At 46.0% G+C, this 57,671-nt stretch carries 56 protein-coding genes and 4 pseudogenes (1 of these 60 only partly in view); 28 read left to right on the top strand and 32 right to left on the bottom strand.

Annotation, left to right across the window (positions count from 1 at the left end; translation table 11 throughout):
- From HRE53_RS32150 to HRE53_RS32105, 11 genes and pseudogenes are all read right to left on the bottom strand, one after another.
- On the bottom strand, positions 1 to 377 hold the 5' portion of the coding sequence (locus tag HRE53_RS32150) for a hypothetical protein (protein ID WP_235112527.1). It extends 61 nt beyond the left edge of the window; the window shows 377 of its 438 coding nt (coding positions 1-377); it begins with the start codon at positions 375 to 377; the stop codon falls past the left edge of the window.
- Positions 378 to 728: 351 nt separating this feature from the next.
- Entirely contained in the window at positions 729 to 1,667 is a 939-nt protein-coding gene (locus HRE53_RS32145; RefSeq protein ID WP_235112526.1) for a ParB/RepB/Spo0J family partition protein, read from the bottom strand.
- Positions 1,667 to 2,419: a ParA family protein gene (locus HRE53_RS32140; RefSeq protein WP_235112525.1), complete on the bottom strand. Its 753-nt coding sequence runs from the start codon at positions 2,417 to 2,419 to the stop codon at positions 1,667 to 1,669. Before HRE53_RS32140 ends, HRE53_RS32145 begins: the two co-directional genes overlap by 1 nt.
- Before the next feature lie 572 nt (positions 2,420 to 2,991).
- Positions 2,992 to 3,318 (bottom strand): CHAT domain-containing protein, encoded by a 327-nt coding sequence (locus tag HRE53_RS32135; RefSeq protein WP_304518444.1) that lies wholly within the window; start codon positions 3,316 to 3,318, stop codon positions 2,992 to 2,994.
- A 298-nt stretch (positions 3,319 to 3,616) separates the two neighbouring features.
- Positions 3,617 to 4,477 carry a hypothetical protein gene (locus HRE53_RS32130; protein ID WP_235112523.1) on the bottom strand — a complete coding sequence of 287 codons (861 nt, stop codon included), beginning with the start codon at positions 4,475 to 4,477 and terminating at the stop codon, positions 3,617 to 3,619.
- Positions 4,478 to 4,730: 253 nt separating this feature from the next.
- The gene (locus tag HRE53_RS34755) at positions 4,731 to 4,838 is read right to left on the bottom strand and encodes an ATP-binding protein (RefSeq protein ID WP_255801647.1); all 108 of its coding nucleotides are present in this window, start codon (positions 4,836 to 4,838) and stop codon (positions 4,731 to 4,733) included.
- Positions 4,831 to 5,451, bottom strand: coding sequence for an ATP-binding protein (locus HRE53_RS32125; protein ID WP_255801646.1), 621 nt, complete (start codon positions 5,449 to 5,451; stop codon positions 4,831 to 4,833). Before HRE53_RS32125 ends, HRE53_RS34755 begins: the two co-directional genes overlap by 8 nt.
- On the bottom strand, positions 5,448 to 6,035 hold the full coding sequence (locus HRE53_RS32120) for a Mu transposase domain-containing protein (protein ID WP_235112521.1): 588 nt from the start codon (positions 6,033 to 6,035) through the stop codon (positions 5,448 to 5,450). The genes HRE53_RS32125 and HRE53_RS32120 overlap by 4 nt, the downstream gene beginning before the upstream one ends.
- The gene (gene istA, locus HRE53_RS32115; protein ID WP_235112519.1) at positions 6,004 to 6,825 is read right to left on the bottom strand and encodes an IS21 family transposase; all 822 of its coding nucleotides are present in this window, start codon (positions 6,823 to 6,825) and stop codon (positions 6,004 to 6,006) included. Before istA ends, HRE53_RS32120 begins: the two co-directional genes overlap by 32 nt.
- 191 nt (positions 6,826 to 7,016) lie before the next feature.
- A complete protein-coding gene (locus HRE53_RS32110; RefSeq protein ID WP_255801659.1) occupies positions 7,017 to 7,826 on the bottom strand; it encodes an NACHT domain-containing NTPase in 810 nt (269 codons plus the stop codon).
- Positions 7,827 to 7,951: 125 nt separating this feature from the next.
- Positions 7,952 to 8,530: pseudogene (locus tag HRE53_RS32105) on the bottom strand (IS630 family transposase); the annotation flags it as partial.
- A 193-nt stretch (positions 8,531 to 8,723) separates the two neighbouring features.
- Here HRE53_RS32105 and HRE53_RS35450 point away from each other — a divergent pair.
- Positions 8,724 to 9,404 carry a hypothetical protein gene (locus HRE53_RS35450; RefSeq protein WP_396133476.1) on the top strand — a complete coding sequence of 227 codons (681 nt, stop codon included), beginning with the start codon at positions 8,724 to 8,726 and terminating at the stop codon, positions 9,402 to 9,404.
- 846 nt (positions 9,405 to 10,250) lie between these two features.
- Positions 10,251 to 11,000 carry an IS21-like element helper ATPase IstB gene (istB, locus tag HRE53_RS32095; protein ID WP_304518439.1) on the top strand — a complete coding sequence of 250 codons (750 nt, stop codon included), beginning with the start codon at positions 10,251 to 10,253 and terminating at the stop codon, positions 10,998 to 11,000.
- Positions 11,001 to 11,247: 247 nt separating this feature from the next.
- On the opposite strand, the pseudogene HRE53_RS32090 reads toward istB, so the two are convergent.
- From HRE53_RS32090 to HRE53_RS32080, 3 genes and pseudogenes are all read right to left on the bottom strand, one after another.
- Positions 11,248 to 11,777, bottom strand: a pseudogene (locus HRE53_RS32090) (helix-turn-helix domain-containing protein); the annotation flags it as partial.
- Positions 11,778 to 11,789: 12 nt separating this feature from the next.
- Positions 11,790 to 12,137: a hypothetical protein gene (locus tag HRE53_RS32085; protein WP_235112517.1), complete on the bottom strand. Its 348-nt coding sequence runs from the start codon at positions 12,135 to 12,137 to the stop codon at positions 11,790 to 11,792.
- 13 nt (positions 12,138 to 12,150) lie between these two features.
- Positions 12,151 to 12,585, bottom strand: a complete 435-nt coding sequence (locus tag HRE53_RS32080; RefSeq protein WP_235112516.1) for a hypothetical protein — start codon at positions 12,583 to 12,585, stop codon at positions 12,151 to 12,153.
- 312 nt (positions 12,586 to 12,897) lie between these two features.
- Between HRE53_RS32080 and HRE53_RS32075 the strand changes: the two genes are divergently transcribed.
- Positions 12,898 to 14,247 (top strand): ISKra4 family transposase, encoded by a 1,350-nt coding sequence (locus HRE53_RS32075; protein ID WP_235112515.1) that lies wholly within the window; start codon positions 12,898 to 12,900, stop codon positions 14,245 to 14,247.
- A 107-nt stretch (positions 14,248 to 14,354) separates the two neighbouring features.
- On the opposite strand, the gene HRE53_RS34750 is transcribed toward HRE53_RS32075, so the two are convergent.
- Together HRE53_RS34750 and HRE53_RS32070 are read right to left on the bottom strand one after the other, a co-directional pair.
- Positions 14,355 to 14,486, bottom strand: coding sequence for a hypothetical protein (locus HRE53_RS34750; protein WP_255801661.1), 132 nt, complete (start codon positions 14,484 to 14,486; stop codon positions 14,355 to 14,357).
- Between the two features lie 308 nt (positions 14,487 to 14,794).
- On the bottom strand, positions 14,795 to 15,355 hold the full coding sequence (locus HRE53_RS32070) for a tol-pal system YbgF family protein (protein WP_235112507.1): 561 nt from the start codon (positions 15,353 to 15,355) through the stop codon (positions 14,795 to 14,797).
- Between the two features lie 37 nt (positions 15,356 to 15,392).
- Between HRE53_RS32070 and HRE53_RS32065 the strand changes: the two genes are divergently transcribed.
- Complete coding sequence (locus tag HRE53_RS32065) at positions 15,393 to 16,565, top strand: transposase (protein ID WP_235107286.1); 1,173 nt, start codon at positions 15,393 to 15,395, stop codon at positions 16,563 to 16,565.
- A gap of 800 nt (positions 16,566 to 17,365) precedes the next feature.
- On the opposite strand, the gene HRE53_RS32060 is transcribed toward HRE53_RS32065, so the two are convergent.
- The 3 genes from HRE53_RS32060 to HRE53_RS32050 are packed head-to-tail and all read right to left on the bottom strand — an operon-like array spanning position 17,366 to position 18,631.
- The gene (locus HRE53_RS32060; RefSeq protein ID WP_235112506.1) at positions 17,366 to 17,890 is read right to left on the bottom strand and encodes a hypothetical protein; all 525 of its coding nucleotides are present in this window, start codon (positions 17,888 to 17,890) and stop codon (positions 17,366 to 17,368) included.
- Complete coding sequence (locus HRE53_RS32055; RefSeq protein WP_235112505.1) at positions 17,859 to 18,125, bottom strand: hypothetical protein; 267 nt, start codon at positions 18,123 to 18,125, stop codon at positions 17,859 to 17,861. Before HRE53_RS32055 ends, HRE53_RS32060 begins: the two co-directional genes overlap by 32 nt.
- A 26-nt stretch (positions 18,126 to 18,151) precedes the next feature.
- Positions 18,152 to 18,631, bottom strand: coding sequence for a DUF6431 domain-containing protein (locus tag HRE53_RS32050; RefSeq protein WP_235112503.1), 480 nt, complete (start codon positions 18,629 to 18,631; stop codon positions 18,152 to 18,154).
- Positions 18,632 to 18,936: 305 nt separating this feature from the next.
- On the opposite strand from HRE53_RS32050, the gene HRE53_RS32045 reads away from it, so the two are divergent.
- The 4 genes from HRE53_RS32045 (at position 18,937) to HRE53_RS32030 (ending at position 21,487) form a co-directional block, all read left to right on the top strand.
- Complete coding sequence (locus HRE53_RS32045; protein ID WP_235112501.1) at positions 18,937 to 19,371, top strand: hypothetical protein; 435 nt, start codon at positions 18,937 to 18,939, stop codon at positions 19,369 to 19,371.
- 13 nt (positions 19,372 to 19,384) lie between these two features.
- Entirely contained in the window at positions 19,385 to 20,035 is a 651-nt protein-coding gene (locus HRE53_RS32040; protein WP_235112499.1) for a hypothetical protein, read from the top strand.
- 27 nt (positions 20,036 to 20,062) lie between these two features.
- Positions 20,063 to 20,713: an NACHT domain-containing NTPase gene (locus HRE53_RS32035; protein ID WP_235112498.1), complete on the top strand. Its 651-nt coding sequence runs from the start codon at positions 20,063 to 20,065 to the stop codon at positions 20,711 to 20,713.
- 114 nt (positions 20,714 to 20,827) lie between these two features.
- On the top strand, positions 20,828 to 21,487 hold the full coding sequence (locus HRE53_RS32030) for a hypothetical protein (RefSeq protein WP_235112496.1): 660 nt from the start codon (positions 20,828 to 20,830) through the stop codon (positions 21,485 to 21,487).
- 219 nt (positions 21,488 to 21,706) lie between these two features.
- Here HRE53_RS32030 and HRE53_RS32025 read toward each other — a convergent pair whose 3' ends face one another.
- Positions 21,707 to 22,573, bottom strand: a complete 867-nt coding sequence (locus HRE53_RS32025) for a hypothetical protein (protein WP_235112494.1) — start codon at positions 22,571 to 22,573, stop codon at positions 21,707 to 21,709.
- Between the two features lie 229 nt (positions 22,574 to 22,802).
- Here HRE53_RS32025 and HRE53_RS32020 point away from each other — a divergent pair, with 229 nt between their 5' ends.
- From HRE53_RS32020 to HRE53_RS35445, 3 genes and pseudogenes are all read left to right on the top strand, one after another.
- Positions 22,803 to 23,258, top strand: coding sequence for a hypothetical protein (locus HRE53_RS32020; protein ID WP_212667253.1), 456 nt, complete (start codon positions 22,803 to 22,805; stop codon positions 23,256 to 23,258).
- Positions 23,259 to 23,284: 26 nt separating this feature from the next.
- Entirely contained in the window at positions 23,285 to 23,512 is a 228-nt protein-coding gene (locus HRE53_RS32015) for a helix-turn-helix transcriptional regulator (RefSeq protein WP_212667254.1), read from the top strand.
- A 234-nt stretch (positions 23,513 to 23,746) separates the two neighbouring features.
- Positions 23,747 to 24,295, top strand: a pseudogene (locus tag HRE53_RS35445) (DUF2306 domain-containing protein); the annotation flags it as partial.
- Positions 24,296 to 24,307: 12 nt separating this feature from the next.
- Here the strand turns inward: HRE53_RS35445 and HRE53_RS32010 are convergent.
- Together HRE53_RS32010 and HRE53_RS34745 are read right to left on the bottom strand one after the other, a co-directional pair.
- Positions 24,308 to 24,805, bottom strand: coding sequence for a hypothetical protein (locus tag HRE53_RS32010; protein WP_235112492.1), 498 nt, complete (start codon positions 24,803 to 24,805; stop codon positions 24,308 to 24,310).
- On the bottom strand, positions 24,789 to 24,914 hold the full coding sequence (locus tag HRE53_RS34745; RefSeq protein WP_255801645.1) for a hypothetical protein: 126 nt from the start codon (positions 24,912 to 24,914) through the stop codon (positions 24,789 to 24,791). Before HRE53_RS34745 ends, HRE53_RS32010 begins: the two co-directional genes overlap by 17 nt.
- 218 nt (positions 24,915 to 25,132) lie before the next feature.
- On the opposite strand from HRE53_RS34745, the gene HRE53_RS32005 reads away from it, so the two are divergent.
- Together HRE53_RS32005 and HRE53_RS32000 are read left to right on the top strand one after the other, a co-directional pair.
- Entirely contained in the window at positions 25,133 to 25,357 is a 225-nt protein-coding gene (locus tag HRE53_RS32005; protein ID WP_212666878.1) for a hypothetical protein, read from the top strand.
- Between the two features lie 415 nt (positions 25,358 to 25,772).
- The gene (locus tag HRE53_RS32000) at positions 25,773 to 28,955 is read left to right on the top strand and encodes an NACHT domain-containing NTPase (RefSeq protein ID WP_235112491.1); all 3,183 of its coding nucleotides are present in this window, start codon (positions 25,773 to 25,775) and stop codon (positions 28,953 to 28,955) included.
- Here the strand turns inward: HRE53_RS32000 and HRE53_RS31995 are convergent.
- The 3 genes from HRE53_RS31995 to HRE53_RS31985 all read right to left on the bottom strand — a co-directional run bounded on the left by HRE53_RS31995 (position 28,923) and on the right by HRE53_RS31985 (position 30,366).
- Positions 28,923 to 29,270, bottom strand: a complete 348-nt coding sequence (locus HRE53_RS31995) for a hypothetical protein (RefSeq protein ID WP_235112489.1) — start codon at positions 29,268 to 29,270, stop codon at positions 28,923 to 28,925. The genes HRE53_RS32000 and HRE53_RS31995 overlap by 33 nt on opposite strands.
- Positions 29,271 to 29,620: 350 nt before the next feature.
- Positions 29,621 to 29,851: a hypothetical protein gene (locus HRE53_RS31990; RefSeq protein WP_235112488.1), complete on the bottom strand. Its 231-nt coding sequence runs from the start codon at positions 29,849 to 29,851 to the stop codon at positions 29,621 to 29,623.
- Positions 29,830 to 30,366 (bottom strand): hypothetical protein, encoded by a 537-nt coding sequence (locus HRE53_RS31985; protein ID WP_235112487.1) that lies wholly within the window; start codon positions 30,364 to 30,366, stop codon positions 29,830 to 29,832. The genes HRE53_RS31990 and HRE53_RS31985 overlap by 22 nt, the downstream gene beginning before the upstream one ends.
- A gap of 325 nt (positions 30,367 to 30,691) precedes the next feature.
- On the opposite strand from HRE53_RS31985, the gene HRE53_RS31980 reads away from it, so the two are divergent.
- From HRE53_RS31980 to HRE53_RS31930, 11 genes are all read left to right on the top strand, one after another.
- Positions 30,692 to 33,088: a type I restriction-modification system subunit M gene (locus HRE53_RS31980; RefSeq protein ID WP_235112486.1), complete on the top strand. Its 2,397-nt coding sequence runs from the start codon at positions 30,692 to 30,694 to the stop codon at positions 33,086 to 33,088.
- A complete protein-coding gene (locus HRE53_RS31975) occupies positions 33,085 to 34,128 on the top strand; it encodes a YhcG family protein (RefSeq protein WP_235112485.1) in 1,044 nt (347 codons plus the stop codon). The genes HRE53_RS31980 and HRE53_RS31975 overlap by 4 nt, the downstream gene beginning before the upstream one ends.
- A 98-nt stretch (positions 34,129 to 34,226) precedes the next feature.
- Positions 34,227 to 35,396: a restriction endonuclease subunit S gene (locus HRE53_RS31970; RefSeq protein ID WP_235112483.1), complete on the top strand. Its 1,170-nt coding sequence runs from the start codon at positions 34,227 to 34,229 to the stop codon at positions 35,394 to 35,396.
- Positions 35,393 to 38,524, top strand: coding sequence for a type I restriction endonuclease subunit R (locus tag HRE53_RS31965; RefSeq protein ID WP_235112481.1), 3,132 nt, complete (start codon positions 35,393 to 35,395; stop codon positions 38,522 to 38,524). The genes HRE53_RS31970 and HRE53_RS31965 overlap by 4 nt, the downstream gene beginning before the upstream one ends.
- 15 nt (positions 38,525 to 38,539) lie before the next feature.
- A complete protein-coding gene (locus HRE53_RS31960; RefSeq protein ID WP_235112480.1) occupies positions 38,540 to 39,262 on the top strand; it encodes a M48 family metallopeptidase in 723 nt (240 codons plus the stop codon).
- 65 nt (positions 39,263 to 39,327) lie between these two features.
- A complete protein-coding gene (locus tag HRE53_RS31955) occupies positions 39,328 to 40,644 on the top strand; it encodes an McrC family protein (protein WP_235112478.1) in 1,317 nt (438 codons plus the stop codon).
- Positions 40,637 to 42,649: an AAA family ATPase gene (locus HRE53_RS31950; protein ID WP_235112662.1), complete on the top strand. Its 2,013-nt coding sequence runs from the start codon at positions 40,637 to 40,639 to the stop codon at positions 42,647 to 42,649. Before HRE53_RS31955 ends, HRE53_RS31950 begins: the two co-directional genes overlap by 8 nt.
- Positions 42,650 to 42,769: 120 nt before the next feature.
- Positions 42,770 to 46,177, top strand: a complete 3,408-nt coding sequence (locus HRE53_RS31945; protein ID WP_235112660.1) for a TM0106 family RecB-like putative nuclease — start codon at positions 42,770 to 42,772, stop codon at positions 46,175 to 46,177.
- Between the two features lie 202 nt (positions 46,178 to 46,379).
- Positions 46,380 to 46,703 (top strand): hypothetical protein, encoded by a 324-nt coding sequence (locus HRE53_RS31940; RefSeq protein WP_235112658.1) that lies wholly within the window; start codon positions 46,380 to 46,382, stop codon positions 46,701 to 46,703.
- Positions 46,693 to 47,136, top strand: coding sequence for a type II toxin-antitoxin system YhaV family toxin (locus HRE53_RS31935; RefSeq protein ID WP_235112657.1), 444 nt, complete (start codon positions 46,693 to 46,695; stop codon positions 47,134 to 47,136). The genes HRE53_RS31940 and HRE53_RS31935 overlap by 11 nt, the downstream gene beginning before the upstream one ends.
- A complete protein-coding gene (locus tag HRE53_RS31930) occupies positions 47,136 to 49,055 on the top strand; it encodes a tyrosine-type recombinase/integrase (protein WP_235112656.1) in 1,920 nt (639 codons plus the stop codon). Before HRE53_RS31935 ends, HRE53_RS31930 begins: the two co-directional genes overlap by 1 nt.
- A 180-nt stretch (positions 49,056 to 49,235) precedes the next feature.
- Here the strand turns inward: HRE53_RS31930 and tnpA are convergent, their stop codons facing one another.
- Positions 49,236 to 49,649 carry an IS200/IS605 family transposase gene (gene tnpA / locus HRE53_RS31925; RefSeq protein WP_235112636.1) on the bottom strand — a complete coding sequence of 138 codons (414 nt, stop codon included), beginning with the start codon at positions 49,647 to 49,649 and terminating at the stop codon, positions 49,236 to 49,238.
- Positions 49,650 to 49,678: 29 nt separating this feature from the next.
- Between tnpA and HRE53_RS31920 the strand changes: the two are divergent.
- From HRE53_RS31920 to HRE53_RS31905, 4 genes and pseudogenes are all read left to right on the top strand, one after another.
- Positions 49,679 to 50,984: pseudogene (locus HRE53_RS31920) on the top strand (RNA-guided endonuclease InsQ/TnpB family protein).
- A 74-nt stretch (positions 50,985 to 51,058) separates the two neighbouring features.
- Positions 51,059 to 51,904: a GIY-YIG nuclease family protein gene (locus tag HRE53_RS31915; RefSeq protein WP_235112655.1), complete on the top strand. Its 846-nt coding sequence runs from the start codon at positions 51,059 to 51,061 to the stop codon at positions 51,902 to 51,904.
- A 101-nt stretch (positions 51,905 to 52,005) separates the two neighbouring features.
- Positions 52,006 to 52,338 carry a hypothetical protein gene (locus HRE53_RS31910; RefSeq protein WP_235112654.1) on the top strand — a complete coding sequence of 111 codons (333 nt, stop codon included), beginning with the start codon at positions 52,006 to 52,008 and terminating at the stop codon, positions 52,336 to 52,338.
- Between the two features lie 520 nt (positions 52,339 to 52,858).
- Complete coding sequence (locus tag HRE53_RS31905) at positions 52,859 to 53,098, top strand: hypothetical protein (RefSeq protein WP_235112651.1); 240 nt, start codon at positions 52,859 to 52,861, stop codon at positions 53,096 to 53,098.
- Here the strand turns inward: HRE53_RS31905 and HRE53_RS31900 are convergent.
- The 6 genes from HRE53_RS31900 to HRE53_RS31875 form a co-directional block, all read right to left on the bottom strand.
- Positions 53,087 to 53,482 (bottom strand): hypothetical protein, encoded by a 396-nt coding sequence (locus tag HRE53_RS31900; protein ID WP_235112650.1) that lies wholly within the window; start codon positions 53,480 to 53,482, stop codon positions 53,087 to 53,089. The two genes, HRE53_RS31905 and HRE53_RS31900, sit on opposite strands and share 12 nt — an antisense overlap.
- Before the next feature lie 27 nt (positions 53,483 to 53,509).
- Complete coding sequence (locus HRE53_RS31895) at positions 53,510 to 54,205, bottom strand: IS630 family transposase (protein WP_235112648.1); 696 nt, start codon at positions 54,203 to 54,205, stop codon at positions 53,510 to 53,512.
- Positions 54,202 to 54,645, bottom strand: a complete 444-nt coding sequence (locus HRE53_RS31890) for a helix-turn-helix domain-containing protein (RefSeq protein WP_235112647.1) — start codon at positions 54,643 to 54,645, stop codon at positions 54,202 to 54,204. Before HRE53_RS31890 ends, HRE53_RS31895 begins: the two co-directional genes overlap by 4 nt.
- Positions 54,646 to 55,097: 452 nt before the next feature.
- Positions 55,098 to 55,583, bottom strand: coding sequence for a tetratricopeptide repeat protein (locus HRE53_RS31885; RefSeq protein WP_235112645.1), 486 nt, complete (start codon positions 55,581 to 55,583; stop codon positions 55,098 to 55,100).
- Between the two features lie 396 nt (positions 55,584 to 55,979).
- Entirely contained in the window at positions 55,980 to 56,417 is a 438-nt protein-coding gene (locus HRE53_RS31880) for a DUF4259 domain-containing protein (RefSeq protein ID WP_235112644.1), read from the bottom strand.
- A gap of 110 nt (positions 56,418 to 56,527) precedes the next feature.
- A complete protein-coding gene (locus HRE53_RS31875) occupies positions 56,528 to 57,187 on the bottom strand; it encodes a hypothetical protein (protein WP_235112643.1) in 660 nt (219 codons plus the stop codon).
- Between the last annotated feature and the right edge of the window lie 484 nt (positions 57,188 to 57,671).

Raw genomic sequence — 57,671 nt, 5'->3', positions numbered from 1 at the left:
TCCATCAATACAACCCAATTATTGAGTAAGCGATCACAGACGTTGATGAACAGAGCAACCATGATAGTGAGGAGTAAACGATTCAAGAGACCCGATTTCGCGGTGATATTGAAAGTCATGGCAATTTGGGTATGGTTGGGCGCTGGTATCAATGACCATTCCCCCGTCAATGTGCAAATGGGGTAGGGGTAGTCTGCCGCTTTAGTATCGACCTTAAAAGCGAAGGCGCGACCGTCATCCCAGCGCGTGCAGGTTTCATACCAGGATTGACCGTCATTATCAGTACACTTGTGAGTCATCCCATGTCCTTGCCCTTCAAGCACATCGACTTGGCTAATGTTATCGGCAAGGCTGGCATATTCCTCTTGATCGCTCATGACGCTGTAATCCCCAGCGTCCCTCGCCCGAATCGGCTATTGATCTCATTCATGATTGACATCAGGCATTTCTGCTGTTCCCAGTTTTCATCCTTCTCCCAAAGGTTCCTTTGGATAGTCGTTTCAGAACAGAGGCACACCAGCCTTCTGGAAGCTCCGACTCAGTTCCTAGAGTTGGTTCATCTCACTCAAGATAGACTAGACAAGTCTAAGCGTGTAGTTGGTCGCAATGGGAAACTTAACCATCACAGATCAGCAAAAACAATCTCACAGAAATAGAATTGTCCGGGAAAAACGCAAAACTATCTTTTGGAAGAAATCACAAAAAGAATAATGAAAGATTGAAATGATTCATTGAGTAGTTAATTTGTCCAACTCATCCAATAACTTTTCAGCCTTCTTCCTTCGTTCTACATCCTTCCATATCTCTACATCTTGCAATCTCTTGGTTACTTGAGAGAGTTTCTGAGTAAATTTCTCACCTTGTTTCGTTTGTCTTTTCGAACCTTGCTTGTTTAGCTTCTTTATCTGTTCCTTTATCTGCTTTAAGGATAAATTTCCTCCAATTGCAGCAGCCAATAGTTCAGTTCTACGTTTAATATCTTTAACTCTTGAGATTGCTCTAGCTTTCGTATATTCAATTTCCCCACGGCGAAGGGCATCTAGTATTTCTTCAGGTAGCTTGAGTAGTGGCAATCGATTCGATCGAAAAGATTCTTGATTAAATTTACCTACTTTACTAAGCACTTCCTCCAATACTTTGAGCTGAATGGTAACGTTACCATTCAGCTCAAGTCCTCTTTGCTTAGCGTTGTAAGCTTGATGCAGGATAGAAACAACTTCAGATTCCGATATATCTAAAGCAATAGCAAGGAGTTTAAGTATGCCTTCAGTTTCCTCAATAGGATTTAAATCTTCTCTCTGAAGATTCTCTATCAGTGAGACTTCTAGAGCTTGCTTTTCATCCATTTCTAGAATAACGACAGGCACCTCACGGAGGCCAATCTCTTTCGCAGCTCGAAGTCTACGTTCACCAGCTACTAGTTCAAAAACTTTGGATGATATTTTCCTTACAAGAATTGGCTCAAGAATTCCATGAGCACGAATTGAGTCAATAAGTTGGGCTAATCTATTCGGATCAAAGTAGCGTCGAGGTTGGTCTTTTGGAAGTGTAATTTGTTTGATACTAAGGTTAACTTTCGATTCAGTCTGACTATGAGGTGAAGAGTCTTGATCCAGAAGAGCTTCTACCCCACGCATCTTTGGAACTACAGTTGGTCGTTTAGCCATTAAAGAGTCTCCAATTTCAAAGAGATGCCATCAAGAATCTCAACACCAGGATGCTTTGCTTGATACAGAGCCAATGGTAAATGAGCCATAGATGCGTCAGCAAAGGCAGTAGCACGAGGAATAGGGGGGAAAACCTCTCCAAGCACTGATAACTGTTGCCGTACAGACTCTAAAATCATTTTGTCTTGAGCAGCATTTGAAATAAATAAAGTTGGAACAATACCAGCAATTAATAAACTCGGATTAACTAGTTCACGAACTTGCCTAATTGTCTCCAGTAATAATTCAGTCCCTTTATAAGCCTTATAATGCGTTTGCATGGGAATAAGTACATGGCTAGATGCTGCTAGTCCTATTATGCTAAGTATTCCTAAACTTGGTGGGCAATCAATGAGAATAAAATCATATTGAGCTTGAATTGGATCAAGTACTTTCACTAAGCGACTTTCACGCGCCATTACTGAAGTCAATCTCAATTCAGCAGCACTCAAGGTTAGATTTGAAGGGACTAGATCCAGGGAATGAATATCTTTACAAATTGGCAAGATACTACCATCTAAGATTGAATCTGCAATAGTTTCATCAAGTTCAGTAGTCTCTATTCCCATAAAAGTTGTAAGTGATGCTTGAGGATCTAGATCTATGAGTAAAACCTTTTTATCTCTGGCCGCGAGATGATACCCAAGATTCATGGTTAAGGTCGTTTTACAAACCCCACCAGCCTGATTGAAGAATGAGATGATTTTGGGCACTGCGCATATCCATAGCATCAATACGCTAGCTTACAACAGCTTAATCACACAAAAAGAATCTGTATCAATTTACCTGCTGAAGTTATCAATACTAACCTCTTTCATTATTTCTAACAAAAGACCACCTGTAAATTTTTCCGGGTTAACTTGCCAAGCCTGAATTTTGGAGGTTTTACAATGGTTTCACTCCACTCAGATTGGAAGGCATCTCTCTTTGTCAAAGTCAAAATTGTACTCAGTGATGACTACGGCAATGTCTTACCAGCAAGTTTCGCCAGAAAAATAAGGGGATAAGCTAGTCTGAACGAGTAACTCGCGCCTTAACTGTACTGAGAACTGCGGAACTAAATGGCCAATAGCAGCAGCTCTAGCTCCCTCAAACCAATGCAGAGTAAGTGAACCCGGAATAATTTACAGGTGGGAGCAAACCTGCATCTGAAACCCCTTTGCCTACAGCGGTGGGGAATTTGGGTCAAGGTCATGTTTTTAATTTTTTTCTTTTGGAATATCTAGACCTTCGACTCTCAACCCTCGTTAATAACCCATGTTTCTAACTGATATAACGCTACAAGCTAGTCCTGCAAAGGTCTCCAATCCCCAGTCCTGATAAACGCAGCCCAGTGGTAGGGAGTAGAGTAGTTCTTACCCTCATCTATATTATTAAACTTGCCATTGAGCATATTCATTTGGACTGTTCTCAAAGCCTCCCCTCTGCCCATTTTTTTCTTGTTCTTCAGGAGTTGGTAGTACTCAACCATCAGCACCTTCGTACTGTCATCTGCAACCGCCCATAGACTCATCAACTGAGATCTAGCTCCGGCTTGGGTAAAAGCTCTCCTGAGTCCATAGACCCCATCCCCACTTTTGATATCTCCCAATCCGGTTTGGGAGCGTAACAGACCAACCTGCTCAGCTTCTAATTATGATATTCTTCCTACCATCACTTGATGGTAGGAAGAGTTCACTATGGAGCATGGGCAACACGAACAGTTTCTTCAGGTATAGAACCAGGATCATGCGGTTGAAGTGACATAGTGTTGAGAGTTCTGATAACGATTAGTTTGGATACTCAACTAATTATCAGGGCTTATTTTTTTGCTTTAGATAGCAAAGTAAAATCAGGTTTCGATAATACAAATAATTCTCTCGTAGTACATTCGCCAACAGCATCCGTTACTACTCAAACCCCGTTCTCTACTATTGCTCTGGGACTTCATGCGTTTCTACCCTTTGACTTTGTAGAGGCTCTAGCCTCATCTGAGCATAGTGCTCTAGTAGCATACGGTGGATAAAGATGTATCCACCACCTACCTTTTGTAGGAATAGACGTTCAGTAGCATAATCGAGAAAGCGGGCGTAGTTCCAGGGGATATGTCCCATGCGGTAGAGCATATAGCGAAGAGTAAAATGTTGGAGACAAGCTGCTCCTCCACTAATTAAGCCAAACATTAGCCCAAACATTAGCCCAAACATTAGCCCTACAAATAACCCATGAGTTTGCTCAATATACCGCCCAAAGATTAGTCTAAAAATTTGTCTAGAAATTAGTCCTGAAACTAATCCTGAAATTAGTCCAAAAATCAAAGAATTACGAGCTGACCTCCAAAGCCCTTGATTTGGTGTATTTTTTTTTTGAAGTGCTACTTCTGGACCTCTGAATCCATAGCTCAGCCCAACACTCAATCCAATACTTAACCCAAGAACTAACCCAAAATTTAACCCAAGACCTAGCATGTGAATCAGCTCACCTGACCCTTGTATCAGTCCAAGAAATAGCCCCCCAACCAGTCCACCCATCAGTCCACCCATCAGCCAAAAGAGTAAAGTATATATTGCTTTTTTTTCCCAGGCCATCTCAACGTTTCTACTGTTTCGATATTTTTTAAATATCCAATAACTAGCCCAGAAACCAATCCAGAAACTAGTCCAGAAATATTCCCAAAATCTAGCCCTTCTCTTAGCCAATAACCCAGCGTATATTTTTTTCTGCCCTAAATCGTTCACTAAAAAGCGCAAAAATTCTGGGTCATGCTTCCAAATAAATATAAAATAATCCATCCCCCCCCAACCAGTCCATACATCAGCCCTCCAACCAGTCCACAAATTAGCCCCCCCCAACCAGTCCAGCAATTAATCCACTTAACAAGTGTGAATTCCGGAAACTCTGACTGGCAGATCGAGGATCTTTTCCGGAAAGTTTGACCACTAAATTTATTGATCGCTTAGCTTGTCATTATCTGTCAATTTTCTGATTTAGTATCACCCCCTTTTTGTGGCCGTAGGGCGCTCAGAAATAGCTGGCAGATCCAAATCAATTTTTTCGACCTTTCAATCGATAGGACGCTCCAGTCAGCTTCATGTACTCGCCATGGTGAAGGGTCCGGTCAATAATGGCCCGAGCCAGCTCTTCATCATGCAAAACCCTCCCCCCAATGCTTGAGGGGTTTGTTAGTGGTAAACAGAATGGGCTTGCCTTTGAGATAGCGTTGGTCCACGACTTGAAACAGAACATCAGCTGCTCCAGATCCATAGCCGAGATAGCCCATCTCATCAATCACCAGTACATGGGGTTGCAGATAAGGCTTAAGAGCCAGGTTGAGATCATGGGCAACTCTTAAGTCATTAATCAGTGCAGTTGCCGTTGTAAAACGGGCTGAAAAGCCATTCTGAATTGACTTGTAGGCAATACTAATACACAGGTGTGTCTTCCCCGTTCCTGGGGGACCTTCAAGGATCAATGAACGATGTTCACTGACTAATTCAGGACCTAGAAACCGTCCAAGCATTTGCAGTTTGAGATCGCTTTTGAAAGTGAAATCAAAGGTTTCAATGGTCGCCTGAAACGGGAACTTGGCTTTGGCAACCTGATTGGCAATCCGATTTTCTGCCCGTTGAGCAATCTCTTCAGAGACTAGCCGCTCAAGGAACTGGGTATAAGACCAAGCTTCTTTCTCCGCAATGGACGTCAGGTCTGGTAAGACTCGTTGGACCGTACTCAAGCCCAATCGCTTCAACATAATGTCTAATGTCATTTAGCAGTGCCCCCTTCTGAAGAGTTCTGGAGAAGATGAGAGTCGGCACAAGCGTGGGGATGTTCTACAAACTCCAAGAGATATTCACTGCCAATACAACGGGCTTCTACTGCCAGTTCAATCGCTGCCAACAATTCAGTCCGCCCCACTTTCTCATACAGCTGATAGGTCAAGTCCACATCCTCTGCCCAAGCTTGGGGACGGCGATGCACCAACTCTGTCAGATAAGGCTCCACTAATGGATCTAAATCCAACAAGATTTGACGTTGGGCATAGGGCTTTTTGTGGGGGGAGGTGAAAAACTCTTGAGCATGTTCACTCAAGACACTGGACTTTCCATTTTCCGGAAATCTCGGATGGACTCCCAAACAGCGATCACCTTGATAGATGCTCACTTGTTCTTGCTGTAGGTGTAGAGTCACGGTTTGACCCACCGCATGGCCAGGGACGGAGTACTCTATCCCTCGATAGTGAACCCGTGCCGTGGGCCGGACGACGACACTGACTTTGAAGGCATAGGTTTGAGCCTGATGATTCAACGGTTGCAGTGGCTCACGCTTGAGCAGCACAGCGGGGGATCTCACCGGTGGCATCACAAGGTCGTTGCTCATTGACGTGATGCATCCACGTTTGCAGCTGTTGATGAACATCCTCCATGTCCTTAAAAGTTCGACCACAGAAGAAGTTACCTTTGACAAACCCCACCAGATTCTCGACGGACCCTTTCTCTTGTGGACGGTAAGGCCAGCAGGCCAGGGGGATTAATCCGCAATCGACCACGAACTGGCCAAAGCGTTCTGTCCAATGGACTTTGACACTGCCATCTTCTTTCGTCTCTCGGGATTTGACCGCACTACTCATATTGTCAAATACCCCCATCATCGGCACCCCGCCAAAATGCTCAAAGGCTTTGAGTAAGCTGCGAACTACCGTTTCTTGTTGTTCGTTATCGACGATCTGAATATCCACAAAGCGAGAGTATTTGAGCCGAGAGGCAAAGAAGCGAACCAATCTGCGAGTCCCATCTGCAAAGGTGACCCAACGCTGACCAAAGTCATGCTGGGAAAACTCTCCAGGTAATCCCTCAAACCGAAGGATAGGCTTTGGAGGCTCCTTCGGTCTGATGCGCCTGACTAATTCATAGACAGCCGATTTACCACCGGTATACCCTTGTTGTCTGAGTCGAGCCAGAATCTCTTGGCCTTTAATCAGTCCATCTTCAGGCGCACGAGGTTCTTGAAGCCATTCCAAGATTTGTGCCTCATATTGGCTAACGGGACTCGGTCTACCCATGTTTCTAGATTTCCGGAAAGCCTCCTCATTAATGTCGGTGATCTCGGGTTCTTTCTCAATCCGTTGAATACTTTTTTTCACTAATGCCCGTGAGTTCTCGAACTTCCTTTTGGGAGACTTTTTTTCTTTCTAAGTTTTTGCACCACGTAACGCTCCAATTGCTTATACATCTGGACCTGCCACTGATTTAGATGACTATTTTCATCTTGCTCAGATAGCGGCAATGTTGGAGACAAACTTTCCGGAATTGGTGCAGTCAGAGTTTCCGGAATTCACAACAAGCGATATCTAAATAAATATTGCCTTTCCTGAAAACAATTTGACTGCAATTTGTCTATTAAGAAAATCGTTTGGGACTTTTGAACCATTTGTTGAGCTAGCCAGATCAGCCAGCGTGTTGCTTGCTCTTGCCGATAGTGCTTGTTGGTTATTCGGCGTTGGAACATGCGCTTAATATATGCATCAAACAAGCGTTGACGAAAGACTTCTGATGTAGCTGACTGGGGAAAATTCTCTAAATCACAGCTCTGGTAAGCCAGACTCATAATGCTCAATATTAAAGGTGAAGAGGCAAACGCTTTAATTTCAGAATTCTGGTTGATGATTGATCGCAAGGCCACCAATGATTCCCCTGTTTGCTCTAGGTACTCGTCAATTTGCTGAGACGTCAAGGGCTGAACATAAATAGCACTTCGCAAACTTAACTTGTTAGAAAGAGCTTCATAATCCCGAATACGACTACAAACAACTATCTCGGTGCGACCATGAGCTTGGAAGAATTTATTGAGAGCTTGTACACAGGCATTCCGATATTTTGGCTCAACTTCATCAAGGCCATCCAACAACAGAATCAATTGCTCTTCATTGATCCAAGCTTTTCCTAATGACTTAGAAACTTTGTAGGTGTCATAGAGTTCCTGTGCCAACCAATCGTCAATATCCTTGCGTTTGCTAGCCCAAGATGATAGATTCAGCACCACTGGCAAAGGTTGACTTAGATCCTCAAATGTTCGAGTAAGCAGACTTTCGGCTAACTTCAATAAGGTTATTGTCTTACCTGCACCAGGCTCTCCCAGAACCAGTAACGTTCTTCCAGCTCCGATGTCTTCAAATATATTTGCAGCTGATGTTCCAGCAGGAAAAATTTGTCGGGCGTTAGAAGAGATTTCTTCTACCCTGTCTAATGGACTAGGGACATGGTTATACTCTAGACGGCTAAGATATTAACTTCTTTAAAAGACTGAAACTTGAGTGATAGAAGGCTTGTTAGTTTCGCCTTGTGCTCTCCATTGCATTGATCAATGCAATGTTGAATGGCCCCTTTGAAAGAGTGAAAATCGGCATAATACTTCGAGTAGAGACATTCCTTGCGCACAAAGCGCCAAAGCCGCTCAATCAAATTCAAATGGGGTGAATAGGAGGGCAAATAGACTAACTCAATATCGACGATCTCAGCAAAGTCAGTCACCAGCTGGCATTTTTGATATCGGGCATTGTCTAAAATGACGCTGATGGGTATGACTGGGTCGAGTAGTGCCAGCTTGGCTAGCAACAGACACATGCTATGAGAGTTGATGTAGGTGTGGTTGGTGATACTGGTGACTTCTTTGGTGACAGCGTTGAGTGCACCCAGAACATTGAATCGTTGACGGCCAGAAGGAGACGGGATGAAGATCCGACGAAGGCACCAGAGAAACCCCAGATAAGCCCGGTGAACAAAATGAGCAGCATCCACAAAAAAGACAAGACGCTCTTGGCGTTGAGCTTCCTCTAATAAGGGTTTGATAGGCGACAATTGCATAGACCGAATACATGACCGCCTGACAATTACGTAGACCTCTCTAGAAATCAGGATCTCATTCTCAAAACACAAGAGATCTCAAATCAGTTCAGAGAGCATCTATACCTTTTCACTTTTTTATAACTCCATACAGGAAAGACACTAGGGTTTGTACACCTAAGACGATTAGGGACCTCTAGTGCCAGCTCCTATTAAACCTCAACAGGTACAGCTTTATATGAAAACAAAACAATCCGGCTCTTCCCAAGACACTGCAGCTGCCAAAGCAGGGATCTCAACCCGCACTGCCCGTCGTATTGATAGTGGCACCCATCGTCCCCAACGAGGCCGCCCTCATGACTGGAAAACCCGTGAAGATCCGCTGGATGGATTATGGGAATTAGAACTTGAGCCGATGTTAGAGCGTGAGCCTCGATTAGAAGCGACTACTCTATTTGAGACCTTACAAGAGGACCATCCTGGGCAATATGATGACAAGATCAGAACCGTGCAACGCCGAACCGCTAAATGGAAGGCAGCTCATGGCAAGCCCAAAGAAGTGATGTTCAAAATTCAACATCATCCTGGAGAGATGGGACAGTCAGACTTCACCCAGCTCAAAGGTTTCAGTGTGACGGTTCAGGGTGAAACCTTTCACCATATCTTGTATCACTATCGACTGAGTTATAGCGGCTGGCAGTACGTGCAGGTGATTCAAGGCGGAGAGAGTTTTATCGGCTTATCTCAAGGACTACAAAATGCCTTATCTGCCTGTGGTGGTGTGCCTAAGACCCACCGTACCGATAGTCTGAGTGCCGCCTATCGCAATACCGGCGGTCGTAACCCCCCAGCTGACTCAGTTGTATTCCACTCTGTGTGACCATTACCGGATGGAGCCGACCCGCAACAATCTGGGCGTCTCTCATGAGAATGGCGGCATCGAGAGCCTCCCATGGCTATTTCAAGCGGCGATTATGCCAGGCCCTGTATCGTCGAGGCAGCTTTGACTTCGAATCCGTAGCTGAGTATCAACAGTTCATCGAGCAAGTCATCGCTAAGCTGAATGCCAAGTGTCAAAAGAAGTTTGCACTGGAGCTCCCCACATTACAACCTTTGCCCAAATATCGCACCCCTGATTATGAAATCCGCAGCGCTAAAGTCAGCTGCAACAGCACGATTGCCGTCCGCTGTGTCCTGTACACAGTCCCCTCTCGCTTAATTGGTCATCGGTTGAAACTGCACCTATACCATGACCGCCTTGTCGGTTTCTTAGGCACCACTCCCGTAGTGGAATTGGCGCGGGTCCATGTCCATGGCTCTGGGAAGAAGAGACGGGCTCGTAGTATCGATTACAAGCATGTGGCAGAAAGTCTCAGGAGAAAGCCCCATGCGTTTCTCTACTGCCAATGGCAAGCAGACTTACTGCCCAATCTTCAATGGCATCAGCTATGGGAATCCCTCAAAGCTGACTTTGAGCGGGACCAGGCTGCCCGTTTGATGACAGAAGCCCTCTACATTGCTGCAACTCAGGATCAAGAATCCCAGGTAGCTGACTATCTACAAACCCAACTGGAACAGTCCACCCTGACCTTGAGTAGATTAAAACAAGCCTTTGAGTTCAAGCTCTCGACTGAGCAATATCCTGACATCATTTCACAACAGCACGCTCTCTCCGACTATGACCAACTCCTCCAATGCAGCACCGGACAATCCATACGACAATTTGATGATGACGCTCAAGCAGCTCCGGTTAAGACATTTCCTCGACGAGTGGCAGAGCATCGAGCATCAAGCGACTCAGGAGAATTGGTCCTACGCCCAGTTTCTATTGGCTTTAGCCCAAGGGGAAGCCAGCCGTCGAGAACAGAATCGGATCTCCCGCGCGCTAACCGAAGCGCAGCTGCCCTACGGCAAGTCCTGGACCAATTTTGAGTTTGACCATATTCCCAGTCTCAATCCAGCAGCCATCATGGAGTTTTCCCAAACAACTCACTGGCTAGAGTCGGGCAGTAATATTTTGATATTTGGGCCAAGCGGAACAGGGAAAACACATGTCAGCTCTGCATTAGGGACTTCTATTGTTGAGTTGGGGAAACGGGTGAAGTTTGTCACGGCCACAGCGTTGGTGCAACAGCTGGAACTGGCAAAACTCCAACTGGAATTGCAGAGCCTGTTGTCTAAGCTCGACCGGTACGATCTGCTCATCATTGATGACCTCGGCTATATTCAAAAGTCTGATGTTGAAACCTCGGTCCTATTCGAACTGATTGCTCATCGCTATGAGCGAAAGAGCCTACTCATCACGGCTAATCAGCCTTTCAGCCAATGGGATAAGATCTTCCCCAACTCGATGATGACAGTGGCTGCTATTGATCGCTTAATTCACCATGCCACCATTTTCGAGATGCAGGCTGAGAGTTTTCGAAAACAAGCAGCTGCTAAAAACGCGGCCAATTCTCCAAAGACTTCTAGCTAATCCCAAGCGAGAATAAACCTCCTTTACCCCACCATCAATAGAGATGCTTACTCGAAAGCATCTCTATTGATGGTGGTTTTATTGATAATTGTCATTTGCTCTCTGTCGCGATGGTCTCCGACCGGCCTTCGGCCATCACCGAGGCAGAAGATCATCGATCTCAAGTACAAGTGACAAAGCTTCAAATCAAATCTCTAATAGCAGGAGGAAAATCAAAATACTTTCGGACTATGTAATTGACATTCGACAAGGGTTCAAGGCGAGTTTGTCGAAACTGCTCTTGCTCCTCAATTTTCTCGGGCAGACTCGACTTTCCCGGCACATACCCCACTTTTCGATAGCGACAACCAATGCGCTTGAGGAAGGCTTTGATCTGGGTTGGAGAACGCTTAATGCCTGTCAATTGTTCAATGACTGCTTGGGCTTCTGCACTGGTGCGGGGCGGGTGGTGCTCAAAGTAGGCTCTCACACTATCGCTATGAGCATTGAGTGAACTAGGTTGACCTTTGTATTCCAGGGTCTTCAGTCCTTCAATTCCGCCTTGTTGATACTGACGAAGGGTTTTAGCTAAGGTCGGACGACTAATCTGACAAAGCTGACAAATCTGGGCATGGGGAAGACCCTGACTTTTCAAGTAGAGCACTTCCATCCGTCGCTGCACCCGTGGGTGAGGATGATGATAGCGTTCGTAGTTGAGGTGTTGGATTTCCTCTGCGGTGAAATCAATTTTAATCATGCAAGTAAGAGAGTAGGTGGGGGATACTCCCAGTGTGCCAAATCTCTCCGCTACTATGTTAAGTCACAAGTCGTCTGCAGTATACTTCGTTCTTCAAACCCGAGTTCAATTAAAACTTTGGTATGTAATGAATTCGCTAAAACACCATCAATCCAGAATTGCTTGACCTTGCTGAGTAGAACCTGTCTCCATCTATATTCATCTCGGCTTAGCGGTTTCGCTGCTTCAACAGGAGCTTGAGGAACCTGGACAGTGCCATATACATTAACAACTCCCACCCCACCTTGAATTTGAGTTAATTCCAGATCTCTCCCTGCAATCCCACCAATCTGGACGGATTCTAGAACGCTGTCTGAGATGTTTACGCTCTGCTGAGACTGTTGCTTGGGTTGTTCACTCATAGCTGGGTAGGACTTATAGAAAGAAGCCCGATGTCACTCCTAGCCAAGGAGTAACTTTTTCTACAATCGGCTTTATCTTATTCCATAGGCTGGAACCCGCTGCTACCGTTTCACCCGCTTCTTTAAGTACAGTGGTGGCCTTTTCAAGGCTTTTGGCAGCGTAGTCTTTATCTGGTTCCTTGGACTGAACTTCTTCCTTAGCTGATTCCAGATGCCGGAGTGCTTTGGAGCTTTCTTTCTCTGGTAGCCCTGAACTTTGCAATAAGGTTTCCAGTTGGGTAATGAGGTCAATCACATCAGCTTGTGTCAGTTGTCCTGCCTCTTCCTCTGTGTCAATCTGTTGCGTCTGGTGCACAGTCTGATCGCGTCCAGCTATACCACCTATCTGGACGTTGGAATTTTGGCCACCACTGATATTGATAGATTGGGAAGATTTTTCTTCTGACATATCTGTAGTAAGCAGTTTGCCGCTAGATAAAGGAAAAAAGTATTTTTCATCTAGTGCGATGATACTACGGAGATTATGCGATATTTACTGATATTTTCCAACAGCAGTACAAGAAGAGATGCGATCGAGGGGGTCAGGGGATTGGACCTTTATCTTGTCCCTGCCATTGCTCCGGGCCAACCGCTGTCAAATTCTTTATGTGAGCGCCCCTGACAATGACAGCCGCTGCCTGATGGAAGCGTAATTGATTTGTAGCTTATATAAAATAATGATTTAGTCCCATTAGCAAGATGGCTAGTTGGGATAGAGAGAGTGGAATACGAATTACGAATAATTGCCGAGAAAGTATCGGTCAGTTCTCAAGAGGTTGTAAAACGAGATACTCTCAAAGTTTATGACATTGAAGCACCAGAATCTATTTTAGACTTGGGACTTCGACATGAAGAACAAATCTCTCTGCTTGAGAAAGTACAAAATTCCCTCTTAGCTTTGCAATCCAAACTAATAGACCCTGGTTATTATCATTGCCCAAGATGTGGTCAGAAAATTGTGAAGAAAGGGTTCACTAAATCCAAGTTCCATGCTGTTTTTACTGACCATAAAATTGGCATCCAAAAGCATAAGTGTAAAAATCCTGATTGTGATTGGCAGAGTGCGCCGACTACATCATCAGTCTTTGGCACCCCTATCCACCCAGACTTAGCCAAATTGCAATGTGAGCAAGGGGCGTTGTATAGCTTCCGTAAAGCTCAGACAAACCTAGAGAAACTGACGGTTCATCGTCGTTCAGTTAATAACCATAATCAGGTCAAACACATCACCAATGAAGTGGGTGCGAAATTAACTCAAGCCCATCTTCAGCCGATAGCCACAACCAAAGCGGCCAGTGCTCAAGAGGTGATCCTCCAAATTGATGGTGGCCATGTCCCTACTAAGGATCCAGAAAAGCGCAGCTTTGAAGCGCTCTCTGCCGTGGCCTATCGTCCAGAGAACATTATTGAAGTGGATAGCCATCATCGTCAGATCAAGGTTAAAAGCTGTGCACTCTCAGCCCAAGATGATGATCTAACGACAATGAAAACCTATACACTTAATGCCGCTCGTAAGCAGGGAATGACAGAGAATACACGGGTTACCGCTTTAGCAGATGGTGCTCAAAATTGTTGGTCAGTGGTTTTAAGCTTGGCTCCACACTGCAAAAACCTTCTGTGTATTTTGGATTGGTTTCATATTGCTATGCGATTTCAAAATGTCAGGGGGGCAGTGGATGACGCTTTCACAGAGACATTGGAGGGAGTGAAATGGAAATTGTGGCATGGTAAGTCAGATGAGGCGTTGCAAAAATTAGAACTGCTGATGACCAACATTACAGATGAAAAGAGACGCTCAAAACTGAAGAAGTTATATAACTATCTAGAGAATAATCAAGTCTATCTGGTGAATTATAAAGAACGAGATCAACAGGGTCTATGCTACACCAGTCAAGTTGCGGAATCTCATATTGATACGATTATCAATGACCGCTTTAAACGAACCAAGAAAATGCAATGGACTCATGATGGAGCCCACAATGTATTGCAAATCAGAGGGATGATCACCAGTAATGAGTGGGAGAAAGGCTGGCAAGCTCCTGTACTCTCTGCCTTGGTAGGGGCAGCATAAGTACAGGTAGACTACAAATCAATTACGCTTTCCCCTGAACTCTCGAATGGCTTTGACCATCTTGCTTAGCTTTGGATACTCGATCTCCAAACCCTCGGCATCCATTTCTAGGGATTCAATGTGCTCCATCGCCCTGAAAACATCACCATCAATAGCAACAGAAGCCATAGCGGATGAATACGGCCATGAGCACTGCGGAAATCAGGGACTTGCTTCAAAGTATCGATCAGATGGCTCATAGGTCTCTCTACTGGTGTTCTGTAGAACCATCCTATTTTTTCTAGGAGTAACGTAAAACAGCCCTGAAGTCTAAGCTGCCCCAAAACGCAGCTTCGGTCGTTTTAGGCCTAATACTGTCTGATAAATCGTTGTTTCTATAGTCTATGTTTCTATCGACTTTTAGTAGGATTTGAAGCCTTAAAAGTATCTTGAATAGACAGGCATAGCGATCCTATAGTCAAAATTGGGGTGTGTTGCAAATAATTCTTCCAGCTACAAAAATTTCTAAAAGCTAGGAAGACTGATCAAAGCTGAGAACAAGAGATAATTATAGGGACATGAACTTTTTCAGCCTGCTCAAAAAACCACCATCTTGGATACTAAAACACTCATTGTAGCTAGTATTTGAAGACAACATCCAACTCCCTATATAAGGAGTCACCTTATCATCACCAATTGACTTTACAATGACCTTATATTGTCCAGGAGGAACTGCATAACTACCCAATGGAATATTCCCAAGACACGCTTTTGGTGATTTCTGACAACTTTGACAAGGCTCTAACACCTTAACTAAAAGTGTGGGGCCATCAAAAATAATACGAATTTTTACAGGAGAAATATTTCGAATTTTCACCACAGTTGAACCATCTCCAGTTAGTTCTTCTTCTCTAGGTGTTGAAAGTATTGTAGTTTTATTAGGCTTAGGTTCGTTATGTAAAGCTTTAGCATAGTTTTGCTCAACATCTTTTGCAAGCTTGTGTTCTGGAAATTGATCTAGAAATTTTTCGTAAAATTCTATTGCCTGGGAGTAAATACCCTGATTGCCTGACAGAAGTAGGTCAAAGCCTTTATTTACATAGTTTATGAGAAAAGAGTGGAGAGACATGTGAGGCTAGATTTAATCACAAATCAGCGTTATTCAAATGTCAGGCCCCACCCAAATTTATCGTCAACTGTTTTCCTTTTTACGTCAACACAGCCATTATCGAGATTTGCGCCATCTCATTGCTCTGGGCTGGATGGTAAGCGCGTTAATCTGTAGTGAACGCTTAAGCTTATCTGCCTGGGAATCCTATGTTCCCTGCCGAGCCAGAAAAGCCCAAAGTGTCGAGCGTCGGTGGCAACGATTTATAGCCAATCAACGCATTGATATTAACAAGCTATATGTACCTCTAGTCCTGCTAGCACTTAAGAACTGGCACTCTCATCGTCTATACCTGGCAATGGATACAACGGTGTTATGGAATGAATATTGCATGATTCATCTATCCGTCGTCTGCTGTGGCAGAGCAGTACCGTTGTTGTGGAAAGTATTAGAGCACAAGAGTGCAGCTGTCGCTTTTGAGGAATATCAACCGTTATTGCGCCAGGCCCGTTGGTTATTGCGGCAGCATCCAGATGTCATGGTGTTAGCAGATCGTGGGTTTGCGAACCATCAACTGATGAGCTGGTTACAACAGAGCCATTGGCATTACTGTCTGCGTGTCCCTTGTGATGTCCTTCTCCATGGTCCACGTCAATGTCCAAGAGAAGTCCGACAATTGTGGCCATCCAAAGGCGAAGCCCTCCTCTACCGCAATGTCGGTCTTTGGGAAGATGGCATCTATCGGTGCAATCTGGTGTTGGCTAATATCCGAGGAGTGAAAGAACCATGGGCGGTGATTACAGATGAATCACCCACGCTACAGACCTTGTGGCAATACGCTTTGAGGTTTCGGGTCGAAGAATTATTTCTCGATAGTAAGTCTGGAGTGTTTGAGCTAGAAGAGTCGAAAATTCGCTGTGCTGATGCATTAGAGAGGCTTTATCTGGTTGCTGCTGTGGCACTGCTATTCAGCACGACTCAAGGAATGGCTGTTCACATTAAAGGGCTGCGCCAACAGGTTGATCCACATTGGCGGCGAGGCATTAGTTATCTCAAAATTGGATTGCGATGGCTCAAGGGGGTAGTCCATAAAGGACGGGAGTTGTTGATGCCAGTCCCCTTGCTCTGCCATGATCCACAACCGTGTTTTGCGTCTAAAAAAGCTCAAAAGAAACACTACAACAAAATCTGGTTCTCTCGCATCCGCTCTTTACAGTGCAAGGCTTTATGAGCAGGGGAAGGCGAAGATCTGTCAGGCAGTCAGGTAAATACCTTTATCCTCAAATACTTGACCACAGGCTTGATAGTACTGAGGCTGATTAGATTTAGGAATTAAATTCGTATTTGTCAAAGTTTGAAGTTTTAGACAGGAAGACGAGGTAACTAGCACAGACATAGCATTTTGTGAAAATAATGCTGTTATATTCTTTTTGTATTGAATGAATATGAGTACTTTTAGGATAAAGCTCTAAAAATCGTATATTTTTTTTCTAAGCTAATTCTTGGTAAACTAGATTTTTCTTGTTTGGATATTGAATTCAGTAATTCACATTCTTTTTTAATAATTTTAGCTGCTGACACTTTATTAGAAGATTTATTAGCAAAGGATATATCCAAGTATCTATTGATCTTTTTCAGGGATAGATCACAGTTTCTTTTTTTTATAAGCTTGAAAACTATCATTATAAATGGAATTTTTTTTTGCTTCAATAAAAGCAAATAATAGAATGAAAATAATTACTGATATTAAACCAGAATATCGAATTAGAATAGATCTAAATCGCATTATTATAAGCCCAAAAAAGTTTAAATTTCTTGTAAATCACTAATTTATATTCATAGCTTCATAAAATTAAGTAATATTTACTGTTTGCTTTACTAATTTTATTATAATCAATAAAGTATTTATACAATTCAAAAAAATTTTTCTTTTTTTAAAATCTTTCGCTGAGGACAATACAATACACTAGCAGTATTATTGATTGTAACAATCTATCTTTCTAAAGCAGATAGATCAGAAAATGGTGTCTGCTAGAAAGTAGCTAGCAGCATGGCATCCAGATTACTCACGGTGCATAGGTTAAGGGCTTCCATCCAAGACAAACCTTTGAGCTGAACTCCAAAATGTTCTGCCAAAGACTGCCCCGCCTTTTTCGCATCGGGGAGGAACGGTCGTAGATTATTCACAATCGCCCAGGCATTCACCATGGGGTTAATGGCATCCTCTGCTCGGTATTGCCCAAATTTCATGAGCTTCTTGTCCAAAAATCGCATGGAGCGATCTAAAGGTGCAGAATAGGCGGAAGCGTCTTTATGTTTCAGGTGATTCGTAAACAGAAAGCGTTTGTGCTTGAGAATATCCAATCGATTGAGCAACATTGGCTCATGGCCATAGCGTTCGCGATTGCGTCGAACCCTTTGAGAATAAGCTGCTAGTGAAGGAGCATTGAGAACTGAATCGAAATCATCTTCCAGTTGTTGGAGTTGCTCAGGAAGCCAATCAGGATGGGTCTTTGAGAAATCATCAAAGGTGGCACTCACCCGTTTTTTGGCCATGGAGTTTGCACTCTATCAAGTCGAGGTCAACCTCAGATGTCCATGCATTTTGAGAAGCTACCCAGCCGTCGGTGGTCACCGATTCAGGGACATATAGTTGCGCTGGCTCTAAGTGACCTGTGGCTTGTCCGGCAGCGTCCATTCCCGTCAAGAATCGATGAATGCTGACTTGAAAAGCAGCCTCATCCGTGGACTTCATCAATTCGGTATACCAAATTAATTCGGCTTGAGCCACCAAAAACAAGTAGATTTGCTCCCCCTCTAAACTGGCAAACTTCTCGTCACTGAGTAAATGGGCGGGGGGGTGAGTCCCAGACGCAGCAACAGTAAGCACACAGGCATTAGGTTTCCCAACCACTGCACCAGACTCCAAACCCAACCCGGTTGCCAGCTCCGCTCTACTCCTAACCAGCTATAAATTGTAGCCGTCTCTCTGTTGCTCAATCCCATCCCTAGATTTAACTCCAGTAGCTTGCCTAGACAGTCTGCATCTTGGCGACGATATCGCAGGATGAAGCTGGGCAAGACAGTGAAGACCGCTCGACAACTTAAGCAGCGGGTTCGACAGATAGGGATTGCTTCTACTGGCCCTAACCACCCTTGCACTTGGCGATCTCGTAGAGCATGGAGCGTATAACGACTGGTATCACAGCAATCGGGCTTATGACGTTCTGAAGAAAGTTGAGCTGTGAGGGGTGCTTGCAAATACTCGATTAAGGGGCGGTGATCTTCTGCTTGCACCAAGTCCAAATAGTCTTGTTTGGTTGCACCAAAATGAACAATTGCCGTACGATTTTGGTGGGCTTGTTTTTTCAGTCATGGCTAATTCGCTACGCTCATAGTCACTGAAGTATAAGCTTTTCAGACCTTTGCCACCTCAGACACCATTTCCTAAACTATCTGTCTAAAGTATATAGCGTCTAAGTAAATCTTCTTCATAACAGCAGAAAAATTCTTGTTCTTATCAGCAAATACTGATTGATCTCTGTAGTACCATCACACTAAATAAAATACTTTTGTCTTGTATCTAATAGTTAACTGCAAATATGTCAGAAGAAAAGCCTTCCCAATCTATCAATGTTAGTAGTGGCCAGAACTCCAGCGTTCAGATCGGAGGAATAGCTGGACGTGATCAGACTGTGTACCAAACACAACAGATGGGTACACAGGAAAAGGAAGCTTCACTAACCCAAGCTGATGTTGTTGGCCTCATTACTCAATTGGAGACCTTGTTGCAAAGTGCTAGGCTACCAGAACAGCAAAGTAACAAGGCCCTCAAACATCTGGAAATCGCTAAGGAAGAAGTTCAGGCTAAAGAACCAGATAAAGACTACGCTGCCAAAAGCCTGAAAAAGGCTACCACTGTGCTCAAAGAAGCGGGTGAAACAGTCACCGCGGGGTCCAGTCTCTGGGAAAAAATTAAGCCGATTGTAGAAAAGGTTACGCCCTGGCTAGGGGTTGCATCCGGCTTCTTCTTTTAGGTTTAACCCGGATATGAGTGAACAACCTAACCAAGAGTCTGAACAGAACATCAATATCTCGGACAGCGTTCTAGGATCTTTGCAGATTGGCGGTATCGCTGGGAGAGACCAGGAATTAACTCAAATTCAAGGTGATGTTGGGGTTATCAATGTCTATGGAACTGTTCAGGTCCCTAAAGCATCTTTGAGTGCGGCAAAACTGCTCAGTCAAGAAGAGTATAGATGGCGTCAGGTTCTGATCAGTAAAGTCCAGCAATTTTGGATTGATGGGGTCTTAGCAAACTCACTCCACAGACAAGTCTTAATTGAATTGGGGTTGGAGGAGCGAAGTGACTCTGTTTCTAATCCATTAGACGGGATTGAGGAGTTCCCAACAAACCCTCGACAATTTTTACCTATGGGAACATCAGCCGCAGATGTGTTTGAAGATATCGGTGCTGGAAGGACATTATTGATTCTGGGTGAGCCAGGTGCGGGTAAGACTGTAACGCTATTGAAGTTAGCGGAAAGCCTGATTAAACGGACTACAGAGGATCTAAGTCAGCCTTTGCCAGTGGTGGTAAATCTATCCTCTTGGGCTAAACAGAGGAAGCCTATAAACGAATGGTTAGCACAGGAACTCTATGAGATTTATACCGTTTCCAAGACATTGGGGAAAGCCTAGATTGATAAAGAACAATTAATCCTATTAATGGATGGACTTGATGAAGTGGAGGCACAACATCGGGATAACTGTGTACAAGATCTTAATCAATTCATCCAAGATCATGGCCGTACTGAGATGGTTGTATGTAGCCGTATTCGTGACTATGAAACCCTCGATCAGAAATTAATTTTGCGAAGTGCGATTTACGTTCAGCCGTTAACATCTCAGCAAATTGATAAGTACCTAGAGCAAGCAGGGGGATCTTTGGTAACCTTGCGATCAATACTCAACCAGAATTCTGAAATTAAAACTTTAGCCTCTTCACCTTTGATACTGAGCATTATGAGTCTGGCCTATCTGGACTCAGACTGGGAAGACTTTCCGCAGCCCATGACATCAGAAGCTTTTCGTCAGCGTTTGTTTGATACCTATGTAAAACGCATGTTTCAACGCAGAAACACTACCCAGCACTATCGTCAAGAGCAAACAACACACTGGCTAATCTGGTTGGCTCAACAGATGCTGCAAAATTCCCAAACGATTTTTCTGGTAGAGAGTATACAACCAAATCATTTTCCTAAAAAGCATTATAAAATTAGGTACCGCATAGGAAGTGGGCTAATTTCTGGGTTAATTTCTGGGTTGATTTCTGGGCTAATTTTTTGGATTTATTTCCTGGTTAATTCTTGTACCTAATAGGTTAATTATTGGAACAATAAATGGGCTAACTTTTTGAATTAGTTTATCAGTTAATTCTTATGCTATTTTATGGACTAAAAAAGCGGACTAAAAAGTGGTCTAATAGGTGGATTGATTGTTGGGCTAATTATTGGATTTTTTGAAAATATTAAAACAGTAGAGACATTGATGTGGTCAAAGAAAGAAGCAATGAGTATTTCGCATAGCGGGTATACTCTTGGCTTGATAAGCGGGCTGATTATTGGACTGATTATTGGACTGAGTTATGGATCCAACCATAACCCGATTCTAAGGCTATTGATTGGGTTATTAATTGGGCTACTTGGTGGACTGATTGGTGGGCTAATGGGTGGAGTAATTGGTGGATTTAGAGGTCCAGACATAGCACATCAAGAAAAAATTAAGGCTAACCAAGGGATATGGATGTCTGTTCATAATGCTCTAACTTTGGGGCTGATTAGTGGACTTATTAGTGGACTTATTAGTGGACTTATTAGCGGGCCGCTTCCTGGAATTCACTATGGTTTACTTGGTGGATTAACAGGTGGATTAATAGGTGGATTAATAGGTGGTGGTTCCGCAAGCCTTAGACATTTCTCCCTACGAGTCATGCTCTACCGCATGGAATATATCCCCTGGAACTATGTCAATTTTCTCGATTATGCTGTTGAGCGTCTCTTCTTGCAAAAAGTGGGCGGTGGCTATATTTTTATCCATCGAATGCTACTCGAATATTTTGCTCAGATGGAACTTGGATCTTCACCAAGATAATTAGTAGCAACTTCCTTAATTACACACAACTGGTTTCGGGTTTTTATCTAGCTGAACTAAAATATTGGCTGTTAAACCCAATATGAACACCTGAAAAAGATTGAACAGGTAATTGCATCGCCTCACTTTGAGAATTCACCCCATAATTCCGTTTTCTCAACACGACAAACTAAATCTCCATTTAGGAGACCCGTAAAACTATGGGATTACAAGTGGGTGCTAACCCTGGCAAAAATGCCGAAGATTGATCATCGTATATGCCAAGCTTTTCAAGGCATAGTGCAGTTTGCTGATTCGCTCGAATCGCAGTAGCAAGCGCTTGAATTTATCCTCCCAGGCAAAGACTCGCTCAATGGTATTGAATCTCTCTTGGAAAATCGATGAGTCGAACAGTCTTTTAGGACCTGGCTTGGGCGTCTTTCTCCCCCGAAGATTTTCATTGATATTTGGCACCATCCTTCGATTGAAAATGGCTTTGCGATTCTCACGACTATCGTACACACCGTCCAAACTGACGACAGTCCCAATCAAGTCTATACCTATGGTTCGGGCTGTACTCATTACTTGCGTCAGTGCCGTTTTGAATAGAGGTGACTCGTTCCGGTTACCAGGAGCAGTGATAAAGGGAGAGATCACATTGCAATTGCGATCACAAAAGGCAACCACTTTGTCACCCTTCATGTGCTTGTGTCCACTGAATCCCAGATTGTCGCCCCCTTTCTTGGCTGCAGTGGTTGTCCCATCTCCATGAATAATGCTGGCATCCAACTTTCCTTTTTCATTAAGCATTGAGACTGACGCTTTGAAAATGTCTTTAAAACACCCATGGGTTTCAAAGCGTCGAAAGGCTCTATAAATACTGGAGTGGTGAATTTCCGGCCGCCCATTTTTGTCCTTTTCAATGGGTAGCTCACTCCACTGACATCCCAAGTGCAGCAACTTCAAAATGTAGTTGAAGATGGCATGCAAAGAGAGCTTTGGTTGAGGTCCCCGACTGCCGATGTGCAAATAGGGTAAGACAAATGTCTCAAACTGCTCAAGGGTTAAGAATGTTGGAATCCATTTGTAGAACTTAGTTTGAGGCATCTGCACTCCAAACGAACGGTAAACTAAATGACAGGCGTCATTTTAGTCTGTAACGATGGAAGGCTATGCAGAGCATGGGTTTTAAGTGATCTGAATCATGGAATAAAACCCGAAATGAGTTGATATACAATCTCAAAGCAATACGTCGTATATTTTTTGACATAAAGTAAAAAATATATTACTATGCACTAAAGATACTTTATATGCTTGTGCAAAGTATGAGGTGTACATGGCGACATTTCAGCAAAAAAATATAACTGTGTCCTTAACGACTTTCTCGTTGATTCTGCTTTTCTTTTTGCTGCGAACTGCTCAATTAGTACAAAGCAACAATTTTAATGAGTCAAGCGTAACCCAACTGTGGATTATGGTAGCGGTGCTTGCAGTTTGTGCGACGGTTTTAGCAATGATTGTCACGCATACTATTTCTGCTACAGCCAATGCAGTACAATCTGGCGAGCCTAATTTTGAATTCGACGATCTTGTTGATGAGCGAGACCAGCGCATCGACCACAAAGGTACCCATATTACTTACAGAATTACATCGCTAGGCACCTTCATCGCTATGTTGACGTTTGTGCTTGGGCAATCACCGCTTATCATGTTTTCTTTACTCATTCTTTTTGGTCTCATTGCACAAATTGTAGGGGATGCCATGCGTTTACGACTTTATCAGCAAGGATGAGAAAGTGAGTAATTACAGAATTGATAATGAGTGATTACAGAATTAATAACAATATCCGCAAACTACGTTTTTTCCATAATGAAATAACACAACAAGAACTAGCAAAGCGTGTTGGGGTTACCAGACAAACTATTAATGCGTTAGAAAAAGGAAAATATTCGCCATCATTGGAACTGGCATTTCGCATCGCGCTTGCATTTGGTGTGCCTCTTAATGAAGTATTCTCATACGATCTTGACGACACGATCAAATAGTTCAACACGATTCGATCTCGACGGCATGTTTTTTCTTGGTTATAGAAATTGCCGCTTCATTATTAATAATTTGGTATGCATGAACTTATGGCGTTGGTCTAATACCAATTTCTTGTATACATGAACTACTCAATTGGAAGAATTGACCCGTTTGCAATACTTTTTAAAATCTATACAGGTCATCTCGCTGGGTAATTGGTATAACACCCCTTTCATTATTAAATTGAATCAGCCATGATAAGTCTAAAGAAATCAGAATGGATCATCTTGATCGGATTACTTCTACTTAGCTTTGTCCCTTGTGTAGGTGGAATATTTCGACTGGTGGACCTGCTTAGCAGTTCAGGATTAGTACCTGAAAATCCGAGAGTACAGTTAGCACCAATTCCAGTTGTATTCCACATCTTGACCGCTGTTCCATATTGCATTCTTGGAGTCTTTCAGTTTCTTCCCAGTGTTATAAGAAGGTATCCAAAATGGCATCGGCTAGCAGGTCGGCTATTGGTTTTAGCAGGTATGATTTCCGCCCTTTCGGGGTTGTGGATGACTCACTATTACTCCTTCCCTGATGAGCTTCAGGGAGTCCTACTTTATTGTGTTCGTATTATCGTTGGATTCGCCATGATTGCATATATTTTACTAGGACTAGCAGCGGTTCTAAAACAGCGGTTTGTGCAACACCGAGCTTGGATGATCCGTGCGTATGCACTAGGTCAAGGAGCAGGAACGCAAGTATTTATTACAATACCGTGGTTATTGACTGTTGGAGAGCCAAGTGGGCCTACTCGAGATCTATTAATGACGTTTGCCTGGGTTATCAACATAATCGTAGCCGAGAGGGTGATTAATAACCGAAGTAACGGGATTGGATCTGGTACAAAACTGGGTAACAGTGTCATAGGCGATCAAGGTAATCTGAAGGCTAGTCGTTTTTCCTCTGACTCGATCGCCCAGCACCTGGAGTCTCTTCAGTGATTTAGGCTGACGACACAGATCGGATAAATCTAACAACATCGTCTGCTGCACCATCCCAGCCAGAAAATCCTCATCCAACACTGGACCTTCAGAGTTATATCGCTCCTCCCAATCCTGGATCATTAGCTCTGCCCGCTGAAAACAAACCTCAGCCATATCCTTGATCGCATCCCCAGCCACCCGGAGCTGTTCGTGGGGAGAACGGCCCTGTAGATGCTGCTCCAGTGAGGCACACATCAGGGAAATATCAGCTTGCTCAGGTTCATCCAAAGCGGAGGCTAACGTACTGGCGAAATCTAGCTCAAGTTGCTGGAACATGGAGCTTATCCTTGAGAGGACATTCTGCAATTTCACACTCGGTTGGTTCCATGCGAATCGGGGGTTCAAATTCCGTGATGCCAAACCGATCGCGCAAGACCTTCAGCACTTGGTTTCGCGTTCTAACGGATTCCGGGGTCTCTCAAAAATCACCTTCTCTTCGCCCATTCATGGACATGCTGATGGATCAATTGTGAAGCTAGTTCTCGTGGTAGCTGAAGCCATTGAAATTACGAATGATTAGCGGAGTGGCTTGGGTCAGGTGCTTGCAGGTCATACGATGAAATACTGCTATGTTATGAATAGCTACTTCTCCAAACAGTAACAATGAACTCCAACCAAAAACGGACGCCGCCGAACCGGCATTTGGTGGCGTTCTTCACCTTTATTACACTACTCCCTTTGGTCTACTACGTGCCGCCATGGATTTCGCAAAACGTGTCTTCTGATCGGCTCGTCGTCACTCTTATTGCTGTAGCGGTTATCGTGCCAATCATCTCCTATATAGCGCTTCCCGGACTGTTCTGGTTGCTTCACATTATCAAGCGCTGATCATCCGCTCTTTGTTGATTTCCTGAAAAGAAGTTGCTTATCAAATTGTCTGAATAAGGATATCCCACTTGAGTAATAGTGGATTACTTGTCAATCATTTCTCAACCTAACTTTTCCCGTTGTCTCCTATAGCCCTTCAACATCAATACTTCTAGTGAATGAGCCAAGACTGTTTTTCAGTGATTGCTCGCAATAATAGAGCACAAATGCGAATGTTTGACTGAACGATCAGGGTTTCAAAAAGTATTGGCTAAATGGGAACTCGATTTCAGCAAATTCCTATCTTCGCTTGGCGTCTTATCGTCCTTGCTACATAAGCTTTTTAAGGCGTACCAAAAAAAATCAGATGTGGGTTCGATTGTGTAGAACCATATTGAGTCAAAATGATTGGTTAATGATGTGAGGGGATTGCCTGATGCCAAAGTATGCCATTTTTAGTTGGTATCGTTTGTATCATCAGATCAAGTCAGTCTTGTGGACATTCACTAATAGGATTACTGCCTTTCGCCATAAATCGAGGCAAAAATTGGGTAAGCGCCTGATAAGCCTATTTGCTTTGGGGTTAGCTTGGACCATTCTTATTGGTAGTGTCCTACCAGGAAATACACGTCCACCGAAGGATCGTCAGGAACTAGAGACTTGGATCAAGCAACATGCAGCCCGTCATGCTAAAAAAGGAGAGGCAAAAACTGATCGGATTCTGAATACCTATCGGGATAATTCAGTGGGGTTGTCCCCGATTGAGATTGAGGACATTTATGAAACAGAATATGACCGTTTGAAGCCCTCTAGAACTTTTCTAGTGGAAGCCTATGAAAAGTTGCCGAAAGGTTTGGCGATCGTGCTTAGCTTCATAGGATCTGTGTTAGTGATGAGCTTCCGGGACCAGATCAAGAAGGGATTTGCAAAGGTTTGGGAGTGGTTATTCCAGCGATTGGCAGGCAATCCTCTCTTTTACAACCTTGCCCTGCGAAGATATAAACAGACTGTAATTAAGAAGCATAGCCAGGTTTTCATTCCCTTTAGGTCCCACAGTCCTTTGCCCATGGACCAGATCTATGTGGCTCTCAAAGTATCTAAGAACAGCACTGAACAGCCTACTCAAGGTGTCAGAGCAGGGTTAGATGCAGCGCAAGCAGTCAGGGACTATTCGCGCTTGATGGTGACTGGTGCGCCGGGTTCTGGGAAAACTATGCTGTTGCGGTATTTATTCTTTTCCTATGCCCAAGGTCAGCTTTTGTTGCCAGGGCGACCAGTATTAGTGTTGTTGGAACTGAACCGACTCAAAAAAGCTGACCTAACGCAAGAAGATTTGATTCTGGAACTTGTGCAGGTCTTTAAGCTGTATGGCTGGCCTAAAGCAGATGGCTTTGTGCGCCAGCAATTAAAGCAAGGAAAGCTGATGCTGCTACTGGATGGCTTAGACGAAGTGAGCAGCAATGCTCGACTTGAGGTCGTGGCATGCATTCAGGATTTATTGCAGACTTATCAAGAGTGTAGAGCAGTTATCTCATGCCGCACGATGGTCTATAGTGGTCAATTTGATCCACCGATAACTGATCAACAGTTGGATGTTATTGAATTCAGTGATCAGCAAATTCGCCGGTTTTTGAGGGCATGGGAAGAGAAAATGTCCCCCGAGAGATCGCTGGAAGAACTGATGCGAACCTTAGGTGATCGGCCTCGGATCATGGCTTTGGCACGTAATCCACTGCTGCTTACCATCATTGCCTTTCTCTATACAGAAGGGGTCGAGTTGCCCTATTCACGAGCTGAATTCTACGAAGAGTCTACTCGTTCTCTTCTGGGACAGTGGCAAAAAAAGCATAACGAGTATAAAGCGATTGACAAGCGTGCCGTCTTGCAGGATCTAGCCCTGTTTAATCAAAAGCGAAGTAGGTCAGATCAGCATAATCTTCGGAGTATAAAGTACAGCTCAATACTGGAACAAATCGAATCAGTGCTACCCGGTCGTAATCTGAGCGTTGAGCAAGACACTCAACCAATTTTGAGTGAAATTATTGAGCGCAGTGGCTTGTTACTCCGTCTAGGCGATGGGGAAAACTATCAATTTGCCCATCTAACGCTACAGGAGTATTTTGCTGCAGAAGCCCTAACGGAAAAGAAGGCGGAACTCATTCAATGGTTTCAGGCAGAGCCAGGGTCTTGGCGGGAAGTGGTCAAGCTTTGGTGTGGTTTAACCAAAGATAGCACCGACCTCATTACTACAATTTATCAACAGGATGCGATTACAGGGTTTGAGTGCCTTGCAGATGCCCTAAGCGTGCAAGAAGCAGAGGCAGAGAGAATTATTGGCGAATTTAGGAGCCAAATTGCCCAGGCTGGAAAAGAAGACACAATTGCCCAGGCATTTGGAACTGTAGCGTCAAACGCTCGGCCCCGAGGGGATGCCGTATTCCAGTTTTTAGCCAATACTTTAGCGTGTGAACACAACAATTTGGAGAGACGCCAGGGTGCTGCTAATGCCCTGTCCTGGACAAATCGATCTGAAGCAGTTCCTAAGTTGTCCCAGCAGTACAAGAATGATGCCTTGAATCTGCGAGAGTCCTTGGTCCGTATGGGGAACTTGGCAGTTCCAGCATTAGCCCACTGGATCCAAGACGATGATGTTTGGAAAGAGGCTATGTCAGACCTCGCCGAAATCGCAACCCCAGAAGCAGCTATGGCGTTGGTACCTTGGCTATGGGATGAGGATAGTTACAAAGCGACTCGGGCTGCGTGGTATTTGGGGATGCTGGTCGCTGACACTTCAATTGAAAAAGATCTAGAAAGATATACTTTAACTGAAAGCCAACGTCAAGCCCCCATTGTGGACTGGATATGGAGTCCCTTCTCAACCACTTCTGAATCAACCCTACCCATTCTTGCAGGTCGGATAGCTTACCAGATTGGGCATGGAGACTTAGAGCCAATTCCGAGACCAGTCCCCCCACTAGATCCTCGTCTAGCCATTCCGCTCTGTGCCATTGAACTCTTGGAGAGGAATCAGTTACCAAACTCATTAACCGATCGAGCGGAGTTTCTGCTTGAGCAATCAGAAATGACCCATGACCTAGTTGAAGCTACTCGCAAGGAGGTGGAAACTTTGCTGCTAAAGGCAGGAGTAGAAACATCTCCAAACCGAAAAACTGAGCACACTTTAACCTCTCGTACGAGCTGGAACTATACCTTATCGAGTTTGAATCCCAGACAACAGTTGGATCTTCTCGCACGTCTCGTCACCACTACTCGTGAACTTGCACCAAATGACTGGAGTTCCCTGTATCAATATTTGGAGTATGACTTTAAGAAAGGATGGCATTACAGTTTTACCCTTATTACCGCCTTTTTAATGTCTTTGTTCGCGCTTTGGGGAGCCGTTATTGCCTTACAGACTGTTCCAGGGTCATTAGTGGTGGGATGGTTCGCCCTGGTTATATTTACTTTTTGGGTATTTCTATGGCTGGGTGTAGAAGGGCGTCTAGAACCGAATGTATTTATGCGATTTGGACTCCAGGGGCCTATAACTTTCTGGAATGAGTTCCAGCGCTTCTGGCAAGATGGTTTAGTTTGGGGGGGGCGGGCAACCCTTATATAGGGCTTTTGCTGGGGCTGTGGCTGGGGCTATGGCTTTGGCTTTGGCTTTGGCTTTGGCTGGGGGCTGTGGATAGGGCTGGGGCTGTGGCTTTGGCTGTGGCTGTGGCTTTGGTTGGGGGCTGTGGCTGGGGATAGGGCTGGGGGCTGTGGATAGGGCTGTGGATAGGGCTGTGGCTGTGGCTGTGGCTTTGGCTGGGGCTGTGTCTGTGGCTGGGGCTGGGGATAGGGCTTGGGCTGTGGCTGTGGCTTTGGCTGGGGGCTTGGCTTTGTGGCTATGGCATAGGAATATGGGGGTAGCAAAGATCCTCCAAGACAACGTTGGCGCAGGCTTACTGTCATTTTTTCCTTCCCTTTCTTCTGTTGGTTACCCATCACTGCAGGGTTCGCCACTTTATCTATGATGAGTGTACTATCCAAGAATAGTCATCCTTTGTTTATAGCTATTCTGATTGAATTGGTTATTTTAGGATTATGCACGATTCTGTGGCAACGGGGTCAATATCGGGATCGCCAAGCACGCAATCCTCTTTATGGCATCTTAGGAGATAAACCAGCTAGTTGATAGCTATCTTTGACATTCTTCTCGCCCTGAAGGTGGCATGACAACGATTCGATGCTGTTGGCGAATTCAATTCCAACTCTAAATCACTGAAAGTTTGGCCAGGTTCAAAACTGGGTAACGGTGTCATGGGCGATCAGGGTAGTCTGAAAGCTTGTCGTTTCTCCTCTGAATTGATCCTCAAGCATGATTCCAGCCACCCGGAGCTGTTCACGATGAGATCGCCCCTCCAGATACAGATCTAAGGAGGCACACATCAGAGCAATATCGGCCTGCTCAGGTTCATCAAAAGCAGAGGCCAAGACATTGGCAAAATCTAACTCAAGTTGTTGGAACATAGCTTGTCCTTGAGGGGGCATTCTGCGATCTCACACTCAGATGGTTCCATGCGAATAGCGGGTTCAAACTCCGTGATGCCATAGCGATCGCGCAATACCTTCAGCACTTGATTTAGGTAGTTCCGTACCTGGGTATTCGTCATTCCCATGCAGTGAATTGCTTCAATTTCCGCTAACTTCTCACTGCCCTGCCAGACACTCACAGCCAAAGCATGGAGGTGGGAATCCTGGGGCTTTTCCCGGTAGAGATAGATCAAGGCAACTGGAGGAGCTAGGACCGGGATGGAGATTGATTCGACAGTGGCGTCAACTGGCGTTGTTTTAGGGTTCTTGTCCCGGTATTGCGCTCGTTGTCTTTCATTGTTATCCCTCCGATGCCGATAATGAGATCGCTTCCGGGGGCAATTCTTTGGATTCCAACAAGCCGTCCCAGTTCCGGGTCCGTGGAGCAAGATCGCATTCTTTTGGGACAGCTTTGAGCACTCTAGGCATACCTTATTTAACGGCTTCGACACTTAGCAACCTCCTTCATTGAGGGGTGAGCGGCCAACTTATTCTTAAAACCCGCTTCAGTGTTAGTGTACAAGTCGCCCCTCTGAGGTGACACAATTTAATGTAATTTTTAATGTAAATAAGATATTAGACGCATATTTTATGTTGGGATTCCCTCCTTTAAATTGAGAATGAATTCTCGTGGATTCAGAAAGCATTCTATTCCCCCACCGAGATACCGAATGGATCTGGATATTCGAAGATATTTATTGCATACTGCCTTTTTAGAGCGTGTCTGAGGTTCAATATTGAAGGACAAGCTCTAAAAGTGAGTAAATTGGGATCGCTGTGGCATTAAAGAAATCAGAACTTTACAGCTCACTTTGGGCTAGCTGCGATGAGCTGCGGGGTGGCATGGATGCCAGCCAATATAAAGACTATGTATTGGTGATGCTGTTTATCAAGTACGTCAGTGACAAATACGCGGATGTACCCTATGCCCCAATAACGATTCCACCAGGGGCTAGCTTTGCCGATATGGTCGCTCTTAAGGGCACTAGCAGTATTGGTGATGATGTCAATAAAAAGATTATTGGGCCACTGGCATCCGCAAATAAGCTGTCCGATATGCCGGACTTCAACGATGCAACGAAGTTAGGCAGTGGCAAAGAATTGGTGGATCGGCTCACCAACCTGATCGCCATCTTTGAGAATAAAGGGCTGGACTTTAGTAAAAACCGAGCCGATGGGGATGACATTCTCGGAGATGCCTATGAATACCTAATGCGCCACTTTGCGACTGAGAGTGGCAAGAGCAAGGGGCAATTTTATACACCGGCAGAGGTGAGTCGGGTGATTGCCCAGATCATGGGTATCCGGGATGCCGAGACCAGTCCCAGTACAACGGTCTATGACCCGACCTGTGGATCGGGGTCGTTGCTGCTCAAGGTTAGCGATGAGGCTATTACGTCTGTCTCCCTCTATGGGCAGGAGAAGGATGCGGCGACTTCGGGGTTAGCCCGGATGAATATGATTTTGCATGACAATCCCACAGCAGAGATTAAACAGGGTAATACCCTAGCCAACCCGTTGTATCTGTCAGAACAAGGGGAACTAAAGACCTTTGACTATGTGATTGCCAATCCGCCCTTTAGCGATAAACGATGGAGTAATGGCGTTTCCCCTGTTCAAGATCCCCATGGTCGCTTCATCTATGGCATTCCCCCCGACAAACAGGGGGATTATGCCTATCTGCTCCACATTGTTAGATCGCTGAAAAGCACCGGCAAGGGAGCCTGCATTTTGCCCCACGGCGTATTGTTCAGAGGCAATGCAGAGGCAGAGATTCGCCGTAATCTGATTCAGCGAGGCTATCTCAAAGGCATTATTGGCCTTCCTGCCAATTTATTCTATGGGACAGGAATTCCGGCTTGCATTGTAGTGATTGATAAGGCCCAAGCCCAGAATCGCCAGGGCATTTTTATGATCGATGCCAGTGCGGGCTTTATGAAAGATGGAAATAAAAACCGGCTGCGGGATATGGATATCCATCGGATTGTGGATGTGTTTAATCGCCAGGTTGAGGTGGATAAGTTCTCGCGTCTGGTGCCTTTGGATGAGATTGAGGGCAATGAGTTTAATCTAAATATTCCACGCTACATCGATAGTCAGCAGGCTGAAGATATTCAAGATATTGCGGGACACCTAAAGGGTGGCATTCCCGAGGTGGACGTGGATGCCTTGCAGAAGTACTGGGCCGTTTGTCCCCAGCTCAAACAGGCGCTATTCCAAGAGAATCGTCCAGGGTATTTGGATTTGGCGGTGGCCAAGGATGGCATCAAGGCTGCGATCTTTGAGCATCCTGAATTTATGGCTTTTGTGGAGGAGATGGCAGCGCTGTTTGAGGATTGGCGACAGCGTAGTGTGTTGATGCTGAAGGAATTAGAACTAGGCTGCAAACCGAAAACCGTGATAGGGAAACTGTCAGAGGATTTACTAGAGCATTATGTTGGCAAGGATTTAATCGATCGGTATGACGTCTATCAGCATCTGATGGATTACTGGGCTGAGGTCATGCAGGATGACTGCTATTTGATTGCAGCGGAGGGTTGGCAGGCAGAGACCTACCGCATCATTGAGGTGAACAAGAAGGGGAAAGAGTCCGATAAGGGATGGGCTTGTGATTTGGTGCCCAAAGCGTTGATGGTGGCACGGTATTTCTCGGCAGAGCAGCTTGCCATTGATGAGCAGACGGCGAAACTGGAGTCTCTAACTGCACAGATGACGGAGTTAGAAGAAGAGCATAGCGGGGATGAGGGGGCATTCGCTGAGCTAGAAAAGGTGAATAAGGCCAATGTGTCGGCGCGGATAAAGCAGATTAAGGGGGATGCAGAGGCAAAGGCAGAGGAAGCCGTTCTCAAAGCTTGGCTGAAGTTATGCAATCAGCAGGCAGATTTGAAGAAGGCCATTAAGGGGGCTGAAGCGAAGCTAGATCAGCAGGTTTATGACCGCTATCCATTGCTGAGCGAGACTGATATTCAGACTCTGGTAGTGGATGATAAATGGCTGGCACGGATTGGGTCGGCTATCGCTGGGGAGATGGATCGGGTCAGTCAAGGGTTAACGCAGCGGGTAAAAGTGTTAGCGGAACGGTATGAGGTGGCGTTGCCAGTATTGACAAATAAGGTGACAGATCTAGAAGCAACAGTGGCGGACCATTTGGCGAAGATGGGTTTTGAGTTATGAGTCAAGGACCATTGGTGTTGCCACCAGACTATGGGGATTGGTTAGCCAGTCTGAAGCAGCGCATTCAGAGTGCGAGATCGCGGGCGGTGCTAGCAGCCCATTCAGAACAAATTCGTCTCTATCATTCGATTGGCTGCGATATTTTGGAGCGGCAGCGACAGCAGGGATGGGGTGCGAAGGTCATTAACCGCTTATCGACTGATCTAAGAGAAGCTTTCCCAGAGATGAAAGGGCTTTCAGTCTCAAACCTGAAGTATATGCGCCGTTTTGCTGAGGAGTGTCCGAATTTGCAAATTGGTCAGCAGCTTGCTGACCAATTTCCTTGGTTCCATGTGGTGACTCTGCTGACAAAAGTTGCTGATCCAACAGTCCGGGAGTGGTATGCAGTTCAGGCATTGGATGAGGGCTGGAGTCGTTCGACATTGGAAAAGCAGATTAAGAATCATCTGCATGACCGGCAAGGGGCTGCGCTGACCAATTTTGAGCAGCGATTGACTCAGCCGCAGGCAGATTTAGCGGTGCAGGTGCTCAAGGATCCCTATCACTTTGATTTTTTAGGGTTAGGGGATGAGGCTCAGGAACGAGATATTGAAGGGGCGTTGGTTCGCCACATTACGCACTTTTTGCTGGAGCTGGGGGGCAGGGTTTGCGTTTGTGGGCCGTCAGGTGCGGCTGGAGGTGGCGGGGGGGATGAGTTTTTTATTGATTTGCTGTTTTATCACACGCGGTTGAAGTGTTATGTGGTGGTGGAGTTGAAGGCGACGGCGTTTAAGCCAGAACATGCGGGGCAGTTGAATTTTTATCTGAGTGCGGTTGATGCTCAGATGAAGGCGGAGGATGATCTGCCTACGATTGGGTTGTTGTTGTGTAAAACAAAGAATCAGTTAGTGGCGGAATATGCGCTGTCGGGGATGGAGAAACCGATGGGGGTGGCGGAGTATGAACTGGTGAGGGCGTTGCCAGAGCCTTTGGATCGGAGTTTGCCGAGTATTGAGGAGATTGAGGCTGAGCTGTCGCGGGAATTGGAGGGGGAAATATGAGTAGTGAGAAGTTACCGAGGGGGTATAAGCAGACTGAGGTTGGGGTAATTCCAGAGGATTGGAAAAGCTCAATTCTTGATTCCATTTGTAGTAAGCCGATGCAAAATGGAGTCTTTTATAAACCTTCCCTAAAAGGTTCTGGTGTCAGACTGATAAATGTAGGTGATTTATATAAACAGACACCAATCAGTTTAGAGTCACTAGAGCTGTTCAATGCCACTGATGACGAGAAGGAACGATTTAAAGTTAAAAAGGGTGATTTATTTTTTACTCGTTCTTCCATTGTGCCTTCAGGTATTGCACACTGCAATATCTATTTATCTAGTCATGATGAAGCTGTTGTTTTTGACAGCCATGTTATTCGTGTAAGACCTGATCGAGAGCTGATTTTACCTTCTTACTTATTCAATTTTTGTATTTCGCCAATTGCAAGGAAATATTTGGTGGCTCATGCAAAGACAGCCACTATGACCACTATTGACCAAGGCGTATTGGGTAAGTGTCCAGTCCTTATACCTCAACCTCTAGAACAAGAAGCGATCGCAACTACTCTAAGCGACACCGACGCCCTCATCGAATCCCTAGAGCAACTGATCGCCAAAAAGCGCCACATCAAACAAGGCACCATGCAGGAATTGCTGACGGGCAAGCGGCGATTAGATGGGTTTGCTCAAGATTGGCAAGAGCTACCTCTGAGAGATTGCTTATTGAGTAATCCTGACTATGGCATTAATGCTGCCGGTGTCTCTCATTCTGGCAGTTTGCCTATTTACCTTAGAATCACAGACATCGATGATGATGGGCGATTGTTAAAGGAAGGGAGAGTAGCGGTAAACCATCCACAATCATCAGAATACATATTGAATGAGAATGAGATTGTTTTCGCTCGAACTGGCGCAAGTGTTGGTAAGTCCTACCTTTATAGTACTAATGATGGTGAGCTAGTTTTTGCTGGCTTTCTTATCAGAGCAAGGATTGATACTTTGAAGCTTTATCCAGATTTTTTAGCTGCTTTCACTAAGACCAGTCGATATTGGAATTGGGTTCGTATGATGTCTATGCGTAGCGGACAACCGGGTATCAATGGTAATGAATTTGGCAGTCTTCATCTGCAGTTGCCAACACTGACCGAACAAGAAGCGATCGCAACCATCCTCTCCGACATGGACACCGAAATCGCCACTCTCGAAGCCAAACTTACTAAAACCCGCCAACTCAAACAAGGCATGATGCACAACCTACTCACCGGGAGGATTCGCCTCATATGAGCATCGGCAAACCTGAACGAGTCACCCAGAATCGAGTCGTTGACCTGTTCCGCGATGAACTCAGCTACGACTACCTCGGTAATTGGGAATATCGTGAAAGCAATAGCAACATCGAAGACCCGCTATTAACCGATTACCTCACTCAAAAAGGCTATACCCCCCAACAAATCAGCTCAGCCCTCTACATTTTGCACACAGAAGCCGATAACCCCAACCGCAGCCTCTACGACAACAACAAGGAGATCTACAGCCTGCTCCGCTATGGTGTCCAGGTCAAACCCAGTGCTAGCGAAAACACCGAAACGGTTCAACTCGTCAACTGGGAGATGCCCGAGCAAAACCACTTTGCCATTGCTGAAGAAGTCACCGTCTACGGTAACAAAGAAAAACGCCCCGATATTGTCCTCTACCTCAACGGCATCGCCATCGGCGTTCTAGAACTCAAAAACAGCCGCGTTTCCATCGGTGATGGCATCCGCCAAAGCCTCACGAACCAACGCCCCGAATTCATCGGAGCCTTCTTCAGCACCGTCCAGATCATCTTTGCAGGCAACGACACCGAAGGGCTTCAGTACGGTGCCATCGGCACCCCCGAGAAATACTTCCTTAAATGGAAAGAAGACGAACAGGACAACAGCCGCTACAAACTCGACAAGTACCTGCTTAAGATATGCAACAAACAGCGTCTCCTCGATCTTATCCACAACTTTGTTCTCTTCGACGCCGGCACTAAAAAGCTGCCCCGCGTTCACCAGTACTTCGGCATCAAAGCCGCCCAAGACCATGTGCGCCGTTCAGAAGGCGGCATCATCTGGCACACCCAAGGCAGCGGCAAAAGCATTACGATGGTCCTCCTCGCTAAATGGACCCTAGCCAATAACCCCAACGCCCGTATCGTCATCGTCACCGACCGTGACGAACTTGATAAACAAATCAAAAACGTTTTCAACGATGCCGGTGAAACCATCTCCCGTACCCGCAGCGGTAAAGACCTGATGGCCCAACTCGGCCAAGCCAAGCCTCGCCTCCTCTGCTCCCTGGTTCATAAATTCGGCAAACGCAACGTCAAAAACTTCGATCAGTTCATCACAGATCTAGAAGCGCAACCCAGTCCCACCGTGGGCGAAGTCTTTGTCTTTGTCGATGAATGCCACCGCACCCAAAGCAAAAGGGGTAAACTCCACCGCACCATGAAAGCCCTGATGCCCGACGCCACCTTCATCGGCTTCACCGGCACCCCCCTCCTCAAAAAAGACAAAGCCACCAGCATCGAAACCTTTGGCAGCTATATCCACACCTACAAGTTCAGCGAAGCCGTTGCTGATGAAATTGTCCTCGATCTAGTCTACGAAGCCCGTGATATCAACCAAACACTCGGTTCTGAAGATAGAGTCGATGCCTGGTTCGAAGCCAAAACCAAAGGTCTCAACGACTGGCAAAAAGCCGCTCTGCGAGAACAGTGGGGCACCATGCAAAAAGTTCTCAGCTCCCGCTCCCGCATGAATCGGGTGGTCAGTGATATCGTCTTCGACTTTGGTGTCAAACCCCGCCTCAGCAATGATCGTGGCAACGCTATCCTCGTTGCCTCCAGCATCTACGAAGCCTGCAAGTACTACGAACTCTTCCAAAAGACCGTCTTCAAAGGCAAGTGTGCCGTCGTCACCTCCTACAATCCCCAAACTAAACACATCACCACTGAAGACACTGGAGCCAATACCGAAACGGATAAAGAGTTTATCTACAACCTCTACACCGAGCTGCTCACCAACATCACTGCCCAACCCAATAAGACTAAAACCGAAACCTACGAAGACCAATCCAAAGAGCTTTTTAAAGATCAGCCCGCCAACATGAAGCTGCTGATTGTCGTCGATAAACTGCTCACCGGTTTTGATGCCCCAAGCTGCACCTACCTCTACATCGACAAAAGCATGCAGGACCACGGCCTCTTCCAGGCCATCTGTCGTGTCAATCGTTTAGATGGCAATGATAAAGACTTTGGCTATATCGTCGATTACAAAGACCTGTTCCGCAAAGTTGAAAACGCCATCTCGGTCTACACCTCCGACCTCGACCACGGCGACCTCGAAGGCGGTGACTCCGAAATTCTATTGCAAGACCACCTCACTAAAGGTCGCTACCGTCTAGATGATGCCATCGAAGAGATTGTCCTTCTCTGCGAACCGGTCCAACCTCCTCGGGACGAACTCGACTATATCCACTACTTCTGTGGCAACACCGAACTCCCAGAAGACCTCAAACTTCGTGAACCCCAGAGGGTTGCTCTATACAAAGCCACAATCGCCCTCGTTCGGGCCTATGCCAACATCGCCGATGCCTTAGAAGCCGCAGGCTACAGGCCAGCGGACATCGCCCGCATTAAAAAACGACTCGATGACACCCTCAACCTCCGGGAAATCATCCGCAAAGCCAGCAATGAGACCATTGATCTCAAAGCCTATGAAGCGGACATGCGCCACCTAATCGACACCTACATCGAAGCCAGTGAATCCCGCAAAATCTCACCCTTCGAGGACATGCCGTTGCTAAAGATTATCGCCAAAGTTGGCATCGACAAAGCCATCGACGACCTACCCCCAGGCCTGAAGCGCAATAACCAAGCCGTCGCTGAAACCATTGAGAATAACGTCCGCAGCACCATCGTCCAAGAAAGCCTCCGTGACCCTGCCTACTATGCCAAAATGTCTGCTCTCCTTGACGAGATTATTGAAGCGCGCCAACAGAAAGCGATTGAGTACGAAGACTATTTGCAGCAGGTTGCTGAACTGGTCAAACAAGTGGATGCAGGCCAATCTGAGGACACCCCTGAGCAACTCAACACCCCTGGTCGTCGAGCGCTATATAACCTACTAAGACAAGACACCCTCGGTACAGGTCCAGAAAATGACTCAGATCCCTCTACCCCCGACGATAAGTCACAGGAAGCCGACCTTCTGGAATTGGTCACCCGAATTGATGAGACGATCAACAGGGTACGTCCCGACGCATGGCGAGACAACGGAGGTCCCAAAGAACAACAGATTAAAACCGCACTTTATGGGATTCTTCAAGATGTTGATAAAGTTGAACGGATTTTCCTGATTATCAAGGCGCAACCGGATTATTAGCAGGGTTTGCAGAATATGGATGATAGACAAACCATCGAACTGGGCGATATCACCGTAGAGGTCGTGAAAAAGGACATCAAGAATCTCCACCTCAGCGTCTATCCCCCCAAGGGCAATGTGCGGATCTCAGCACCGCAGCGAATGGATCTAGCCACCATCCGCCTCTTTGCTGTCTCTAAACTGCGATGGATTAAACAGGAACAGCGTAAGCAACGCGCTCAAGAACGGGAAGCCCCCCGCGAATACCTCAACCGGGAAAGTCATTATCTGTGGGGCAAACGCTATCTCCTAGACGTAGTGGAAAAGGATGCTCCCCCTAACCTCAATCACAACCATAGCCAAATGACCCTGCAAGTCCGCCCAGGGGCCGATGCCGCTAAGAAGCGTGCCATCATTGATGAGTCCTATCGTCAGCAACTCAAGTCAGCCATCCCTCCCTTGATCGCTAAATGGGAACAGCTTATGGGGGTGACAGTGGCTGACTTCACCGTCAGAAAGATGAAAACTAAATGGGGAAGCTGTAGTCCAGAGTCAAGAACAATTCGGTTCAATCTAGACTTAGCGAAGAAGCCCCCTATTTTCCTTGAGTACGTGGTTGTTCATGAGATGGTTCACTTGTTAGAGCCAACCCATAACTCCCATTTCATCGCATTGATGGATAAATTCATGCCTAAATGGAAGTTTTATAGAGACGTCCTCAATCGCTTACCCGTCACCCATGAGCGCTGGGACAAGTAGATCTATGACTGTAGAACCTATAGTCCACGGTTTCCTGATAAACGTCATTGAGAATTTATCCATTTATGCCTCCATTGGGAAGTCCATCGACAACTGGCAATATTACTCTATTTGAGTATGAGGATACGGATGGCCTGACGGAGCGCGAGATAAAGTTATTGAGTCGCTTTTCCAAAATCCATGGCATTGAGATTCTCCGACCCATCCTACGTCAGGGAAAGACCTCTTTCCAGGCCAGACAGTATGTAGGGATCTTGCGATTGGGTCGCCGAACCCTTCAAATCTTGCCGAAAGTCTACCGCTCCCAAGATAGGGAACTGGGAGAACAAGAAGCGGCTCGTAATCTGCTAATGATGTTGGACTATGCCGGACATTTAGGCATTCGAGAGACACATTTAGCGGAGCTAAATAAATCCAAGGATTGGTTCGAAGTTCTTATCCATTTCTTTGCACTCAACCTCAAACGCCAGTGGATAAAGGGACCCTCACGAAGCTATGAACCTATCGATGCTTCATTATCAGTATTGAAAGGGAAATGGCGATTCTCAGCTCAAATTCGCCGCCCTGAACAGAAGCACCAATTTGCTGTCACTTACGACGAATTCACCCAAGATAATCTTCTGAACCGAGTGTTTCGATATGTGGTGGAAGGTCTGTTACAACTTACAAGAGACCATCAGAACCACCAGATGCTCTCAGAACTCCGCTATTGGATGGACGGAATTCTACTCCTGCCTGTTGTGACTTCTCAAATGGCCCAAAACATTTGTCTCACACGCATGAATCAGCAATATGAACCGCTGTTAAATTTGGCCCGTCTTTTTCTCGATCGAATAGGACTTGAACTGTCTGCTAGCGACCAAACTGCTTTTGCTTTTGTCTTTGATATGAATCAGCTTTTCGAAGGCTTCTTGACTGGGTTTATTCAGCGTCATCGAAGAGATGTATTGCCGACCTCGCTTCAGGATTGCCAAATACTTCCTCAAGGGCGTCAGGCCGTTTTATATCTAGCGCAGACCCAAGGGCGGCCAGTCTTTAGGCTGAAACCAGACCTCGTGTTTCGTCAGAATCATGCCTATCCCCTGTTGATTGATTTCAAATACAAGGAACTCAAACCTGCAAACCATAAAGTCGGCATCATCGAAGCTGACTTTTATCAAATGTACGCCTACCTAAATCGTTTCAACTGTCCTCAAGTGACGCTAATGTACCCACAGACCAGTAACTTCACTAAACCCATCAGATTTCGTTTTTCATTAGAAAGCGGACTTGGGAATATAACAGCCGTTACGGTCAATTTACTGAAAGATTTATCAACAAAACAAACGAAGCAAGACCTGATCACAGAGCTAAATCAAATTTTTGAGGACACAGATGGTTAGTCAGAATCAGGTCAAAGATTTGAAGGAAGAGCTAAAGGATTGGCTCAACCAAGGGAATTCCAGAACGATGCCTCCAGAACTAGATGATCTCCAAAAAGATTTTTTACAACGGTTTCCTCGTGAACAGCTAAACGACTTGACCCTTGAAACCTATACGCTTGGTAAGCCCGATAGCTTTTGCTATTGGATTGAGTTCCAAACTCGAAATTTGGGTAGTGTTTCTGGGGGAAATGCAGGGAAATGGGGAATCTTCTGGAGCAGGGCAGACCAGAAATGGAAATGGAATATTTCTCTGCAAAGCGATACGGCAGAAGATGCTTTCCTCAAGTTGAAGACCGGATTGCTGAATTTGCTTAAAGCTGTAGAAAAAGATCAATTCGACCATCTAGATGTGATCGGCTCGACCCAGCTTGGCCCCAACCGAAATGGTCTGAGGGCAAAACCCCTCTCTTTGTATTTTCCCGATAAATTTTTACCCATTTCCAATCCCTACCATCTGGCTCACTTCCTCAACCTTTTGGGACAACAGCCCCACAATGGTCTCCATGCCAAGAACCGACAATTGCTGACCTTTTTGAGAGGGCATCCAGAATTTGCAGGGATGGATACCCACTCGATGATGAGGTTTCTCTATGAAACAATGCCGCCTGGTGCTAGGAGACTCAAACCTGCACAGCCAGATCATGATGATCATTTAGACTTACCTGAGGAAATCGTTCAACTTGCCACCCTTGCGGAGACCACACGCAACCTGATTTTGTATGGTCCACCAGGGACCGGTAAAACCTATATCGTCAATCGGTTCGCTCGCTTCTACTTGAGTGAACAGTTGAGCGTCCCGCTTTCACCAGAACAGCGGCGGCGGGATTTGATTCGACCCCTGAAGTGGCATGAGGTGATTGCACTAGCTCTGTATTTAAAGCGTGATAAACAGCCTCTGATCAAAGTGCCAGATATTGCTCAAGACCCACTTATAAAAGACTATTGGGCTTTGACTCAGACCCAAAAGCTCAGGAACCAGATTTGGGCTATGCTCCAAATTCACACATCACCTGACATAGAAACGGTCAAGTACAAGAATCGGCAACCTCCCTTTTTGTTTGAGAAGAATGAAAAAAGTGAATGGTGCTTGACGGAGGAAGGGGAAGGTTATGTAGAGATGAAATTGTCTGATACTTTAGATAAGCTGAACCTCCCAGAAGAATCGAAACCAGCTATCTCCGACTACATGCGGTTTGTTACGTTTCACCAGTCCTTTGCCTATGAAGAATTTGTGGAAGGATTGAAGCCGGTTACAGAGGATGGACAAGTTCGCTATGAGGTCGTAGATGGCATCTTCAAAGATATCTGCAATCGTGCCCAGAACGACCCGGACCACAAGTATTTGCTCGCGATTGACGAGATTAACCGCGCCAATATCGCTAAAGTTTTTGGAGAGTTAATTACTCTGATCGAGAACGATAAACGGTTAGAGGAGGAACAGGAAATTACTGTACAGCTTCCCTACTCTCAAAAAACCTTTGGAGTTCCAGAGAATCTTCTGATTGTCGGCACTATGAATACGGCAGATCGCTCTATAGCCCTGTTAGATATTGCTTTGAGGCGTCGTTTCACCTTCGTCGAACAGATGCCTAATTACAGTCTCCTTAAAACTGTTGAAGGAGTTGAACTGGGAGAGTTACTGGATCAACTGAATCGGCGAATAACTGCTCTACTAGGGCGAGACTATCAGATTGGCCACAGCTATCTAATGGGCCTCGATAGTATTGAAGACCTCCATTTCGCCTGGTACCAGAAAATTATGCCGCTGTTGCAAGAGTACTTCTACAGTGACTGGGAACGATTGCAGGCCGTCGTGAGCGATCGCTTTGTGAAATTAGCGCCAACAGACAATAAGACCCGTAAAGCACTGGGCGATTTTTACGATTCAGATAGTCAATATGAGATTACCCCCTATACCTCTGACTCAACATTCTTGGATGCCTTACGGCATATCTACTCCTAAATCCTATAGAACTACCTTCTTTTTACTTTTATTGTGCAGGAAGTAATATGTTGATCGGTGAAATATGGTTATCCTGGTCGAAATCGACGTTTTTCACTTTTTTCCTTCAGGATCAAACCTATGCAGCGATCGCCCACCGGTCCCGTCTACTCCCCCCAAGACCTGATCCAGTTCCTTACCAGTGACTTTGCCTGCTGGATGGATCGCTTTGCCCTAGAGCATCCTGAGTCTCCCCCTCCTGAGCATGAACCCGATGAGATGCTCCAAGCCCTGGTGCAGCTTGGGCAAGCGCATGAACAGAAATTTTTAACTGAACTCCTTGAGCAGGGAGCCAATGTCTTCCAAGTCAAAGACAGAACCAGCTTTGATGAAACCCTAGCTGCCATGAAAGCCGGTCATGATTACATCTACCAAGCAGCCCTCAAGCATGAAAACTTTATAGGCTACCCTGACTTCCTAGTCCGCGTTGAGCAGCCCTCTCTCCTCGGTGACTGGACCTATATCCCCCTAGAGTGCAAGCTGGCCCTCAACCCCAAACCTGACTTTATAATCCAATCAGCCTGCTATCTGGATCTACTTCATCACGTTCAAGGCACCCGTCCACAAGAGTTTCGCCTTCTGCTGGGCAATGGCACCCAGGAATCCTTCTCCACTGAACAATACATCTACTACTTCTATCAGGTGCGCCAGAACTTCCTGTGCCGCATGGCTGATTTCAATCCCCAACAGAAACCTCTACCTGGAGTCGGAAATCATGGCCGCTGGCAAGCGATCGCCCAAGCTCATTTGCTTGAAATCGATCACCTCAGTCAAGTCGCCAATGTTACCCAGACCCAAATCCGCCGGTTAGAGAACGCGGGGATTAAAACCCTTGAGCAATTAGCAGCCGCCGACTCCACTCAGCACATCCCCAAACTGGACTCAGCCATCTTCGAGCGATTAACCCTTCAAGCCCAGCTCCAGAAAGCCAGCGCCGCATCCGAAGTCATTGAATACCGTCTGATTCCTCCAGACCCAGAGCATCCCCGACGCGGTTTAGCCCTGCTGCCCCTGCCCAGTCCCTTGGATGTCTACTTCGATATGGAAGGGTATCCCCTCGTCAAAGGTGGTCTGGAATATTTATTCGGAGCCATCTATCACGACCAAGACAAGCTGCCCTTCAAAGATTGGTGGGCACACGATGCCAGGATGGAAAAAGAATCCTTCGAGTCCTTTATCGACTGGATCTATCAGCGCTGGTTAGACGATCCATCCATGCATGTCTACCACTATGCTCCCTACGAAACCATCGCCATTAAACGGTTGATGCAGCGCTATGCCACCCGCGAAGCCCAGGTCGATGATCTCCTGCGAGCCGAAGTGTTTATTGATCTGTATCAGGTGGTGCGCCAAAGTCTCCAAGTCGGTACCACTAGCTATTCCATCAAATATCTCGAACCCCTTTATGGTCGGACTCGGGAAGAGTCTGTTAAAAATGCCGCTGATTCCGTCGTTCAGTACTTTCAGTGGCTCCAAGCCCCCGATGGAGATACCCCAGACACTTCACAGATCCTACAGAGCATCAAGGACTATAACCGAGTCGATTGCGAATCAACCTACGAACTCGCCACTTGGCTCCGTCAACTTCAGCAAGACGCAAACATTGAATATCAGTCTAAATCAGACCTAGAGACTCAAACTGAACTTCCGACTGATACCGAAGATCCCGTCGTTCAACTGGCCGAAGAGCTAGTATCAGAACTCCCGGAAATTCCATCCAAGCCTGATGCCCAAGTGCAAGAACTCTTGGCCCATTTGCTGAAGTTTCACGAGAGAGAGACTAAACCCTTTTGGTGGCAGCGCTTTACCTGGCTCCAGATGGATGAAGCCGACTTATTTGATGAACCTGACTGCATCGCGGGACTAGAGCGTACCAAAACACCCCCTATTGCTCCCTCCGGCAGAAGTAAATCCTGGAGCTATGAATATCAATTTGATCCATCTCAAGATCTCCGCATCAAAACTGGACAGACCTGGTTTGCCCCTGAAGAACCTCAAAAAGGATGCCGACTCGTCGAACTCGACACCCAGACAGGACGAGCACTTATTTCGATATCACAGCAGCAGCTAGACAAAACACGGGAGGAACGACCCCATTGGGAGCCACCCCAACGCAGCAGTCTCATTGATGCCAATCTAATTTCTAGTAAAGCTTTACCACAATCGATCCTGGATACTGTTCAGCAATGGCGAGAGACTGGCGTTTTGCAGCCTGCTCTCAAAGATCTGCTCTATCGCTTGCCCCCACGCATCCGCAATCACTCAGCCCCTGAGATTATCTCAGGTAATACAGACCTGCTCACGGGCACTCTAGCCGCTGTCACCCATCTCGACAACAGCCTGTTGTGTATTCAAGGACCACCAGGGAGCGGCAAGACCTACACCGCAGCCCATGTCATTACCCAACTGGTCCAGCAAGGCAAATCCATCGCCATCTCTGCTAATAGTCACCAGGCAATCTCTAATCTGATGCTCAAGATAGCTCAGATGTGCCAAGAGCAATCCATTGATTTAAAGGGTCTGAAATATGGCGGGGAAAAGGATGAACGTATTCTAGAAGCAGGGCTAACCTGGGCAAATAACTTAAAGAAGATCACCCTGTCTGACTATTCGATCTTTGGAGCAACTGCCTTTCAACTGTGCAAACCTGAGATGGCAGAACAGTGGGACTATTTATTCGTCGATGAAGCCGGTCAGATGGCACTGGCAAACTTCGTAGCCATAGCTCGGTGTACCAACAACATTGTTTTAATGGGCGACCAGATGCAGCTTGAGCAACCTATTCAAGCCACTCACCCCGGCGAAAGTGGACAGTCTGTCTTGGGCTATTACCTTGATGGCAAAGCAACGATTCCGCCAAACATGGGAATATTCCTCGATACCAGTTATCGCATGCATCCGTCGATCTGCCAGTTCATCTCTGAAGCTATTTATGAGAATCGTCTTCAATTCCATACTGAAACCCACCACCATCAGATTCAGGTGAATCAGTCTCATTCCAATGCCATTGAGCAGGGTAATGGCATTCTCTTTGTTCCGGTAGAGCATGAAGGGAACTCTCAACACAGTACGGAAGAGATTCAAGCCATTGACGCATTAGTTGAGCATCTAACTGGACTGCCCTACATCTCAAGCCGGGGGGAATCTCAGGGAGTGATTGGCCCCAACGACATCCTGGTGATCGCCCCCTACAACCTTCAGGTTCAATATCTCAAGGATCATTTATGCGATCTCGCTCGGGTAGGCACAGTTGATAAGTTTCAGGGCCAAGAAGCACCCATACTGATTCTCTCAATGTGTGCAAGCAGCAGTGACACCGCTCCAAGAGGATTAGAATTTCTACTCAATCGGAATCGATTAAATGTGGCCATATCCCGTGCCCAATGTCTCTCAATTCTTGTGGGCAGCCCATTATTAGCCTCTACTGCCTGCAAAAACATCTCTGATATTGAGTTAGTGAACTTATACTGCAAAGCTCTACATAAGTAATTCATCAAAGAATTAAGTAGTGAGAACGCTTAAAAGCATAATAAGCAGATAATAGCTGTGCTTTCAGTATTTTCTGATTTAATTAAGCAAAATATCAGTCAAAATGCTTATTTATCGCTCCCATATAAGATATTAGACTCATATTTTATGTTGAGACGTTATTACAGTATGTTATAACGTTTGTATTGCACGGTATACCGCCATGACTGATAAAACTTACAAGGCATCTTGGGCCAAAATTGGGAATTCCTCTGGCTATCGGATCACAAGTGATTTCTTCCGGGAACATCCCGAGTTCGTTGGTTCAGATGGGGTTATCCAAGTCATTGCTCCAGACACCGTTGTCTTTTCACGCGCGAAATCAACGGATGAAGGCCAAGACGAAGATGACCTAATGCTCAGTCTCTACCTGGATTTTCTAACCAAACAGGCCCTCGCCAACCCTGATGAGCTGGAAGAATATACGCAAGACATGGCCGATGAGGACGAAGAGTTAATCGCAGGTGTGATCCTCGATGCTGATTAATGGCTGGAAGATTTACTTTCTCAAACGCCTGTTTGGGCAACAACGTCAGGCATTAAGGGCTGAAGTCAAGCGATTGAAAGCCACTCTACCCCCAGAAGACTATGTACGCCATCCCAAGGTGAAGCTCTATGCTGCTACCATGCAGGCGATCAAAGAGAAAATTCCAGCCGATCCCTTTGCCTCTCATTTTGCGTTAACCGGACCACTGAAGAAGTTTGGCCGAGTGAAAAAGATGGGGATTCCCAATCGATATCGGTTATTTTTTCGAGCGTTCAAAGTTCCTAAAAGTCAGTCCATCTTTGTCCTATGGTTGGGGTATCCCCGTAAGGAAGGGGATAAAAAGGATTGCTATCGAGCGTTTCGGAAAATGGTTGAGCGAGGTGATTTTCCAGCTTCTTTGGACGAATTGATCCTAGAGAGTGAGCAAGGGTGATGAGCAAAAATTATGGGGTAGATATTCCTGAAGTCAAACTCATCACCTTCCCCTCGACGGAAGTGGATCAAGCGCCATCTCCGAAATCTATCCCCAGAGGCAGACCGACACGAATTCCCACGCCAATGGATATCCGTTGGCCGATTGTCCAAGAGTTTTTACGCAACAGCAATTTATCGCCCAATTCCCAAAAGCTCTATGAACGAGAGCTAAAACGATTCTTGGGCTGGACCCATTTGCGATGGTCGGATCTGACGCTGCGGCACTTGGGCCAGTACAAAGCTTATCTGATGGATCTAAAGGTCGCTGAGGGAAAGACCCTTTCTAAGAACAGTCTCAATAGTGCATTGACGGCCCTCAAGAGTTTCTTCAAATGGCTGACCCAGTTTCACCCGGAGCTATGTCCCACCAATCCCACCAAAGGGGTGAAGTTTGAGAAGGTGCCCTTGCCCCCAGCCCAGAATCTAACCCCGGAAGAAATGGCGCGAGTCTGGGATGCGATCGCACAGCGGGAACAGACCCAACTAAGGGATCTGGCCCTAGTGCAGTTGCTCAGTCATAACCTTCGAGCGGGGGAAGTGGTAACCGCCAATGTCGGCTCATTTGATGGCCGCTTGATGAGTATTATCAAAACCAAGAACAACCAACCTCGACTCGTGCCCCTTTCAGCAGAGGGGCAGCGGGTGGTTCAGGATTATCTAGATTGGCGAAAGGAACAAGGGGAAGAACTATCGGCTGAGTCTCCATTGATTCTGTCTCACCACCAGGGCTGGGAGGGGCGACGACTCAGCTATCACGGGGTCTATTTTGCCGTGGAGGATATCGGCAGATTAGCAGAACTCCCCGATCTTCACCCTCACCAGTTTCGACATACGAGTGCGACTGAATATTTGCGAATGGGGTTAGACCCAGCCCATGCCCGGCGATTAACGGGCCATACGGATGAGCGGTCCTTTCGACGGTATACGGTGGCGGCAGAACAAGAGGCTGCTATCACTGCGTTTTACCGGGCAGAAGCAGCTGGGCAACCTTTAGTCTTTGCCCAGTCGTTGGACCGGAAGCAGCGTCAATTACTGGAGGCATTAGCAGAGATGACGGGGAAGTCTCCCCTGTACCAAGATGATTTGGATGAGGGGACCATTGATTTTGCTCAGCTCTGGCAGGAGAACTTACAGGAGTTAGAGTGGCTGGTGGCAAATGTGCGGGCCTTACCGGAAAAGCTGGGAATGGCAGGCTTTGGGGAAACGGGACTGGAAGCGGTCGTTGAGGAGTCTGCGATATGGCCCCAGGTCTCAACAGTTGAAGTACCTTCGGTAGAAGAAAAACTTTCACAAGAAGAAGTCGTTGGTGACCCTCAGTATTGTTACTTTGGAGACGGTAGTTTCAATGAAAAAACCCTCGGTCAATCTAGACGTTACCACTTGCCCAAAGCGGAAGATCCAGGTCTTGCCAAATGCGGAGCAACATTTATTGATCCAGATTCCAAGTGTCCTGTCGAGTATATGAAGGAAAATTTTGAGGTGTTGCTATGCAAGCGATGTTTTAGGGAAAGACGGCAACCATCCAAACAGGCAAAGCCAGAAAATTTCGTCACTAACGAGGAAACCGCAATATTGGCCCAGACCAGCACGGTGGAGCGTTCCCTGAATGCCGTCCAAGTGGGCATGAAACTCTGGGTAAAGGGTAAGAAGAAAGGCAAAGTCAGGAAAACGATTGAGGAGCGGGTGCTCGAACAGTTTCAGATGATGAAGTCGAAACCCAGGGGAATTCAATATGAGCTGATGTTTGTCTTTGATAAAGAGGATGACCTATCGCAGATTGTTGCTCAGATGCGCTGGGATATGGATCTACTGGCAGAGTTAGATGACTGTTCAGTTAAAGTCAAATGGTTGGATGAAGTTCCTTGGCAGCAAGTTTGACCCGAAAGCGTTTCACCTGGAGGAGGTGAATCAAGCCTTAAGGGAGCTTGAGGTTGAGGAAGTATATTGGAACCCACGGATCTCCTATCTAACAATAAATTGAACAAATCGGCGTCAGTCCCCATCCCTCAATAGGGTGGGGAAGGATAGCCCGTCGATAGAGCGCAGCGGCATCGACTATTAGTCAAACCCATTCTGGTTCTGGATATATTGCTTAATTCTTCCTAGAGGAACCCCACCAGCCGAAGCCACATAATAGGAACTAGACCAGAAGACAGGCTTACCGTAGTAGACCTTCTGCACATCCTCTTCAAACTCTTTTCTCACAACGCGACTGGACGCACCTTTGAGACTTGCCACTAATTTGGAGATGTTGTTATTTGGGTGCAAATCAATCATCAAATGCACATGGTCAGGTTCGCCATTGAGTTCCATCAAGGTTGATTTATTCGCCTTACAGACTCTCTGGAATACTTCACTCATGGTTTGGAGCATGTCATCCGTAATGATTTGGCGTCGATATTTAGTGACAAAAACGAGATGTAGGTAAATAGAGTAAACAGAGTGAGAACCTTTATGATGCTTAGCTTTCAATTGCCTATAGGTAAAGGTAGAATAGAGGTATGCTAACACGCCGTACCACCTTCAGGCTTTACCCCACACCTACCCAAGAACGACAGCTTTTTAAGTGGCGTAGACTGCATGGTTATTTATACAATGCGGCACTGGCAGAGCGGCGTGATATGTATAAGCGCTGGGGGATTAGCGTTGATTACTTCGCTCAACAAAACTGTTTGCCTGCCTTTAAAGCACAATGGCCTGAGTTTACTGTCCTGGGGTCTCATGCATTGCAGGCCACACTCAAACGAGTGGATCTAGCGTTCAATGCATTTTTTTTAAAAGGATTACGGGGATACCCCAGATTCAAGAGTATTCGTCATTATTCGGGTTGGACCTACCCCTGTAAGGCAGGCTGGAAAGCCCAGACGGAGGGTAAGCATGGTCACCTGAAGCTCACGAATCTTGGATTGATCAGGATGCGGGGCCAAGCTAGGACTTGGGGAGAGCCAACCACTTGCACTATCGTTTATCGACAGGGTAAATGGTATGCCTCGATTACCGTCAAATGTGTTCCCGTGCGTTCAACTCAACCGGGGGGCTGTCGGTATTGATTTGGGCTGTAAGGAAGCCATCACTCTATCGACGGGTGAGCAAATTTCTAAACCCCAGTTCATTGCTGACGGGGAGCGGTTGGTCAAACACCTATCAAAAGCATTACGACGTAAGCGATCACCTAATCGTAAGGAAGGAATTAACCCCTCCAAGCGATGGATGACTGCACAACGTCGTAAATCAAAAGCACAGCAAAGAGTTACACGCCAAAGACACGATTGGCTGCATCAAATCACCAGCAAGATAGTGAGCGGTAATAGCCTGATTGCAGGAGAGCAGTTAAATGTGTCTGGTATGACTCGCAAGGCTAAGAAGGGCAAGCGTAAGAAACAGAAGGCTGGACTTAATCGGTCTATCTTGTCTGTAGGGTTTGCCACGATTGGCAAGATGTTGGCTTACAAGGAAGCTGAAGCTGGAGGATTTTATCTGGAATCTCCCACTCGCAAACTCAAGCCCACTCAACGCTGTTCCAAGTGCTGGGAGTTAACGCCTAAGACGCTCAGCGACCGGGTACATCAATGCTCTAATCCAAGGTGTGGACACATTGAGGATAGAGACGTTAATGCGGCTCAGGTTAATTTGATTTGGGCTAGGGGTCAGGAATTGGCCTCTTTAGACGTGGAGTCGCCAAGCTCTACTGTAGGCGAAGCCTGCGCGAAGCGCGTATGCGGAAGCATGAGGCAACTTGGGGCGAAGAAGCGTGCAAAACCTCAAACTAAGCAGGACGGAAACCCCGTTCCTCTTAGGGCGGGGTAGTTCATAGTATCCTTTTTTTGACACGGATTAGGCTTCATTCATAAAATAGGTGTATCAAATAAAGGGTGGCGCGCATGTGTCTACAGTATGGTGTTAACCCTGATGGAGAGCTAATCGCCATTGACCAAGTACGACGGGGCAAGACAGGGCTGACCTGTCCCTACTGTGGTGGGTTCTTGGCTGCTAAGAAAGGACGGATTAAAGCTCACCATTTCGCCCACATTAGCGAGACTTGTCGGGCCGTGAGTAGCGATCGCGATATCGATTTGCCCACCTATGATCGCTTCAACCTACATCTATCTCCTAAAGACTTTGAGGCATTCACAAAATTTCGGAGAGGGCATGGTCCTGGCAAAGCATATATTTCTTTCTTTGAGCGAAGAAAACTAATTAAGTGGAATGACTTCAAAGGCAGAGGAGGTGGGTATGAATTCACTATGCTCGGAAAGATCCCCTTTGGCGCACTGTCGCTGATGCTATTCAATCAAGTACAAGAGCCATTAATCTTGGGCAAGCTAGCTAGATTTACGAAACGAGCCGAAAGCGCTTACAAAAAAAGCGCTGTAGACCTACTTGATTATGTAGCCGATCTGCGGCTTTATCGCGCTCAGTTGCGGCGGATTCTAGCGTCAACGCTTTACTATCTGGAAGTCAGAGCTGATGGCAATACCCTCTACAGATCGGGTGTCACCACCCGATCTGTAGAGGAACGCATCCCGGAAATTGAGCAGGAGCTGCGATCACATTATCAATCAGTGGCGATTAAGGTGTTGGGCAATTGGCCGCATCGGGGTAATGTTGAGCGCTATTTTATCCATCGTTACCATTCCTATCAACACCCCATCGGAACGCTCACAGAATACTTCAAGTTTGACGATCCTGATCAGGCTAAGTCAGTCCTTATACCAAGCTGTGCCTGAATGTGTAACTCTCAAACTCGTGAAACCCAATACTGAGTTGGCTTAGCAAATAATCAAAATTACACTCTTAGGTGCTAATTGGTATTAGAGATTTGCGGCGGATGAAACCCAAGATGCTCAGTCCAGATGAGGTCGAAATTTTAGAGGTCAAGCCTGCTTGTATTGGGCTAAAAATTAAAACGGATCAAAGAAGGCAACAGCGCTCAGCGGCAATCAAAACTGGGATGGACCGTGCTCGGTCTTGGGGGACCCATGTCGGACGACCAAACGGCCAGGAATCGGTTGCTGAATTCTTGGCGAAGCCCAAAAACCAGGAAATCACGCAGGCATTGAACGAAGGCTTATCCTTACGCAAGGCAGCTAAGCGGACTGGAGCAGCGATCAATACTGTTCGCAAGGTCAAGGTATTGATGATAGAAAAAGCCCACCTGTAAATTTTTCCGGGTTTTCTTACCCTGCAATAATTTGTGGGAACCAAAGCTGTTCCCACTGACCATTAAGCTCCACAGTTTTCAGGTTGCAGCCTTCGAAAATCGATCAGTAATCAACCTCTCTTGTGTTAATTTCCGATCTTCCGTTGCATCCCAAACAGTCCAAATCAAACCAACGGCTGCAGATGCAGTTGCAAGAATACCTGTACATCCCAGAATTAAATGGCTCTTGTCCGTTTTTCAGAATTAGTGTCATAAAACTAGAAATGTGACTGGAAGCTAGAAGATGTCTACGAGATCATTCGGCGAAGAATAAAACGCAGAACCCTTTTCTCTCTAAGCTTTCCGGGTATCCCAGGGCCAGCCAATCTCAATGCTGTATTAATAATCTTCCTGATTTTAAGTGGACAAAATCGAGTTTTCTGGTTCGTTTTCCAGAATTAGTGTCGTGTAACGGTCAACTCATTTCGGGTTTTAAGTGATCTGAATCATGGAATAAAACCCGAAATGAGTTGTAATCTACTTGCGTTCTAACGAGAAACTGACCTATGAGGTCAACGACGATCATCACCAGCAAGCCCAATCTCTGATTGAAGATATGGCGATGAAGCTCAGATGCGATCAGGAATGGAAACCTGTGACGGGACAGCATTGCGATCGCTGCGGGTATCAGAAATATTGCCCCGAGAAAACTGCTAAGCCAGAACCCCTACCTCAAGATGCTAGAGAGGTTACGCAAGTGCAGTTGGCTTTAGGGTTTTGATTGACAGGCGATAAGGGAAGTAGAGTCCAACGACAGAATCTGAAAAAGTGGCTCAGACAATGGTGACATCTCTATCGCCTCACCTTGATAGTGAACCTGAGAGAACGCGGCAAGATTGAATACACCATGGGGAACATCCAGTTTCTTATCTTTAAGCCACATTCTTAGCCGATAATCTACGCGCCATCCCCGTAAATGTTCCGTTAAGTCGATCCAAAAATGAAAGGGAATCAACTGAGAATCCACCCGGCAAGACCCTCGATAAACTTGGTGGGGAATGTTGTGCTGAAAGAGTTGGGTATGACATAGACGGGTCATACCATCACACTCAGTAGGAGAGGCATCTAGCGGGTTTAGTATTTGGCGTAGTTCGTCAATTGTCATATTAAGAAAGCTAAGGCTAGTGCATCGTCAATATTTAATTTTAGGGTAGATAGAAGTGAGCTTACACCTGGCATCTTCAATTTTCATTTGCCAATCCACACCGCGTTGCGAGTGGTTCACATCAATCGCCCATGCTTGAACTTCATCTTTTAGAGTTTCAATCGTCCCAAAGCGCCTCCTATCAATACACTGTCGAGTCATTGCACTCAGTTCGTTTTCGGCCACGTTCAGCCAACTGCCATGCTTAGGGGTGTAGCAAAAGTGGATGCGTTGAACGAACCGCCGGGCACGCTCAGGCTCGAACACCTCATAGAAAGCCTCTTTGGTATGGGTGTTGAGATTGTCACAGGTGAGTATGACTTGTGGGCATTGTGCATAGCGTCCTTCCATTAAGACTGCGACTTCACTGGCCCAATCGATTTTTGTTCGCCGCTCACGAACAGTTGCTTGTCGCCACCCCGCTAAAGGTTCGCTAAACATGAAGATATTGGCGGTACCTGCACGCTCATACTCATAATCAACCCGCTTAGGGTGTTGAGCGGTGGCTGGAATAGGGCACTTGATTTCTTTGTGGAGTTGGACAGGCTGTTCGTCCATACAAATCACCGGACAACTTGGGTCATAAGGCTGAGCATACACTTCCAGCACTTCTTCCATCTGAGCAACGAACTCTCCATCTGCTTCAGGCGGAATCACCCAGTACTCAATCTTGCGGTTGGTCATCCCGTTTTTTTCAGAGTCTGACGAACCGTTTCATCGCTGACAGATTCTACGATACCCAGTTCCACAACTTTGCGGGCCAGCAAGCGCAATGACCAATTCCCGTAGCCTTTAGGAGGGCTGCCTAATCGCATGGCAATGACTTGAGCTTCCTGCTCACCATCGAGTAACTGACTGCGAGGTGCTCTGACACGTTGGGCACCGTTAAGGGTTTCCTCAAATCCTCTCTCTACAAGACGTTTACGGATGTTCTCAACTGTTTTAACTCGACAAGAATAAGCATCTGAAATGCGTTCATCGGTCCAATTTGGCCCGTCGGCATTTGCTTTCAAAAGAATTTGAGCACGTCGTACTTTTTGGCTGTTGCCCTTGAGCTTTTTGATGACGGCTTGCAGATGGTTCTGCTCATCTTCACTCAGTCGGACAATATATTTTTTCGGCATAGGGATAGGTGTTTTCTCGGTCTGACTGCAATACTGCCACCATTGTTACCTACCCTAATCTTTTAGCTTGACGCTGCACTAGAGCTGATAATCTAACTCGCACGTATGGGAGTCAAACGCCAATAACCAGAGTTTATGGAATATCTTTTGGCATAAGAAAAACACCGAATAGAGACAATCTAACCAAGCCCAATAACCTTATGGGCAGTACGGCAATACTGATGGAAGTATCAAATGTAATCATCAGCAACTGTAAAAAATGTCGGTGCAGTCTCTTTTGGATACATCGGCTGGAACAGAAGATTTGGCGTATTGGGTCCTAACGAAGAAGTTAGAGAATTTGAGTGTCTGAGTAATGTTCGCAAAGGCAGGTTCAACACTGAAACGCCTTGGGATTGGGGATTGCAATTTTGCCAGTAGCAGTAATATTGCCTCCGCTCTCTGTCGTTGCATTATTGGGCAGGCTTAGCCAGATGTGGAATCATTTTCACCAGGAGAGCAGCAGCCTGGTTCTGCGGTTCAAGCTGAGTTGCCTTGGTTGCTGATTGCAAAGCTGCTTGATAATCCTTGAGCATCAATTGGCTTTTAGCAAGATTGAGATGGGCATCAGCACTCTTTGGCTCAAGTCGAGTTACTTGGGTGAAATCATCGGTGGCTTTTTGGTAATTTTTAGCCTCAAGGTGGAGAACTCCGCGAAATGAATAAGCAGTGGCAAGAGAAGGATCTAACTGGATTGCCTGATTGAGTTCTCTCATTGCCCCCTGGAAATCTTTCTGTTCAAGGAGAGAAGTCGCTGTGGCAAAGTGCGGGTTTGCTAAAGGATTGGGGGATGCAGTTGCTAGCGGTGAATGGCTGACCATTGCCATTCCCTGTCCAATGATGAAGAGGAAAACAGCTATCGCCGCAGTGAGATAGGCATGGACTCGTTTGCGATTCATGTACTGCCCCCTCACATATTTGTGCCCTTCATTTTACTCCCATCTATAGCCTAGTTGCACTGCCTGGAACTCCATCTCCTGTACCCAGACATAAATCGATGGCATCTCCAGGTCTGAACAGTACTCAAGCCAACACTGTTGCTGGAATCTTGAAATTTCGCAGTGCACCCGACTTTGTTGGGTCGAGGCTACGATGGCAGGGGCAGCATATCGGCCAGCACAGGTAAAAGCTTGATTAATGCCAGGCAAGCGCCACAAGAAGCAATCAGGGTAGCAAAAGCACTCTGATAGTCTCTACTATGATGATCTGATCCAACCGATACAAAGAACTTAATCAGACTGAAAATAATTAGACAGATAAAAGGGATTGCCATTGTGAAATCTTTTAAAAATGAGCTAAACGTCGAGATACTTGATTTTCTCTAATTTTTTCTTAGCTCCATTGAGTCGATTAGCTAAATCCTGTAAGACTCCTTCCCAAGCTTCCAAGTCTTCCTGGCATCTCCACAATCGTTTCAAACTAGAATCTGATTGGATGGTTTGAACTGCCTGTATAGCTTGAGCCACTATTGGTGGAGGTATTGGCGATTTGTTTTTGATCCAAGTCTTGACTGACGCTGGGCAATCTTCAGAAGGTCTCCCCAGTATTGCAGCTATCACCTCAGCGGCAGCAATAGCATGGGTCGGGGCAGGCTCGACAAGGATAGCATTCGTCTGACTATTTATAAGTTTGAGAGCATCAAAAACGAAGCTATGATCGTCATGCTTCTGGAGTAGATAAACCCAATCTAATGCACTATCGTTCTCAAAACTCCTACAGCCCCATGTGCCCATTTTATTGCTCCATCAATCCAAATTATGCCCTATTAACAAGGGTTACAGCAACAAATATACCCCCAGAAAACCCAGCCCCCAGGCAAGCCCAGAGGCAAGGTGCGCTATGTTCATAGCTCGGAGTATTTGGCATCTTCCTGTCTGAGCAAGCCAGAAATCGACGACTCAACTTTTTTCTTAGCAGTCCGACGCTTATCCCCGCCACTAGCCACAACAGGAGTCGGGTCTTGAGGAACGGCTAGCTCATCATCGAGCGGGTCAGGGTCGAAGACCATAACAGGGGATTCCTCTACTTCGCTGATAGGCTCCTCCACCTCAGCCACAGCCTCCTCCAGGTCTGCCGAACTGTCAGGAGCCAGATCCTCAGCCACGACTTCAGAAGTATCCTCAACCGGACTGTCGGCCAGGAATGCCTGGGTCTGAACTTTGAACCAGTCAATAGCCTTATTGTGCAGTTCCCAATGGGCATCAATCCGGTCGGTGAGCTGGGTCTTAATGAGCGCCTGGACGAACACTGTCTCTTGCTGACAACCTTTGCGGAAGACAGCCACAGCATTTCCCTTGACCTCCTCAAAGATGGGGCCGTGCTTCTGGCTCACCTTGGATAGGCCCCAGGAGCAGAGAGCAGTGAAGTTTTTCCAGCCCTGGATTTCCTTGCGGATGACGAACAGGAAGGCTTTGTTTGCAGCTTGGCCCACTTGGGTAGCGGCGGTGTCGATGACCTCGTTGTGGTCGGCTTGTTTGACGGTGATGCTAGTAATCAATTTCATGTTTTTGTCCTTTAAGAATGAATAGTGGATAAGGCACGACTGGTATTTGCAACCAAGTCGGCCATGTTGATATTGAGAAAACGGAAAGGGAGGTCTTAGCCTCTTGGGGAATATACCGCCGCTAAAAATCAGGCTCGATTTGGAGCCGTGGGCGGGATGGCTTTGGAGGAAAAACTTTGGGTTGGGGATGTCCCCGTTCCGGCCCGCTCTAACGATCGCGGGGTCGGGCGTTTATCGAGCTGCCTTCTCGCTGATTTGAAGGGTAATCAGGAACCTTTGACTAGATTCATCTTAGACCAGCCAAAACTTGGAATCAAGGGATGCATACTAGGCATTTCTTATCTATTATTTGGGATAAATAAGCAAATGCTAGAGTGCTTGGTCCGCGATCCTTTTTTTAGTAGTTTTTTCTGGGCCTGCGAGATAATTTTGATTCGCCCCACGTAACGCTTCATCAGACGGTTTATCAATCAATCCCAAGGCC

This window comes from Acaryochloris sp. 'Moss Beach' (genome assembly GCF_021497025.1).
In the GTDB taxonomy this organism is placed as follows: Bacteria; Cyanobacteriota; Cyanobacteriia; order Thermosynechococcales; family Thermosynechococcaceae; genus Acaryochloris; species Acaryochloris marina_A.
This window is presented reverse-complemented; position numbering and strand designations above follow the sequence as displayed.

Bases quoted from the DNA above. Each gene is read 5' to 3' on its own strand.
- HRE53_RS31955 (WP_235112478.1), top strand. From the start codon at position 39,328: ATGCCTCCATTGGGAAGTCCATCGACAACTGGCAATATTACTCTATTT.
- istB (WP_304518439.1), top strand. From the start codon at position 10,251: ATGATGACGCTCAAGCAGCTCCGGTTAAGACATTTCCTCGACGAGTGG.
- HRE53_RS32020 (WP_212667253.1), top strand. From the start codon at position 22,803: ATGGCGACATTTCAGCAAAAAAATATAACTGTGTCCTTAACGACTTTC.
- HRE53_RS32005 (WP_212666878.1), top strand. From the start codon at position 25,133: ATGAACTCCAACCAAAAACGGACGCCGCCGAACCGGCATTTGGTGGCG.
- HRE53_RS32060 (WP_235112506.1), bottom strand. From the start codon at position 17,890: ATGGCCAAAAAACGGGTGAGTGCCACCTTTGATGATTTCTCAAAGACC.
- HRE53_RS32085 (WP_235112517.1), bottom strand. From the start codon at position 12,137: ATGAGTGAACAACCCAAGCAACAGTCTCAGCAGAGCGTAAACATCTCA.
- HRE53_RS32145 (WP_235112526.1), bottom strand. From the start codon at position 1,667: ATGGCTAAACGACCAACTGTAGTTCCAAAGATGCGTGGGGTAGAAGCT.
- HRE53_RS31950 (WP_235112662.1), top strand. From the start codon at position 40,637: ATGGTTAGTCAGAATCAGGTCAAAGATTTGAAGGAAGAGCTAAAGGAT.
- HRE53_RS31975 (WP_235112485.1), top strand. From the start codon at position 33,085: ATGAGTCAAGGACCATTGGTGTTGCCACCAGACTATGGGGATTGGTTA.
- HRE53_RS32070 (WP_235112507.1), bottom strand. From the start codon at position 15,355: ATGTCTCTCCACTCTTTTCTCATAAACTATGTAAATAAAGGCTTTGAC.
- HRE53_RS31945 (WP_235112660.1), top strand. From the start codon at position 42,770: ATGCAGCGATCGCCCACCGGTCCCGTCTACTCCCCCCAAGACCTGATC.
- HRE53_RS32125 (WP_255801646.1), bottom strand. From the start codon at position 5,451: ATGACATTAGACATTATGTTGAAGCGATTGGGCTTGAGTACGGTCCAA.
- HRE53_RS31875 (WP_235112643.1), bottom strand. From the start codon at position 57,187: ATGAAATTGATTACTAGCATCACCGTCAAACAAGCCGACCACAACGAG.
- HRE53_RS31940 (WP_235112658.1), top strand. From the start codon at position 46,380: ATGACTGATAAAACTTACAAGGCATCTTGGGCCAAAATTGGGAATTCC.
- HRE53_RS32015 (WP_212667254.1), top strand. From the start codon at position 23,285: ATGAGTGATTACAGAATTAATAACAATATCCGCAAACTACGTTTTTTC.
- HRE53_RS31970 (WP_235112483.1), top strand. From the start codon at position 34,227: ATGCAAAATGGAGTCTTTTATAAACCTTCCCTAAAAGGTTCTGGTGTC.
- HRE53_RS32045 (WP_235112501.1), top strand. From the start codon at position 18,937: ATGTCAGAAGAAAAGCCTTCCCAATCTATCAATGTTAGTAGTGGCCAG.
- HRE53_RS31880 (WP_235112644.1), bottom strand. From the start codon at position 56,417: ATGGGCACATGGGGCTGTAGGAGTTTTGAGAACGATAGTGCATTAGAT.
- HRE53_RS31930 (WP_235112656.1), top strand. From the start codon at position 47,136: ATGAGCAAAAATTATGGGGTAGATATTCCTGAAGTCAAACTCATCACC.
- HRE53_RS31895 (WP_235112648.1), bottom strand. From the start codon at position 54,205: ATGACCAACCGCAAGATTGAGTACTGGGTGATTCCGCCTGAAGCAGAT.
- HRE53_RS34750 (WP_255801661.1), bottom strand. From the start codon at position 14,486: ATGAGCCATCTGATCGATACTTTGAAGCAAGTCCCTGATTTCCGCAGT.
- HRE53_RS31910 (WP_235112654.1), top strand. From the start codon at position 52,006: ATGAAACCCAAGATGCTCAGTCCAGATGAGGTCGAAATTTTAGAGGTC.
- HRE53_RS32065 (WP_235107286.1), top strand. From the start codon at position 15,393: ATGTCAGGCCCCACCCAAATTTATCGTCAACTGTTTTCCTTTTTACGT.
- HRE53_RS31915 (WP_235112655.1), top strand. From the start codon at position 51,059: ATGTGTCTACAGTATGGTGTTAACCCTGATGGAGAGCTAATCGCCATT.
- HRE53_RS31935 (WP_235112657.1), top strand. From the start codon at position 46,693: ATGCTGATTAATGGCTGGAAGATTTACTTTCTCAAACGCCTGTTTGGG.
- HRE53_RS32025 (WP_235112494.1), bottom strand. From the start codon at position 22,573: ATGCCTCAAACTAAGTTCTACAAATGGATTCCAACATTCTTAACCCTT.
- HRE53_RS32010 (WP_235112492.1), bottom strand. From the start codon at position 24,805: ATGTTCCAGCAACTTGAGCTAGATTTCGCCAGTACGTTAGCCTCCGCT.
- HRE53_RS32130 (WP_235112523.1), bottom strand. From the start codon at position 4,477: ATGGATTATTTTATATTTATTTGGAAGCATGACCCAGAATTTTTGCGC.
- HRE53_RS31885 (WP_235112645.1), bottom strand. From the start codon at position 55,583: ATGAATCGCAAACGAGTCCATGCCTATCTCACTGCGGCGATAGCTGTT.
- HRE53_RS32035 (WP_235112498.1), top strand. From the start codon at position 20,063: ATGGATGGACTTGATGAAGTGGAGGCACAACATCGGGATAACTGTGTA.
- HRE53_RS32000 (WP_235112491.1), top strand. From the start codon at position 25,773: ATGCCAAAGTATGCCATTTTTAGTTGGTATCGTTTGTATCATCAGATC.
- HRE53_RS31960 (WP_235112480.1), top strand. From the start codon at position 38,540: ATGGATGATAGACAAACCATCGAACTGGGCGATATCACCGTAGAGGTC.
- HRE53_RS32040 (WP_235112499.1), top strand. From the start codon at position 19,385: ATGAGTGAACAACCTAACCAAGAGTCTGAACAGAACATCAATATCTCG.
- HRE53_RS31965 (WP_235112481.1), top strand. From the start codon at position 35,393: ATGAGCATCGGCAAACCTGAACGAGTCACCCAGAATCGAGTCGTTGAC.
- HRE53_RS31990 (WP_235112488.1), bottom strand. From the start codon at position 29,851: ATGTTCCAACAACTTGAGTTAGATTTTGCCAATGTCTTGGCCTCTGCT.
- HRE53_RS31890 (WP_235112647.1), bottom strand. From the start codon at position 54,645: ATGCCGAAAAAATATATTGTCCGACTGAGTGAAGATGAGCAGAACCAT.
- HRE53_RS32080 (WP_235112516.1), bottom strand. From the start codon at position 12,585: ATGTCAGAAGAAAAATCTTCCCAATCTATCAATATCAGTGGTGGCCAA.
- HRE53_RS31900 (WP_235112650.1), bottom strand. From the start codon at position 53,482: ATGACAATTGACGAACTACGCCAAATACTAAACCCGCTAGATGCCTCT.